The 55,643-nt window shown below is 70.3% G+C and carries 53 protein-coding genes (2 of these 53 running past the window's edge); 24 read left to right on the top strand and 29 right to left on the bottom strand.

The window, feature by feature from the left end; translation table 11 throughout:
* The 3 genes from ACFT7S_RS05205 to ACFT7S_RS05195 all read right to left on the bottom strand — a co-directional run.
* A protein-coding gene (locus ACFT7S_RS05205) for a glycosyl hydrolase family 18 protein (RefSeq protein ID WP_382727172.1) crosses the window boundary here: on the bottom strand, positions 1-839 show its start. It extends 1,039 nt beyond the left edge of the window; only the first 839 of its 1,878 coding nucleotides appear in the window; its start codon is at positions 837-839; its stop codon lies off the left edge, out of view.
* A gap of 169 nt (positions 840-1,008) precedes the next feature.
* Entirely contained in the window at positions 1,009-1,659 is a 651-nt protein-coding gene (locus ACFT7S_RS05200) for a response regulator (RefSeq protein WP_382727169.1), read from the bottom strand.
* Entirely contained in the window at positions 1,656-2,777 is a 1,122-nt protein-coding gene (locus ACFT7S_RS05195; protein ID WP_382727166.1) for a sensor histidine kinase, read from the bottom strand. The genes ACFT7S_RS05200 and ACFT7S_RS05195 overlap by 4 nt, the downstream gene beginning before the upstream one ends.
* A gap of 189 nt (positions 2,778-2,966) precedes the next feature.
* Between ACFT7S_RS05195 and ACFT7S_RS05190 the strand changes: the two genes are divergently transcribed.
* Positions 2,967-3,242 (top strand): type II toxin-antitoxin system Phd/YefM family antitoxin, encoded by a 276-nt coding sequence (locus tag ACFT7S_RS05190; RefSeq protein ID WP_382727163.1) that lies wholly within the window; start codon positions 2,967-2,969, stop codon positions 3,240-3,242.
* Positions 3,239-3,508, top strand: a complete 270-nt coding sequence (locus tag ACFT7S_RS05185) for a type II toxin-antitoxin system RelE/ParE family toxin (protein ID WP_382727160.1) — start codon at positions 3,239-3,241, stop codon at positions 3,506-3,508. Before ACFT7S_RS05190 ends, ACFT7S_RS05185 begins: the two co-directional genes overlap by 4 nt.
* A gap of 6 nt (positions 3,509-3,514) precedes the next feature.
* Here ACFT7S_RS05185 and ACFT7S_RS05180 read toward each other — a convergent pair whose 3' ends face one another.
* The gene (locus ACFT7S_RS05180; protein ID WP_382727157.1) at positions 3,515-4,087 is read right to left on the bottom strand and encodes a cob(I)yrinic acid a,c-diamide adenosyltransferase; all 573 of its coding nucleotides are present in this window, start codon (positions 4,085-4,087) and stop codon (positions 3,515-3,517) included.
* A 317-nt stretch (positions 4,088-4,404) separates the two neighbouring features.
* On the opposite strand from ACFT7S_RS05180, the gene ACFT7S_RS05175 reads away from it, so the two are divergent.
* The 3 genes from ACFT7S_RS05175 (at position 4,405) to ACFT7S_RS05165 (ending at position 8,500) form a co-directional block, all read left to right on the top strand.
* Positions 4,405-5,253: a 3-hydroxyacyl-CoA dehydrogenase family protein gene (locus tag ACFT7S_RS05175; RefSeq protein WP_382727154.1), complete on the top strand. Its 849-nt coding sequence runs from the start codon at positions 4,405-4,407 to the stop codon at positions 5,251-5,253.
* 237 nt (positions 5,254-5,490) lie between these two features.
* Positions 5,491-5,814 carry an STAS domain-containing protein gene (locus ACFT7S_RS05170; protein ID WP_185298421.1) on the top strand — a complete coding sequence of 108 codons (324 nt, stop codon included), beginning with the start codon at positions 5,491-5,493 and terminating at the stop codon, positions 5,812-5,814.
* A gap of 226 nt (positions 5,815-6,040) precedes the next feature.
* Positions 6,041-8,500 (top strand): ATP-binding protein, encoded by a 2,460-nt coding sequence (locus ACFT7S_RS05165; protein ID WP_382727151.1) that lies wholly within the window; start codon positions 6,041-6,043, stop codon positions 8,498-8,500.
* A gap of 76 nt (positions 8,501-8,576) precedes the next feature.
* Here ACFT7S_RS05165 and nucS read toward each other — a convergent pair whose 3' ends face one another.
* Entirely contained in the window at positions 8,577-9,248 is a 672-nt protein-coding gene (gene nucS, locus ACFT7S_RS05160; protein ID WP_382727149.1) for an endonuclease NucS, read from the bottom strand.
* A 260-nt stretch (positions 9,249-9,508) separates the two neighbouring features.
* On the opposite strand from nucS, the gene ACFT7S_RS05155 reads away from it, so the two are divergent.
* On the top strand, positions 9,509-9,901 hold the full coding sequence (locus ACFT7S_RS05155; RefSeq protein ID WP_382727146.1) for an SCO5389 family protein: 393 nt from the start codon (positions 9,509-9,511) through the stop codon (positions 9,899-9,901).
* Between the two features lie 166 nt (positions 9,902-10,067).
* On the opposite strand, the gene ACFT7S_RS05150 is transcribed toward ACFT7S_RS05155, so the two are convergent.
* A complete protein-coding gene (locus ACFT7S_RS05150) occupies positions 10,068-11,108 on the bottom strand; it encodes an LLM class flavin-dependent oxidoreductase (protein WP_382727145.1) in 1,041 nt (346 codons plus the stop codon).
* Positions 11,109-11,320: 212 nt separating this feature from the next.
* Between ACFT7S_RS05150 and ACFT7S_RS05145 the strand changes: the two genes are divergently transcribed.
* On the top strand, positions 11,321-11,650 hold the full coding sequence (locus tag ACFT7S_RS05145) for an ATP/GTP-binding protein (protein ID WP_382727142.1): 330 nt from the start codon (positions 11,321-11,323) through the stop codon (positions 11,648-11,650).
* A gap of 34 nt (positions 11,651-11,684) precedes the next feature.
* Here ACFT7S_RS05145 and ACFT7S_RS05140 read toward each other — a convergent pair whose 3' ends face one another.
* The 7 genes from ACFT7S_RS05140 to mce all read right to left on the bottom strand — a co-directional run bounded on the left by ACFT7S_RS05140 (position 11,685) and on the right by mce (position 21,274).
* Entirely contained in the window at positions 11,685-12,557 is an 873-nt protein-coding gene (locus ACFT7S_RS05140) for an ABC transporter permease subunit (RefSeq protein ID WP_382727139.1), read from the bottom strand.
* Positions 12,554-13,702 carry an ABC transporter ATP-binding protein gene (locus ACFT7S_RS05135; RefSeq protein ID WP_382727136.1) on the bottom strand — a complete coding sequence of 383 codons (1,149 nt, stop codon included), beginning with the start codon at positions 13,700-13,702 and terminating at the stop codon, positions 12,554-12,556. The genes ACFT7S_RS05140 and ACFT7S_RS05135 overlap by 4 nt, the downstream gene beginning before the upstream one ends.
* 107 nt (positions 13,703-13,809) lie before the next feature.
* Positions 13,810-14,589 carry an ABC transporter permease subunit gene (locus tag ACFT7S_RS05130; RefSeq protein ID WP_382727133.1) on the bottom strand — a complete coding sequence of 260 codons (780 nt, stop codon included), beginning with the start codon at positions 14,587-14,589 and terminating at the stop codon, positions 13,810-13,812.
* A 5-nt stretch (positions 14,590-14,594) separates the two neighbouring features.
* On the bottom strand, positions 14,595-15,596 hold the full coding sequence (locus ACFT7S_RS05125; protein WP_382727130.1) for an ABC transporter ATP-binding protein: 1,002 nt from the start codon (positions 15,594-15,596) through the stop codon (positions 14,595-14,597).
* A 97-nt stretch (positions 15,597-15,693) separates the two neighbouring features.
* A complete protein-coding gene (locus tag ACFT7S_RS05120) occupies positions 15,694-16,632 on the bottom strand; it encodes a cellulose-binding protein (RefSeq protein WP_382727127.1) in 939 nt (312 codons plus the stop codon).
* 184 nt (positions 16,633-16,816) lie between these two features.
* Positions 16,817-20,680: a polarized growth protein Scy gene (gene scy / locus ACFT7S_RS05115; RefSeq protein WP_382727124.1), complete on the bottom strand. Its 3,864-nt coding sequence runs from the start codon at positions 20,678-20,680 to the stop codon at positions 16,817-16,819.
* 165 nt (positions 20,681-20,845) lie between these two features.
* Positions 20,846-21,274: a methylmalonyl-CoA epimerase gene (gene mce, locus ACFT7S_RS05110; protein ID WP_328905931.1), complete on the bottom strand. Its 429-nt coding sequence runs from the start codon at positions 21,272-21,274 to the stop codon at positions 20,846-20,848.
* A 134-nt stretch (positions 21,275-21,408) separates the two neighbouring features.
* Here mce and ACFT7S_RS05105 point away from each other — a divergent pair, with 134 nt between their 5' ends.
* The gene (locus ACFT7S_RS05105; protein ID WP_382727121.1) at positions 21,409-22,611 is read left to right on the top strand and encodes an acetyl-CoA C-acetyltransferase; all 1,203 of its coding nucleotides are present in this window, start codon (positions 21,409-21,411) and stop codon (positions 22,609-22,611) included.
* A gap of 43 nt (positions 22,612-22,654) precedes the next feature.
* A complete protein-coding gene (gene meaB / locus ACFT7S_RS05100) occupies positions 22,655-23,614 on the top strand; it encodes a methylmalonyl Co-A mutase-associated GTPase MeaB (RefSeq protein WP_382727118.1) in 960 nt (319 codons plus the stop codon).
* Between the two features lie 54 nt (positions 23,615-23,668).
* On the opposite strand, the gene ACFT7S_RS05095 is transcribed toward meaB, so the two are convergent.
* On the bottom strand, positions 23,669-24,316 hold the full coding sequence (locus tag ACFT7S_RS05095; protein ID WP_382727116.1) for a PepSY domain-containing protein: 648 nt from the start codon (positions 24,314-24,316) through the stop codon (positions 23,669-23,671).
* 117 nt (positions 24,317-24,433) lie between these two features.
* On the opposite strand from ACFT7S_RS05095, the gene ACFT7S_RS05090 reads away from it, so the two are divergent.
* Both ACFT7S_RS05090 and ACFT7S_RS05085 read left to right on the top strand, forming a co-directional pair.
* Positions 24,434-25,096, top strand: coding sequence for a response regulator transcription factor (locus ACFT7S_RS05090; protein WP_382727113.1), 663 nt, complete (start codon positions 24,434-24,436; stop codon positions 25,094-25,096).
* A complete protein-coding gene (locus ACFT7S_RS05085; RefSeq protein ID WP_382727110.1) occupies positions 25,093-26,538 on the top strand; it encodes an ATP-binding protein in 1,446 nt (481 codons plus the stop codon). Before ACFT7S_RS05090 ends, ACFT7S_RS05085 begins: the two co-directional genes overlap by 4 nt.
* Before the next feature lie 67 nt (positions 26,539-26,605).
* Here the strand turns inward: ACFT7S_RS05085 and ACFT7S_RS05080 are convergent, their stop codons facing one another.
* The 4 genes from ACFT7S_RS05080 to ACFT7S_RS05065 all read right to left on the bottom strand — a co-directional run bounded on the left by ACFT7S_RS05080 (position 26,606) and on the right by ACFT7S_RS05065 (position 29,255).
* Entirely contained in the window at positions 26,606-27,082 is a 477-nt protein-coding gene (locus tag ACFT7S_RS05080; protein ID WP_382727108.1) for a MarR family winged helix-turn-helix transcriptional regulator, read from the bottom strand.
* A gap of 102 nt (positions 27,083-27,184) precedes the next feature.
* Positions 27,185-27,976, bottom strand: a complete 792-nt coding sequence (locus ACFT7S_RS05075) for an AIM24 family protein (RefSeq protein ID WP_382727106.1) — start codon at positions 27,974-27,976, stop codon at positions 27,185-27,187.
* Entirely contained in the window at positions 27,973-28,623 is a 651-nt protein-coding gene (locus tag ACFT7S_RS05070) for an AIM24 family protein (protein ID WP_382727103.1), read from the bottom strand. The genes ACFT7S_RS05075 and ACFT7S_RS05070 overlap by 4 nt, the downstream gene beginning before the upstream one ends.
* On the bottom strand, positions 28,623-29,255 hold the full coding sequence (locus tag ACFT7S_RS05065) for an AIM24 family protein (protein WP_382727674.1): 633 nt from the start codon (positions 29,253-29,255) through the stop codon (positions 28,623-28,625). The genes ACFT7S_RS05070 and ACFT7S_RS05065 overlap by 1 nt, the downstream gene beginning before the upstream one ends.
* 179 nt (positions 29,256-29,434) lie before the next feature.
* Here ACFT7S_RS05065 and ACFT7S_RS05060 point away from each other — a divergent pair, with 179 nt between their 5' ends.
* Positions 29,435-29,785: a DUF3817 domain-containing protein gene (locus tag ACFT7S_RS05060; protein WP_382727100.1), complete on the top strand. Its 351-nt coding sequence runs from the start codon at positions 29,435-29,437 to the stop codon at positions 29,783-29,785.
* Positions 29,782-30,075, top strand: coding sequence for an MTH1187 family thiamine-binding protein (locus ACFT7S_RS05055; protein WP_351275461.1), 294 nt, complete (start codon positions 29,782-29,784; stop codon positions 30,073-30,075). Before ACFT7S_RS05060 ends, ACFT7S_RS05055 begins: the two co-directional genes overlap by 4 nt.
* Positions 30,076-30,271: 196 nt before the next feature.
* Here the strand turns inward: ACFT7S_RS05055 and ACFT7S_RS05050 are convergent, their stop codons facing one another.
* The gene (locus ACFT7S_RS05050) at positions 30,272-31,267 is read right to left on the bottom strand and encodes a DUF5937 family protein (RefSeq protein ID WP_382727097.1); all 996 of its coding nucleotides are present in this window, start codon (positions 31,265-31,267) and stop codon (positions 30,272-30,274) included.
* Between the two features lie 73 nt (positions 31,268-31,340).
* Between ACFT7S_RS05050 and ACFT7S_RS05045 the strand changes: the two genes are divergently transcribed.
* The 4 genes from ACFT7S_RS05045 to ACFT7S_RS05030 all read left to right on the top strand — a co-directional run bounded on the left by ACFT7S_RS05045 (position 31,341) and on the right by ACFT7S_RS05030 (position 35,496).
* Positions 31,341-32,780 (top strand): MFS transporter, encoded by a 1,440-nt coding sequence (locus ACFT7S_RS05045; protein WP_382727094.1) that lies wholly within the window; start codon positions 31,341-31,343, stop codon positions 32,778-32,780.
* Positions 32,781-32,789: 9 nt separating this feature from the next.
* The gene (locus tag ACFT7S_RS05040; RefSeq protein WP_382727091.1) at positions 32,790-33,299 is read left to right on the top strand and encodes a MarR family winged helix-turn-helix transcriptional regulator; all 510 of its coding nucleotides are present in this window, start codon (positions 32,790-32,792) and stop codon (positions 33,297-33,299) included.
* A 68-nt stretch (positions 33,300-33,367) separates the two neighbouring features.
* On the top strand, positions 33,368-33,700 hold the full coding sequence (locus ACFT7S_RS05035) for a DUF3817 domain-containing protein (RefSeq protein WP_382727089.1): 333 nt from the start codon (positions 33,368-33,370) through the stop codon (positions 33,698-33,700).
* A 95-nt stretch (positions 33,701-33,795) separates the two neighbouring features.
* Positions 33,796-35,496: a methylmalonyl-CoA mutase gene (locus ACFT7S_RS05030; RefSeq protein ID WP_382727086.1), complete on the top strand. Its 1,701-nt coding sequence runs from the start codon at positions 33,796-33,798 to the stop codon at positions 35,494-35,496.
* Here ACFT7S_RS05030 and ACFT7S_RS05025 read toward each other — a convergent pair.
* Entirely contained in the window at positions 35,472-36,140 is a 669-nt protein-coding gene (locus ACFT7S_RS05025) for a TetR/AcrR family transcriptional regulator (RefSeq protein WP_382727083.1), read from the bottom strand. The two genes, ACFT7S_RS05030 and ACFT7S_RS05025, sit on opposite strands and share 25 nt — an antisense overlap.
* A 340-nt stretch (positions 36,141-36,480) precedes the next feature.
* Between ACFT7S_RS05025 and ACFT7S_RS05020 the strand changes: the two genes are divergently transcribed.
* The 4 genes from ACFT7S_RS05020 (at position 36,481) to ACFT7S_RS05005 (ending at position 40,635) form a co-directional block, all read left to right on the top strand.
* Positions 36,481-37,440, top strand: coding sequence for a tetratricopeptide repeat protein (locus tag ACFT7S_RS05020; protein WP_382727080.1), 960 nt, complete (start codon positions 36,481-36,483; stop codon positions 37,438-37,440).
* A gap of 597 nt (positions 37,441-38,037) precedes the next feature.
* On the top strand, positions 38,038-38,682 hold the full coding sequence (locus ACFT7S_RS05015; protein WP_382727077.1) for a DUF6230 family protein: 645 nt from the start codon (positions 38,038-38,040) through the stop codon (positions 38,680-38,682).
* Between the two features lie 95 nt (positions 38,683-38,777).
* Positions 38,778-39,350 (top strand): DUF6114 domain-containing protein, encoded by a 573-nt coding sequence (locus tag ACFT7S_RS05010; RefSeq protein WP_382727074.1) that lies wholly within the window; start codon positions 38,778-38,780, stop codon positions 39,348-39,350.
* Positions 39,340-40,635: a hypothetical protein gene (locus ACFT7S_RS05005; protein WP_382727071.1), complete on the top strand. Its 1,296-nt coding sequence runs from the start codon at positions 39,340-39,342 to the stop codon at positions 40,633-40,635. Before ACFT7S_RS05010 ends, ACFT7S_RS05005 begins: the two co-directional genes overlap by 11 nt.
* A gap of 183 nt (positions 40,636-40,818) precedes the next feature.
* Here ACFT7S_RS05005 and pyk read toward each other — a convergent pair whose 3' ends face one another.
* The 3 genes from pyk to pta all read right to left on the bottom strand — a co-directional run bounded on the left by pyk (position 40,819) and on the right by pta (position 45,661).
* On the bottom strand, positions 40,819-42,249 hold the full coding sequence (gene pyk, locus ACFT7S_RS05000; RefSeq protein WP_382727068.1) for a pyruvate kinase: 1,431 nt from the start codon (positions 42,247-42,249) through the stop codon (positions 40,819-40,821).
* Between the two features lie 74 nt (positions 42,250-42,323).
* A complete protein-coding gene (locus ACFT7S_RS04995) occupies positions 42,324-43,583 on the bottom strand; it encodes an acetate kinase (protein WP_382727065.1) in 1,260 nt (419 codons plus the stop codon).
* Positions 43,580-45,661 carry a phosphate acetyltransferase gene (gene pta, locus ACFT7S_RS04990; protein ID WP_382727063.1) on the bottom strand — a complete coding sequence of 694 codons (2,082 nt, stop codon included), beginning with the start codon at positions 45,659-45,661 and terminating at the stop codon, positions 43,580-43,582. The genes ACFT7S_RS04995 and pta overlap by 4 nt, the downstream gene beginning before the upstream one ends.
* Before the next feature lie 382 nt (positions 45,662-46,043).
* Here pta and ACFT7S_RS04985 point away from each other — a divergent pair, with 382 nt between their 5' ends.
* On the top strand, positions 46,044-47,069 hold the full coding sequence (locus tag ACFT7S_RS04985; protein ID WP_382727060.1) for an ATP-dependent 6-phosphofructokinase: 1,026 nt from the start codon (positions 46,044-46,046) through the stop codon (positions 47,067-47,069).
* Positions 47,070-47,106: 37 nt separating this feature from the next.
* Here the strand turns inward: ACFT7S_RS04985 and ACFT7S_RS04980 are convergent, their stop codons facing one another.
* The 3 genes from ACFT7S_RS04980 to ACFT7S_RS04970 form a co-directional block, all read right to left on the bottom strand.
* Positions 47,107-47,811 (bottom strand): helix-turn-helix domain-containing protein, encoded by a 705-nt coding sequence (locus ACFT7S_RS04980; RefSeq protein WP_382727058.1) that lies wholly within the window; start codon positions 47,809-47,811, stop codon positions 47,107-47,109.
* Between the two features lie 81 nt (positions 47,812-47,892).
* Entirely contained in the window at positions 47,893-48,567 is a 675-nt protein-coding gene (locus ACFT7S_RS04975) for a response regulator (protein ID WP_382727055.1), read from the bottom strand.
* Complete coding sequence (locus tag ACFT7S_RS04970) at positions 48,564-50,240, bottom strand: ATP-binding protein (RefSeq protein ID WP_382727052.1); 1,677 nt, start codon at positions 50,238-50,240, stop codon at positions 48,564-48,566. Before ACFT7S_RS04970 ends, ACFT7S_RS04975 begins: the two co-directional genes overlap by 4 nt.
* A 159-nt stretch (positions 50,241-50,399) precedes the next feature.
* Here ACFT7S_RS04970 and ACFT7S_RS04965 point away from each other — a divergent pair, with 159 nt between their 5' ends.
* On the top strand, positions 50,400-51,755 hold the full coding sequence (locus tag ACFT7S_RS04965; RefSeq protein WP_382727050.1) for a cation:dicarboxylate symporter family transporter: 1,356 nt from the start codon (positions 50,400-50,402) through the stop codon (positions 51,753-51,755).
* 157 nt (positions 51,756-51,912) lie between these two features.
* On the top strand, positions 51,913-53,175 hold the full coding sequence (locus tag ACFT7S_RS04960; protein ID WP_382727047.1) for an LPXTG cell wall anchor domain-containing protein: 1,263 nt from the start codon (positions 51,913-51,915) through the stop codon (positions 53,173-53,175).
* 40 nt (positions 53,176-53,215) lie between these two features.
* On the opposite strand, the gene ACFT7S_RS04955 is transcribed toward ACFT7S_RS04960, so the two are convergent.
* The 3 genes from ACFT7S_RS04955 to ACFT7S_RS04945 all read right to left on the bottom strand — a co-directional run.
* Entirely contained in the window at positions 53,216-54,406 is a 1,191-nt protein-coding gene (locus ACFT7S_RS04955; protein ID WP_382727044.1) for an MFS transporter, read from the bottom strand.
* Between the two features lie 98 nt (positions 54,407-54,504).
* Positions 54,505-55,419 carry an RNA polymerase sigma-70 factor gene (locus ACFT7S_RS04950; RefSeq protein ID WP_382727042.1) on the bottom strand — a complete coding sequence of 305 codons (915 nt, stop codon included), beginning with the start codon at positions 55,417-55,419 and terminating at the stop codon, positions 54,505-54,507.
* 53 nt (positions 55,420-55,472) lie between these two features.
* Positions 55,473-55,643 carry the end of an NAD(P)/FAD-dependent oxidoreductase gene (locus ACFT7S_RS04945; protein WP_382727039.1) on the bottom strand. 1,035 nt of this gene lie beyond the right edge of the window, so 171 of the gene's 1,206 nt are visible here — the last part of the coding sequence; the start codon falls outside the window, past its right edge; it ends in the stop codon at positions 55,473-55,475.

The raw sequence follows: 55,643 nt of genomic DNA, 5'->3' as shown, positions 1-55,643 counted from the left end.
GTGTCCAGGTTCTTCACGTGGTAGTTGCGCCCGTAGACGCCCCACTCGGTGAAGTAGCCGAGCTTCACGTTGCCGCCCGGGTCGGGATTGCCGCCGCCACCGGTGGTGCGGACCGCGACCGAGCCGCTGACGGGCCCTGTCTGGTCGGCGGTGTCGCGGGCCTGCACGGTGTACGAGTAGTCGGTGCCCGCGGTCAGGCCGGTGTTGGTGTACGTCGTACCGGTAACCGTGGCGACCTTCGTGCCGTCACGCAGGACGTCGTAGTTCTTGATGCCGTTGTCGTCCGTCGCCGCGGTCCAGGTGAGCTTCGCCGAGGTGTCGGTGATGGAGCTCGCGGCGGGGGTGCCCGGCGCGGAGGGGGCGTTGTCGCCGGGGACGCTGCCGCCGTCACAGGAGGCGCCGCTCAGCTTGCAGCCGCTGGGGGAGCCGGAGCCGGTCCCGTTGAAGCCGAAGCTGATGCTGGCGCCGGGGGCTACGGAGCCGTTCCAGCTGAGGTTCTTGGCGGTCCAGTGGGTTCCGGAGCTGGTGACGGTGGCGTCCCAGGCGGAGGTGACCGCGGTGCCGGAGGGGAAGTCCCACTCGATCGTCCAGGAGGAGAGCGAGGTGGTTCCGGTGTTCTTCACCGTCCACTGGCCTTCGAAGCCGGTGCCCCAGTCGGACTTCTTGACGTAGGTGGCGGTCGCCGATGTGGCGGCCTCGGCGGGGCTGGCGAGGCCAACCATCGCCGCGAGCGGCAGAAGCAGAGCGGTGACGCCCGCTACGGCCTTGGATCGGATGGTGGTGCCGGTAATGAGTCGCTGTCTGAATCCGGCCCGGCGTGGGGGGGTCTCAGTGCTCAACGGTGCTCCTCGGGTGAGGTCCGACAAACGGGGGGTGGTCCGTGGACTGCAATCCCTGCGCCGCCCAGAGCACGCCTTGTCATGGCGCACTCACCGCAGTGTGCTCGGTGAGATTAGGAAGGTCTGGACCAATCGTCAAGAGGTCCAGACCAAAGATCCGGCCTAAACCTCAGAGACCCAACTCCTGAGCGATCACCGCCGCTTGGGCCCGGCTCCGCAGCTCCAGCTTCCCCAGCAGCCTGCTGACGTGCGTCTTCACCGTCGCCTCCGCCATCGAGAGCCGCACCGCGATCTCCGCGTTCGACAGCCCCTCGCCCAGACATCCGAGAACCTCGCGCTCCCGCCGCGTGAGCGAGTCCAGGCCCGCGGGAGCGAGAGTGTCCGCCCGGCGTACAGGGGCGGCCCCGGCGAACTCCGCGATCAGCCGGCGCGTCACCGCCGGAGCGATCAGCCCCTCGCCGCGCGCCACCGTACGTACCGCTTCGAGCAGATCGTGTGCATCGGTGTTCTTCAGCAGGAAGCCCGCTGCGCCGGCCCGCAGCGCCCCGAAGACGTACTCGTCCAGATCGAATGTCGTCAGCACCAGGACATCCGCGAGCTGCTCCGCCACCACCTGCCGGGTCGCCGACACCCCGTCGAGCCGGGGCATCTGCACATCCATCAGCACGACGTCCGGGCGCAGTTCGCGGGCCAGCAGCACGGCGGCCTCGCCGTCGCCCGCCTCCCCGACGACCTCGATGTCCGGCGCGCTGCCCAGAATCAGCACCAGCCCCGCGCGTACGGCCGACTGGTCCTCCGCGACGAGTACCCGGATCGTCATTCCCTCATCGTCCTTTCGTCGACGGGCAGTTCGGCCCGTACCCGCCAGATCTTCCGGCCGTCCGCCGTGGGCTCCGGACCCGCCGCGATCGTGCCGCCGAGCAGGGCCACCCGCTCCCGCATGCCCACGAAGCCCGCCCCGGAACCGGGCGCACGCGGCCCCGGCCGGCTCCCGAACCCGCTGGTGATCTCCACCGACAGCACGTTGTCCTCGCGCGCGAGCCGTACCGCCACCGCGCCCGGAGCGGCATGCTTCAGCGCGTTCGTCAGGGACTCCTGGACGATGCGGTACGCCGCCAGTTCGACCGGTGCGGGCAGCCGCTCCGGCTTCCCGCGCGCGTCCTCCAGCGTGCACGTCAGCCCGCTCGACGCCCCGTTGGTACGCGCCTGCTCGACCAGGACGTCCAGCGAGGCGAGGGTCGGCGCCGCACTCGGCCCCGTCTCCGTCCCGCTGTGCCGGAGCAGCCCGATGAGCCGTCGCATCTCGGCCAGTCCCTCGACGCTGTTCTCACGGATCACCCCGAGCGCCTCGCGGGAGGTGCCCGGGTCGTCGATGGAGAGCGCCGCGGTGGAGTGGATGGCGATCGCGGAGAGGTGGTTGGCCACCATGTCGTGCAGCTCGCGCGCCATCCGCGCACGCTCGGCGGTCACCGCCTGGGCGCGGTCCATCTCGGCGAGCAGCGCCGTCTGGTCGGCCCGCAGCCGGGCGGTCTCCGCCGCGTCGCGGTGGTTGCGCACACTGACGCCGGTGATGGCGGGCGCGAAGGACACCAGGCCGGTGACCACACCGATCAGCAGCGCCTCCGCCGTACGGAACCAGGCGAGGAAGCCGATCGTCACCCCGACCGTCGCCAGGAACGAGGCCACCGGGATACGACGGGCGACGGCCGGGGACCCGTACACCACGGCCGCGTACACGACGTCCGTGAACATCAGCACGGTGGCCAGATTCCCGACCGTGAACTGGTCGGCGACCAGGGCGGGCACGGCGACGAGCAGAGCCGTCAACGGGGCGCTTCTGCGCAGCAGTTCGAGCCCCGCCATCACGGCGAGGGGCGCGAGAGTGATGCAAGGGGCACTGAAGGGCGGGCCGCCCTGGGTGTGCAGACGGTCCCTCACCGCACCGCCCGCCTGTCGGCCCGGTTGCGGCGATGGGGACGTTCGTGCGGTGCAGTGCGGGGCGGTCCAGGGAGTGCCACGGGGCCACCTGGCGGGGTGCGGGCGGCGCGCGACGTCGCCGTATGGGCGGAGTGGTGGCTCCCCCGAAAGATGTGGGCGCGTGTACACGAAGCCGAGTACACTCGTGGTATGGATGACTCCGTATCCGTACGCGAAGCCCGTGCCAATCTTGCCAAGCTTCTAGACCAGGCCCAGGAGGGAGAGCCCACCGTGATCACCCGCGGCGGGGCCCCGGTCGCCGCGATCGTCCCGATTGAGGAGTACAACGCCCTGGAGGAGGCCGCCGACGAGATCCTCGCTCGCCGTGCCCTGCGAACCCTTGCGGAGGAAGGCGACGCACCACGTGCCACGATGGCCGACGTGCTTGCCGACATCTTCGGCGCCTCCGCGGCGGATGTCGCGTGAAGTACGCCTTCGAGTTCACCGCCGCCGCCCGTCGGCAGCTCCGTGACATCGATCGGACGACCGCCCTGCGCATCCTCCATGCACTCAGCCGCATCGGTGACGACCCGTATCGCGACGACGCGGACGTGAAAAAGCTGTCCGGCCATGATGACCTGTACCGCCTGCGCGTCGGCGCGTACCGGATCGCGTACACGATCAACGACGGGAAGCTCGTCATCCTCGTTGTCGAGGTGGGGCACCGCAGGGAGATCTACCGGCGGCTCTGACCGTTGTCAGCGCTCCCCGCCCGGCACCCACAGCACGTCGCCGACCTCCTTGTTCGCCGTCCTCGCGAGGATGAACAGGAGGTCGGAGAGCCGGTTGAGATACGTCGCGGTCAGCGCGTTCATCACGTCCCCGTGCACCTCGATCGCCGCCCAGGTGGACCGCTCGGCCCGCCGGACCACGGTGCACGCCTGGTGCAGCAGCGCCGCCCCCGGCGTACCGCCCGGCAGGATGAAGCTGCGCAGCTTCTCCAGCTCCTCCAGGAAGCTGTCGCAGTCCGCCTCCAGCTTGTCGATGTAGGACTGCTCGACCCGCAGCGGCGGATACTTCGGGTCTTCCACGACCGGCGTCGACAGGTCCGCGCCGACGTCGAAGAGGTCGTTCTGGACGCGGACGAGGACCTTCACCACGTCCTGGGGCAGCTGCCCGAGCGCGATGGCCGTACCGATGACGGCATTGGCCTCGTTCGCGTCGGCATACGCCGAGATCCGCAGATCGGTCTTGGCGGTCCGGCTCATGTCGCCGAGAGCGGTGGTGCCCTTGTCGCCGGTACGGGTATAGATGCGCGTCAGATTGACCATGGGGCCAGCCTAGGGTCTGTCCGGCGGATCAGGGTCGGACAGGGCGCGGCGTCCGGTGCGGTGCATCGCAAGGCGCCGGAGCGTCCTCAGGTGGGGTCTCCCCTGCCCGAACGAAGTTGAGAGCCTGGGGATACGTACCCGTCCCGGCGGGGACGGAGGTGGCCAACTGCACGTGGTGCGCCGCCGAATGACGCGTACCAGTGTGATGTCCGTCATTTGAGACGTGACGCGCATCTCTTCGCCTCCCCAGGGCCCCTCACGGGTACTAATCTCCGCCGGAGAGCGTGTGAACAACCGTTATCCAAAGGGGTGCAAACGTGGCCAGGAAGCTCGCCGTCATCGGGGCCGGACTCATGGGATCCGGGATCGCGCAGGTCTCTGCCCAGGCGGGCTGGGACGTCGTCCTGCGCGACGTCACCGACGCGGCACTGGCCCGTGGCCTGGACGGCATCAAGGGGTCGTACGACCGGTTCGTGTCCAAGGGCAAGCTGGATGCGGCCGACGCCGAGGCCGCGCTCGCCCGCATCACCACGAGCACCGACCTCGACGCCGTCGCCGACGCGGATGTCGTCGTCGAGGCCGTCTTCGAGAAGCTGGAGGTCAAGCACGAGATCTTCCGCGCGCTCGACAAGGTCGTGCGCGAGGACGCCGTGCTCGCCTCCAACACCTCCGCCATCCCGATCACCAAGATCGCTGCCGTGACGGAGCGGCCCGAGCGGGTCGTCGGTGTGCACTTCTTCTCGCCGGTCCCGATGATGCAGCTCTGCGAGCTGGTACGCGGTTACAAGACGAGCGACGAAGCCCTCGCCACCGCGCGGGAGTTCGCCGAGTCGGTCGGCAAGACCTGCATCGTCGTCAACCGTGACGTCGCGGGCTTCGTCACCACGCGCCTCATCTCGGCGCTGGTCGTCGAGGCCGCCAAGCTGTACGAGTCGGGCGTCGCCTCGGCCGAGGACATCGACACCGCCTGCAAGCTGGGCTTCGGTCACGCCATGGGCCCCCTCGCCACGGCCGACCTGACCGGCGTCGACATCCTGCTGCACGCAACCGGCAACATCTACACGGAGTCGCAGGACGAGAAGTTCGCGGCTCCGGAGCTGATGCGCCGGATGGTCGATGCAGGTGACATCGGCCGCAAGAGCGGGCAGGGCTTCTACACCTACTGAGATCGATCATGTCCCGGGCCGCCTGATCTGCCGTCGATCAGGCCCGGGGCCCCGGTGAGCCGGAGGGGTCCGGCTCCCGGGACCAGTCAACAGCGAGCGGGCCGACGTCACTCCACGGAGTGAATTCGGTATCGGTTCGCTTACAGACGGCAACTTCCTTGTCGTTGCGGCAGTCAGTTGTGGCAGAGACAGAACAGACAGACGGACCTTGCTACGGAGTATTCCCGGGGAGCGCATATGCATATCAGGGGCGACCACGCCGAGCTGGTCGTCGGGGGCCGCCTCGACGTCCGAAGCGCGGCGGACGCCCGTACGGTCCTGCACTCGGCCGTCGACGACGGCGTCGGCGATCTCGTGCTGAACCTGACCGAGCTGGATTCCTGGGATGCCACCGGACTCGGCGTCATCATGGGCGCCCACCGACGGGCCGGCCGGGCCGGCCGACGGCTCGTTCTACGCGGCGTACCACCACAGATGCAGCGCCTGCTCGTCGCGACCAGGTTGCACCGCATCCTGGCCATCGAGGGCGGAATCGCCGCGGAGTCACTTCCGCGCGTCTGAGGTTTCCCTCCGGCAGGACCCGGCGGCGTTGCATGCACAATCCTCACGAGACCGTGATGTGCCGGGCGGCGCGGCACCCCGCCGGTACGTAGATACTGTGCGAAGGTTTAGGGTTCGGCCGTCTGCCGATTGACGGACCCATGGGCGGACACCGGACCAGAAGCGACAGCGGGGCGTGCGAGGCCGGGAAGGGCAACCGCGCGCGACGCATCTGGGGGGCTTTGCAATGGACCCGAACAACCGGGGATCCGAAGAGTACGGCCGGGACCACGACGGCTTCGAAGAGGACAGCGTGCCGCAACGGCAGTCCCGTGAACCGCTGACACCCGACTTCGGGCTCCAGACACCGCAGCAGGCGCGCACGGTTCAGCTCATATCGGGTGACCTGCTCCTCACGGTCAATCCGGTCGACGGCAGCGAGGTCGAACCCTGCCCGCCGGGCCGGCAGCCCGAGGCGCCCGTACGGCACACCGCCACCGAGCGCGCGGATCGTGAACGCGCCGCCGCTCCGTCCGTCCCGCCGGGACCGCCCGGCCCGCTCCTGCCGCTCCTGGAACGCCAGGAGGCACGCGAACGGCTGGTACGGCTGCTGGCACGCGGACGGTCGGTACGTGTGACCGGACCCGCCGGATCGGGCCGCACGGCCCTGCTGAGCGCCGTCGCCGCCGACTGCGCGGACCTGGCGCCCGACGGCGTCGTACGGCTCAGCGGTCACAAGCGCACCACCACGGACCTCCAGTACGCGCTCTTCGAGGCCGTCCACCGCGCGCCGTTGCACCGTCCCGGCCGCGAAGAACTCCTCGGACTGATCCGGGGCATCGGCGCAGTCGTCGTCCTCGACGACCTGGAGTTCGGCGGCGCCGCGCTCGACGAACTGCTCGACGCCACGCCCGAGTGCGCGTTCGTGCTCGCCGCGACACCCGATGTCGCCGCGCCCGGCCCCGACGCGCACCTGGAAGAGCTCTCTCTCACCGGGCTCGGCCGCAGTGCCTCGATCGATCTGCTGGAGCAGGTCGTCGAGCGCTCGCTCACCGAGGACGAGGCGAACTGGGCGGGTGACCTCTGGTTCGAGTCGGAGGGGCTGCCCCTGCGCTTCGTCCAGGCGGGCGCCCTGCTGCGCCACCGGGACCTCCTGCGCGATCCCGAAGCCTTCGACGCGTACGGCTCCGCGGCGCCCTTCGCACCCGAAGGCGCGCCGGAGGCGCCGCTGCCCAGCCTGGGGGAGGGCGCGGCCCCCGCGTTGCTGCTCGCCTCCCGGCTGAGCGAGGCCGCGCGCGAGACCCTGCGCTTTGCCGTCGCGCTCGGGGGTGAGGTGCCGCACCAGGCGCATCTGCCGGCGCTCGTGGGGGACACCCACGCAGACGCCGCCCTCGGCGAGCTGGCCGGCTGCGGACTGCTCTCCCCGGCCGGCCCCCGCTACCGGCTCGCGGCGGGCGTCGTAACCCAGCTGGAGGCCGGTGGATACGGCGAGGGCGCGGCCGACCGCGCCAGGACCGCCGCCCAGCACTACGCCTGGTGGGCCGGGCATCCCTCGGTCACGTCCGAGCGGGCGGTCGCCGAGGCCGACGCCGTACTCGCCGCGCTGGCACAGCTGGTGCCGGGCGACCGGGCCGGACAGGCCAGCGTCGCCGTCCTGCTGGCCCGTAGCGCGTCTCCGGCCTTCGCCGCCGGAATGCAGTGGGGAGCCTGGGAAAAGGTCCTCAGAATGGGCCAGGAGAGCGCGAGGATCGCCGGCGAGGTGGCGGAGGAGGCCTACTTCCACCACGAGTTGGGCGTACTCGCGCTCTGTACCGGCCATCTGGAGCGGGCCAGGGCCGAACTGGAGGCGTCGATCGGCATGCGTGGCGCGCTCTCCGACAAGTCCGGGGCGGTGGCCGGGCGCAGGGCGCTCGCCCTGGTCGCGGACCGCTCCGGCGGGCCGGTGCCGGGTGGCCGTACCCCGGCGGGCGAGGAGCTCGCGGCCGCGCGGTACGAGGAGGCGGCCTCGCCGCCCGGCGGGATCCCGGCGGCGCTGCCGCTCTTCCCCCGGCAGCCCGTCCCCGCCGAGACGACCGCCGTGATCTCCGGCCCGGACACCCCGGCGGGCCGCGGCCCCGCGTTCCTTCGCGGCGCCCGGCGCAACCTGGTCGGGGCCGGCGCGGGAGCGCTGCTGGTGGCCGTACTCGGCACCGTCGTGACGCTCGGAGCGACCTCGGGCAGCGAGGAGCCGGACAGCCGGAACGTGACCACCGAGCAGTCCGCGGACGAGGACGACAGCGACAACGGTTTCCCCGAGGACGAGCCGACGCCCGGCGCGCCCGAGGAGAGCGGGACCCCCGGCGAGGGCACCGAGTCACCCGGCCCCTCCGGCCATGCCACCCCGCCCGCGGGCACCACCCCGTCCGCGGGCACTTCGGACCCGGGCACCACCCCGAAGACGGACGACCCGACGACTACGAGCCCCACGGGGCGTCCCACGACAGGGTCACCGACCACCGGATCGCCGACGAAACCGACGACCAAACCGCCGACGACACCGCCGACGACGCCGCCCACCACACCGCCGACGGACCCGCCGACGCCCACGGACCCGCCGACCACGGAGGAGCCGCCGCCCTCCGCGCCCGAGACCTCCCTCTCGGCGAGCGGCCCCGCGACGGAGGACACACCACCGGCCTCGGGCAGCGCACCGGCACCGACTGCCTGAACCTCTGCATCACGAAAAACGCCGGCCGGGCTCGAAATCGAGCCCGGCCGGCGTTCTACGTCACAGGAACCGTCGGTCAGAACAGGCGCAGCTTGTCGTCCTCGATGCCTCGCATCGCGTTGTAGTCCAGGACCACGCAGCCGATCCCGCGGTCCGTCGCCAGGACCCGCGCCTGCGGCTTGATCTCCTGGGCCGCGAAGATGCCCTTCACCGGGGCGAGATGGGGATCGCGGTTGAGCAGCTCCAGATAGCGGGTCAGCTGCTCCACACCGTCGATGTCGCCGCGGCGCTTCAGCTCCACGGCCACTGTCCCGCCGTCCGCGTCGCGGCACAGGATGTCCACGGGGCCGATGGCGGTGGGGTACTCGCGGCGGATCAGGGTGTGGCCCTCGCCGAGGATCTCGATCCGGTCGGCCAGGAGCTCCTGGAGGTGTGCTTCCACGCCGTCCTTGATCAGGCCGGGGTCGACGCCCAGTTCGTGCGAGGAGTCGTGGAGGATTTCCTCCATCGTGATGATCAGTTTCTCGCCCGCTTTGTTCACCACCGTCCAGATGCCCTCGTTGCCGTCGGCGCCCTCCTTGAGGGAGCACGGCGGGGACATCCAGTTGAGCGGTTTGTACGCCCGGTCGTCGGCGTGGATCGACACACTGCCGTCCGCCTTCACCAGGATCAGACGGGGGGCGGAGGGCAGGTGGGCGGTGAGCCGGCCCGCGTAGTCGACGGAGCAACGGGCGATGACGAGACGCATGGTCGGCAACGCTACTCGACGACGGGTGCTCCACGCGATTCCCGTAGCCGTCTCCCGCACGTACGTGACCCGGCCCATCGGGCTTGCCCCTCTTTGAGAGCCTTCGTTATTGGCCGGTTGTGTTCCCAATCTCCTGGTGCGGCCCGGACTGCGCGCTTACCGTGTAATCAGGAGGTCGCCGTCTGTGTACGCTGCGTCGCCGTCCTCCTTCCCTGCCCGTAAGGCCCCGGCGCACCGTCGGGGTCGCGAGAGGAGAACCCATGTCGCTCGACGTCTCACCGGCGCTGTTGGATCAGGCCGAGCGAGGCGAGGTCGACGAAGCCGACTTCGTCGACTGCGTCCGGACCTCCCTGCCCTACGCATGGGAGATGATCAGCTCTCTGGTGGCACAGCTGAAGGTCGACGGCGGACAGTTCGCCGACAACCAGACGCCGCCGCCGGACGAGCAGGCACGTGGTCAGCTGCTGCGTGCGCTCGCGAGTGATGCGATACGTGGCGCACTTCAGCGGCACTTCGGAGTGCGTCTGGCATTCCAGAACTGCCACCGCATAGCGGTGTTCCCGCTGGACGCTTCGGTCGACGAGCGTCTGGCCCGCTTCACCTCGGTGAGGGGCCAGTTGCTCAACCAGTCGCCCGAACTACGGGACTGCTGAACGCTTCTGCTGCCGCTCCAGGCCGCGGGAGGTGCGACAGGCCCGGGGCGGCAGCTCCCGTACCACCAGCACACCGGCACACGAGCAAACCGGCACGATGAGCACCATCGGAACCATGAGCAACACCAGAACTACCGGCACTGCCAGGACCACCGGAATGAGCGCATCAGGTCAGCAGCGGCAGCACCTCGGTGCCCAGTCGTTGCACGTTCTCCTCGGTCGCGGCGAGGTCGCCCGAGCCTTCCACCAGGAGGGCGAAGCGGGTGATGCCGGTCCGCTCCGCGGTCGCCGCGAGGCGGTCGGCCGCGAGGCGGGGCGGGCCCACCGGATGCATGGCGCACAGCAGTTCCGTATAGGCGACGGGGTCGCGCATCACCCGGTGCCTGCCGTCGACCGTCACATGGGCGTCGAGCCCCTGTTTGAGCCATCCCGGCATCGCCTTCACGAGCGTCTCCGTGGCATCGGCGGGCCTGTCCGCGATCTGGGCCACCCCTGCGGACACATGTCCGACGCTCTCCACGACATCGGGCGAGTGACCGGCCTCCCGGGCGGCCGTGCGCCACAGGGCGACCATCTCGGCTTTCTCCTCGTCCCCGCAGTGCATGCCCAGAAGCATCGGCAGCGCCTTCGCGGCGGCGAGCCGGATACTCTTCGGCGAGGTGCACGCCACGATCACCTCCGGGCCCCCGGGCCCGGCCGGGTCGTCGGCCAGCAGCTCGTCGGAGCGCGGCACGACCGCCACCTCGCGGAATCCGAACCGCTCCCCGGCGCCGGCCACCCGGGGCTTGCGCAGCCAGTCGAGCAGCAGGTCCAGCGATTCGGGGAAGTCCTTCTCGTACGCCGCGAGGCCCCCGCCGAACACCTCCAGGTCCACCCAGGGCCCGCCCCGTCCCACCCCCAGGGAGAACCGGCCTCCGCTGGTGATGTGCAGCAGCGCGGCCTGTTCGCCGAGGGAGACGGGGTGCTGGGTCGGCAGCACGCTCACCGCCGTACCAACCCGGATTCTGCGGGTGCGGCCGAGCAGCAGCGCGGCCAGTGTGACGGCGGACGGGCAGACCCCGTACGGCACGAAATGGTGTTCTGCCAGCCAGACCGAGTCGAGTCCGGATTCCTCCGCGACCTCCGCGGAGCGGATGGCACGGTGCAGTGCTTCACCCTGCCCCTGGCCCGGAAACTGAGCTGCCAGTACGAACGTTCCCACGCGCATCGCCTGTTGCCTCCTTGCGGCCGACGCGGGTCTCCCCTATAGGCAACAACGTCTGACACGTGCCAAAGGCACGGTCCAAACGGAAGTTGTTGCGATTTTCCGCTAACTCGCCCCTGGCGCGGCCACGGTCTCATGCCGTACAGGCCGGTTGCCGGGCCCGATGGGCCTACGCTGGACGGGAAGCCGCCCGTTCTGCCCCCATGAGGTGTCACGTGTCTCCGCGCCGCAACCGCCCCCGAGGCGGCGAGAGCCCCACCAGCAGTCCATTCGCTGAGGGGCAGCGGTACGGCGGAGGCGGAGCCACCGAGAGCTGGCAGGGCGAGGAGTGGTCGGTACGCCCGGTGAGCGGTGCGAGCGCGGCGGGGAAACGGTACCGCTGCCCCGGCTGCGACCAGGAGATCCCGTCCGGCGTCCCGCATCTGGTCGCCTGGCCCGAGTTCGGCGGCATCGACGACCGCAGACACTGGCACAAGGCCTGCTGGAACGCGAAGGACCGCCGCACCACACGGGTGCAGCGGTCCAGGAACGCCCCGCGCTACTGAGCGAAGGGCCGGACCTCGGACGCCGGGCCGGGCGTCAGACGTCGCGGCGGTCCAGCGTGAGATAGGCGGCCGCCATCGCGACGGCGGTCACACCCAGCATGATCCACAGGGGCTCCCAGCCGGACGGCCCCGAGGTGGTGACCGAGGCGTCGTAGAACGCGCCGAGCTGGTTGGGGATCGAGTACTCGAAGAGCGCCTGCTGAAGGTCGGCCAGCGTCTCCGAGAACATGAACATCGCCAGCACCAGCGGCAGCAGCACCACGGCGATCATGATGGTGATCGCGCCGGCCGAGTGCCGGATCAGCGCACCGAGCGCGAGCGAGAGCAGTCCGAGCGTCGCGATGTAGAGGCCGACCCCCACCGTGGAGCGCAGCCAGTCGTCGCCCGAGGGCTCCACACCGTCCACCATCGCCGTCTGGAGGACGCCGACGATCGTCGTCATCACCGTGGTGATCACGAAGGACAGCAGGAAGAAGACGATCGCTTTCGCGGTCAGCACCCGGGCACGGCTGGGGCAGGCCGTCAGCGTCGTACGGATCATTCCGGTGCCGTACTCCGACGCGATGGTCAGCACGCCGAGCGTGATCACGCAGATCGAGCCGAGCAGCACTCCGAAGAAGCCGAGGCTGAGCACGGGGGTGTTCCCGAGGTCGGCGTCCGAGGCGCTGACGGCGATCGCGGACAGCAGCCCGATGCCGAGCAGCAGCACGATCATCACGCCGAGCGTCCACATCGTGGAGCGTACGGAGCGGATCTTCGTCCACTCGGACGCGATCGCGTCGCCGAGGCTGGCGCGGCGTACCGGGATCGGCGAGTTGTAGAGGCCCCCGGGAGCGCCCTGCCAGTTCTGCGGCGCCGTGGCCTGCTGCGGGGGCTGGTACGGGGCCTGGGGCGCCGGCGTCGTCATCGGGAGTCCTCGCTGGTCTCGCGCTTGGTCGGTTCTGCGGGGGAGGCGGCGGGCGCGGCCGGGGCGGGGGCCGGGGCGCCCGGAGCGGACGCGTACGGGTTCTGTCCCGGCGGCGGCGGGGCGTACCAGCCCTGCTGCGGCATCTCGGGCTGGGGCTGCGGCTGCGCGTAGCCGGGCTGCTGTCCGTAGCCGGCCGGAGCCTGCTGCTGGAGCGCGGCCTTGGCGTCCACGGTCGAGCGGTAGTCCACGGCGCCCTGCGTCATCCGCATGTACGCCTCCTCCAGCGACGCCTGGTGCGGCGAGAGCTCCCACAGCCGGACGTCCGCGCCGTGTGCCAGATCGCTGATCCGGGGCAGCTGGAGACCGGTGACCCGCAGGGCCCCGTCCGGCTCCGACATGACCTGGCCGCCCGCCTCGGTGAGCGAGGCGGTGAGCTTCTCGCGCTGCTCCGGGAGGTCCGAAGGGACCCGGACGCGGGCGAAGTCGGCCGAGTTGGCGGAGATGAAGTCCGTGACGCTCATATCGGCGAGCAGCTGGCCGCGCCCGATCACGATGAGGTGATCGGCGGTCAGCGCCATCTCGCTCATCAGGTGGCTGGAGACGAAGACCGTGCGGCCCTCCGATGCCAGCAGCTTCATGAGATTACGCACCCAGAGGATGCCCTCGGGGTCGAGACCGTTGACCGGCTCGTCGAAGAGCAGCACCTGCGGATCGCCGAGCATGGCCGCGGCGATCCCGAGCCGCTGCCCCATACCGAGCGAGAAGCCCTTGGACCGCTTGCGTGCGACGTCCTGGAGACCGACGACGCCGAGGACCTCGTCGACCCGGGCGGCGGGGATACCGGACAGCTGCGCCAGCGAGAGGAGATGGTTCCTGGCGCTGCGGCCGCCGTGCACGGCCTTGGCGTCGAGCAACGCGCCCACCTGGCGCGGTGCGTTCGGCAGGCTGCGGAAGGCGTGGCCGCCGATCGTCACATGGCCCGCGGTCGGAGTGTCCAGACCGAGCATCATGCGCATGGTGGTGGACTTGCCGGACCCGTTGGGACCGAGGAACCCGGTGACGGCCCCCGGCCGCACCTGGAAGGAAAGGTTGTGCACGGCCGTCTTGGCGCCGTAGCGCTTGGTCAGGCCGACTGCCTCGATCATTCTCCAGCCCCATCGACTTATCTGTCGGTCGGGGCCCAGGCCACCTGGCCGCACGCCCCCGTAAGAGTTAGGAGGATAACCACGCCCTGACGGTTCCAGCCAAGTTGTTACGCGTCCCGCTGCTTCAGCACGACGTATCCGCCGATCAGCGCGGCCACCACCCACGCCAGCAGGATGCCGAGCCCGCCCCAGGGCCCGTACGGAGCGGGGTCGCTGTTCATGGCGTCGGGAACCACCTGCATGATCTTCGATCCGGCCTGGTCGGGGAAGTAGCGGGCCACGTTCTTGGCGCCCGGGACGGCCGACAGAATCTGCGAGACGAGGAAGAAGAACGGCATCAGGATGCCGAGCGACAGCATCGAGCTGCGCAGCATCGCGGCCACGCCCATGGAGAAGATCGCGATCAGACCCATGTAGATGCCGCCGCCGAAGACCGCGCGCAGCACGTTGTCCGCGCCGAGGTCCGTGCGGTGGTCGCCGAGCAGTGCCTGGCCGAGGAAGAACGAGATGAAGCTGGTCGAGAGGCCGACCACCAGGGCGAGGACGCCCGCCACCGCGATCTTGCTGAAGAGGAACGTGGCGCGCTGGGGCACGGCCGCCAGCGACGTACGGATCATGCCGGAGCTGTACTCCGTACCGACCACCAGGACACCGAAGACCACCATTGCGAGCTGACCGAGAATCATCCCGGAGAAGCTGATGAAGGTCGGGTCGAAGGTGGCACGCTCCGCGTCGGAGAGATCGTCGAACTGGGAGTTCATCAGTGCGCAGAGCGCCGCGCTCATGGCGACGGTGACGGCGAACGCGGAGATGAGCGTCCAGGTGGTCGAGGAGACCGTACGGATCTTGGTCCACTCGGAGGTCAGGACCGCGGGTACCGATGCCATCGTGGTCATGCTCCCTTGCCGTGATCAAAAACGCCGCCCGCGGACCGGTCCCACTCGCTGCCCCACTGCGGACCCGCGGGAGGCGGCAGCGCGCCGTCGCGTTCCGAGTGCGCGTGATACTCCACGGAACCCGCGGTCATCTGCATGAACGCCTCTTCCAGCGAGGCCCGCTGGGAGCTCAGTTCGTGCAGCACGATCTGGTGCCGGGCGGCGAGCTCGCCGAGCTGCTCGGTGGTGGCGCCGTCGATCTCCAGCGTGCCGTTGCCCGACTCGACGGCGACGAAGTTCTCCCCGTGCAGCACATCCCGCAGCCGCTCCTGCTGCGGGGAACGCAGCCGTACATAACTGCGGGAGTTGTCATGGATGAAATCGGCCATAGAGGTGTCGGCGAGCAGTCTGCCCTGGCCGATCACGATCAAGTGGTCGGCGGTCAGTGCCATTTCGCTCATCAGATGGGAGGAAACGAAGATCGTCCGGCCCTCTGCGGCGAGCGCCTTCATCAGATTTCGGATCCAGTGAATTCCCTCGGGGTCCAGACCATTGACGGGTTCGTCGAACATCAGGATCTCGGGGTTGCCGAGCAGCGCCGAAGCGATTCCCAGACGCTGGCCCATACCGAGGGAGAAACCCTTGGATTTTTTCGTGGCCACCGCACTGAGCCCGACCATGTCGAGAACCTCCGCGACCCGGCTCGTCGGGATGCGGTTGCTCTGCGCGAGACAGAGCAGATTGTTGTACGCGCTGCGGCCGCCGTGCATCGACTTCGCGTCGAGCAGCGCCCCGATGTACTTGAGGGGTTCGTCGAGCTCGCGGTAGTGCCTGCCGTCGATGCGGACCGTGCCGCTGGTGGGGTTGTCGAGATCGAGCATCATCCGCATCGTGGTCGACTTGCCCGCCCCGTTGGGGCCGAGAAAACCCGTCACCATTCCGGGTCTGACCTGGCACGACAGATGGTCGACAGCGACTTTGTCGCCGAATCGCTTGGTGAGGCCCTCAAGCTCGATCATGCGCTCACGCTAGAACGGCCGCGCGCCCGGCGCCACCACAAGGGCGGAACCGGGCGCGCGGGAGCATGCCAGGGGGTACAGCTGCGGTACTCCGGGGTCAGCGGGTCTGCTGAGCCGGAACCCCGCGGGTGGCGGGCTCGTCGTCCACCGGGGAGCCGGCGGCGGCCACCGCGGCACCCGTCAGCGTCGCCAGCATCTCGCGGACGTTGGTCAGCTGGGCGTTGATCGAGTCGCGGCGGTTGGTGAGCGCCGCGAGCTCGCGCTCCGATTCGCTGCGGATCCGGTCGGCCTTGGCGTTCGCGTCGGCCACGATGTCCTCGGCCTGGCGCTGCGCCGTCTCCACCGTCTGACGAGCCCTGCGCTCGGCGTCCGTGCGGAGCTTCTCGGCCTCCAGGCGGAGTTGCTCGGCGCGGTGCTCGATCTCGGCGAGACGCTTCTCCGCCTTCGCCTGACGGGACGCGAGGTCGCGCTCCGACTGCTCGCGGCGCTTCGCCAGGTTCGTCTCGAAGTCCGCGGCGGCCTGGGCGGCCTTGGCGCGGGTCTCCTCGAAGAGGGCGTCGGCCTCCTCGCGCTTCTGCTGAGCGTCCTTCTGCGCCTCGGTGCGCAGCGTGGTCGCCTCGCCCTTGGCCTTCTCGACGATGCGAACGCCCTCGTCCTCGGCCTTCGTCTTGCGCTCGGACGCGAACGACTCCGCGTCGTTGCGCACCTGCTGGGCGGCCGACTCGGCCAGCTCACGGTGCTGCTCGGCGGCGCGACGGGCCTCCTCGCGCAGGTCCTTCGCCTCCTCCTCGGCGAGGCGGAGAATCTTCTCGACGCGCGCACCCAGACCGGCGTACGACGGCTCGGCGTCGTTGACCTGGGCCTGAGCGTTCTGCGTTTCGAGGTGGAGCTCCTCGATGCGCTTTTCCAGAGAGGTGATTCGGGCCAGTGCACTATCACGGTCGGCGACGAGCTTGGTAATGCGGTCGTCCACCTGACCGCGGTCGTAACCACGTCGCACGAGCTCGAAGCCGAAGGGGGAGGAAGGGTCGCTCATGGGTTTCCTGTCGAATGAGACCGGTGAGGTGATAGGGGGAATCCTAGGGGCCTGAGCGGCGTGTCAACGTGCAGATGCCGCTTTGATCTGGAGAATGACACCCCTTTTGAGTGGCTGACCTCCGGAGTGCTTGCCACTCGAAGGGTTGAATGTTCATGCCGAAGCAGGTGTCGCGGCTGATCGGCTAGCCGTCGGACACCTTGCCACCCGAACGGCCGGTCGCCGTGGCTCCGGCCTTGACGCCACCGGGTGTACTTCCGTTGGCCGTCTTCCCGCCTCCTGTCGGCGCCTCGAAAGACTCCAACGCTTCGAGCACGTCCTGGACACGGGAAATCTCCGCATTGATGTCCTCGCGCCTGCGCACGAGCACATCGAGCTCCCGCCGGCCCTCGTCCACCGTCTGCTTCGCCTCCGCCTCCGCCTCGGCACGCAGCTTCTCGGCCTCGCGAATCAGGCTGGCCTTCTTGAGCTCGGCCTCCTTGAGGAGCGACTCGGCGCGCTTCACCGCGGCGATCCGGACCTTGCCGGCCTCCGAACTCGCGTCCGCCAGCAGCTCCTTGGCCTTCGCGGCGGCCTCGTCGCGCTGCTCCGTCGCCGCCTTCATCAGCTTGTCGACGCGCTCGCCCGCGGTCTTCATCTGCTCGGACGTCTCGCGGCGGGCCCGCTCGTGCAGTTCCTCGATCTCGCTCTCCAGACGAATCCGGAGCTCCTCGGCCCGTTCCCTGGTGGCGGTGGCGTCGCGGCGGGCGCCGACCAGCAGCTCGTCGGCGTCCGTACGGGCCCGCTCCACCAGGGTGTTGCCCTCGACCGTCGCCCCCGAGGTGATCCGCACGGCCTCCTGGCGGGCCGCGCCGACCATCGTGTCCGCCTGCTCCTCGGCCTCGGTGGCGGCGCGCAGCGCCTCCTCCTGGGCCTTGTTGATGAGCTGGTCGGCCTGCTCGGCGGCGTCGGCACGGCGCTTCGACGCGGCCTCGCGTGCCTCGTCGAGCATGCGGTCCGCCTCCTGGCGGGCCTCCGAACGCATCTGCTCGGCCACCGACTCCGCTTCGCTGCGCACCCGTTCGGACTCGGCGCGGGTCCGTGCCGCGTGCTCCTGTGCCGAACCGACGGTCTCCGACGCCTCCGCGCGCAGGCGTTCGGCCTCGTTGGTGGCGTCGCCGACGAGCTGGTTGCGCTGCTCGGTGGCCTCCGTGCGCAGCCGCTCGGCCTCTTCGGTGGCCTCGCGGACGAGGCGCTCCGACTGTGCCGTCGTCTCCGTACGGAGCCGTTCGCTCTCGCTGCTCGCCTCGCCGATGAGCCGGTCGGCCTGCGCCGCCGCCTCGCTGCGGATGCGGTTGGCGTCGTCGCGGGCTTCGGCGCGGGAGCGCGAGGCGTCCTGCTCGGCCGACGCGAGGGCGTCGGACGCTTCGGTACGGACCCGCTGGCTGTACTCCGAGGTGTCCGCGCGCATCCGCTCGGACTCGGTGATCGCCTCGGAGACCGTGCGCTCGGCCAGCGCCTTCGCCGCCTCGGTCTCCTCGTTCGCGACGCGACGGATGCGGTTGGCGTCCTCGGTGGCACGCTCCCGCTCGGCGTAGGCGTCGGCACGGACCCGGTCGGCCTCTTCCTGCGCCTCCGTCCTGGTCCGCTCGGCGACGTGCTCGGCGGTGGAGCGCAGCCCGGCGATCTCCTGCTCGGCCTGCTCCTGGAGACCGGCGACGGAGTCCCGTACCTGCTGTGCGGTCTGCTCGGCGGTGGAGACCATCTCGGTCGCCCGGCGGTCCGCCTCCTCGACCAGGCGCTGGGCCTCGGTCTGTGCCTCCTCGACCCGCTTGCGGGCGGAGGCGAGGAGCTCCTCGCTCTGCTCGCGGGCCCGCTCGCGCTCCTGGTCCGCCTCGGCGCGTGCGGCACCGAGCGTCTCCTCGGCCTCGCGGCGGCGCCGGTTCGCCTCCTCCTGCGCGGCGGCGAGGGCCTCGGCGGCCTCCGTGCCGACCCGCTCGGCGGCGGCTGCGGCCTCGGCCCGTACCCGGTCGGCGCTTTCCTGCGCCTCGAACTTGAGGCGCTCGGCCTCGGCGGCTGCCTCGGTGCGCAGCCGTACGGCGACGGACTCGCCCTCCGCGCGGGACTGCGCGGCGTCGGCGGCGGCTTCGGTACGCAGCCGCTCGGCCTCCGTCTCGGCCTGCTCCCGGAGGGTGCGCAGCCGCTCGGCGGCCTCCGCGCGCAGCCGCTCGGCCTCCTCGTTCGCTTCGAGGCGTACGCGCTCCGCCTCGGTACGGGCTTCGCCGAGCGCTTCCTCGGCTGCGACGACCCGCTTCTCGGCCTCGGTGTGCAGGCGGGTGAGCTCGTCGGCGGCCTCGGTCTGCCGTGCGGCGACCGCCCGCTCGGTGTCCTCGCGGAGCTCCGCCGCCGCACGCTCGGCGGCGGTCGTGGTGGACTCGGCCTGCTCCTCGGCCTCGGTCCGCAGCCGCTCGGCCTCGGCGTGGGCGCGCTCCAGGGTCTCCTCCGCCTGCTTGCGCAGGGCGGTGGCACGCTCGGTCGCCTCGGAACGGACCCGGTCGCTCTCGGCGCCCGCGGAGGTCCGCAGCTCGTCGGCGTCCGCCTTGGCCTTGGTCAGCAGTTCCTCGGCGGTGCGGGCACCTTCCTCGATCTGCTGGACGGCCTCGCGGCGGGCCTCGCCGCGGATGCGCTCGCCCTCGGCGACCGCCTCGGAACGCAGCTGCTCGGCCTCGCCGCGCAGCCTGCGCGCCTCCTCCTGCAGCTCGACCGTCTTGGCCCGGTACTCCTTGGTGTCGTCCTTGGCCGCGCCCTTGAGCTGGTCCGCCTGCTCGGCGGCCTCGCCGCGCAGCCGGTCGGCCTCGGCCTCCGCCTCGTGGCGGATACGGTCGGCTTCCTCGCTTGCCGACCTGGTGGTGGACTTGGCGTCGTCGGACGCCTTGGTCAGCACCTCCTCGGCCGTCCTGGCCGCCTTGGCGAGCTGGGCCGCGGTGTCCTCGGCGGCGGCGGTGCGGGCCGTCTCGGACGCCTCGGACGTGAGCCGGTCCGCCTCGGCGCGGGCGTCGGCGAGCGCCTGCTCGGCCTCCGCCTTGAGAGCTTCGGCGTCCTTCGTGGCCTCGCCGACCAGCCGGGCGATCTCCGACCTGGCCGTACGGGTGCGCTGTTCGTTCTGCGACTCGGCGCCGGCCAGCCGCTTGGCCGCGGCCTCCTTCGCCTCGGTGACGACCTTGTCGGCCTCCAGGCGGGCCTCGCGCAGTTGCGTCTCGGCCTCCTGCATGCGCTGCTCGGCGGCCCGGTTCAGCTCCGCGGTCTGCTGCCGGGTCTGCTGGGTCTCCGCCGTTGTCGAGGTGCGCAGTTGCTCGGCGTGGGAGGTGGCCTCCTGGGCCTGGTCCGACGCGGCGTTGATCAGGCGTTCGGCGTCCCTGCGGGCCCGCAGCAGGAGCGCTTCGGCTTCGGACCTGGCCGACTCGGCCTCGGCGCTCAGCCGTTGACGGGTCTCTTCCGCGAGCCGGTTGGCTTCGGTGCGGGCCGCCGCGAGGGACTGCTCGGCCTCGGCGCGGGACTCCTCCAGGAGCCGGCGGGCCTGCGACTCGGTGCGGGCGCGCAACTGCTCGGCCCAGGCGACGTTCTCGTTGACGTGGGACTCGACGGTCTGGCGGCGCTCCGCCAGCTCCTGGTCGAGCCGCTGGCGGCGTTGTACGGCCTCGGTGTGCAACTCGGCCTGGAGACGGGCCTGGTGCTCCGCGTGCTCCTGGAGAATCCGCTGCGTCTGGGCCCGGGCGTCACGCAGCTCGCGCTCGGCGTCGGTGCGCAACTGGTCGGCCTGGATCTGGGCATTACGGAGGAGCTGTTCGGCCTGGTAGCCGATGTCCGCGCTGTCGTAGGCGGGACGGCTCGCGAGAGCGCGCCGACCCTCGTGCAGCTTGGCACGCAAGACCTCGACCTGGTAACCGAGGTCCTCGGCGTGCTGGACGGCCTTCTCCCGGTCGGTTTTCAGCCGGTCCATCTCGGCTTCGAACCGCGAGAGATGGTCGTCTTCAGCTCGGTGGCTCTCCTGGCGTTCGTAGCCCCGCACTACGCGGTCCCATCCGTCCCCTGGTCGCAATTCTCCAAACGAGCACCGCTCGCCGGGCGAGCGGTTCCCCGGGGAATGGTGACAGATCAACGGCAGGGACGCGGCGCGGCCCCGGCCCGGCCCCGGCCCGGAACCGCCCACTCTACCGGGCCGGGTATCCGGGGGTCAGTGCTCCGTCCGGGACGTGACCAGTTCGGTGAGGACACCGTGGCAGTCCTTCGGGTGCAGGAAGGTGATCCGGGACCCCATCGATCCGGTCCTGGGCTCGTCGTACAGCACCCGTACGCCCTTCTCGCGGATGTCCGCGGCGTCCCCGTCCACGTCCGCCGTACCGAAGGCGATGTGGTGGACGCCCTCACCGTTCTTGGCCAGCCACTTGCCCACGGCCGAGTCCTCCCGGGTCGGCTCGAGAAGCTGCAGGTAGGAGGCACCGCCGTCGGACGTATCGTTGATCTTGAGCATGGCCTCCCGTACGCCCTGCTCCTCGTTGATCTCGGAGTGGAACACCTCGAACCCGTAGGTCGAGCGGTAGAACTCGACGGTTTTGTCGAGGTCGAAACAGGCGATCCCGATGTGGTCGATTCGCGTCAGCATGGAACCAGTGCAACGCCCCGTCGATGGTTACGCAACGTGCGCGCGATCACACCCGCTGCCGGATGACGGGCGCGGTACCGCTCAGTACATTCATGTAAACCCTCGTTCACTTCTCACCCCTAGGGGCCGTGGCCATGTCAGGAACGACCGGTACCACCACTTCTGTGATCGTCGCGGGCGCCCGGACGCCCATGGGCCGCCTCCTCGGCTCCCTCAAGTCCTTCTCGGGAGCCGACCTCGGCGGCGTCGCCATCAAGGCCGCGCTGGACCGGGCCGGCATCGGCGGCGACCAGGTCGAGTACGTGATCATGGGCCAGGTCCTCCAGGCCGGGGCAGGGCAGATCCCGGCGCGCCAGGCCGCGGTCAAGGGCGGTATCCCGATGAACGTGCCCGCGCTCACCATCAACAAGGTGTGTCTGTCTGGACTCGACGCGATCGCGCTCGCCGACCAGCTGATCCGCGCCGGTGAGTTCGACATCGTGGTGGCCGGCGGCCAGGAGTCCATGACGAACGCGCCGCATCTGCTGCCGAAGTCCCGCGAGGGCCACAAGTACGGTGCGATCGAGATGCTCGACTCGATGGCGCACGACGGCCTGACCGACGCGTACGAGAACATTCCGATGGGCCAGTCGACGGAGACGCACAACACCCGCCTCGGCCTGAAGCGCGCGGAGCAGGACGAGATCGGCGCCCTGTCCCACCAGCGTGCCGCCGCAGCCCAGAAGAACGGCATCTTCGAGGCCGAGATTACCCCGGTCGAGATCCCGCAGCGCAAGGGCGACCCGGTCCTCTTCTCCAAGGACGAGGGCATCCGCGCCGAGACGACCGTCGAGTCGCTCGGCAAGCTGCGCCCGGCCTTCGCCAAGGACGGCACGATCACCGCGGGCACCTCCTCGCAGATCTCCGACGGCGCCGCCGCCGTCGTCGTCATGAGCAAGGCCAAGGCCGAGGAGCTCGGCCTGGACTGGATCGCCGAGATCGGCGCCCACGGCAATGTGGCGGGCCCGGACAACTCGCTCCAGTCGCAGCCGTCCAACGCCATCCGGCACGCCCTGAAGAAGGACGGCCTGGAGGTCGAGGACCTCGACCTGATCGAGATCAACGAGGCGTTCGCGGCCGTCGCCGTCCAGTCGATGAAGGACCTCGGCGTCACGTCCGACAAGGTGAACGTCAACGGCGGCGCCATCGCGCTCGGTCACCCCATCGGGATGTCCGGCGCCCGCGTAGTACTGCACCTCGCCCTGGAGCTGAAGCGCCGCGGCGGCGGCACCGGTGCCGCGGCGCTGTGCGGCGGCGGCGGTCAGGGCGACGCGCTGATCATCCGCGTCCCCAAGTAGAGGTATCCAGGTAGCGACAGCCCTACGAGTGAACGGAGCGGTGATGGTGGACGTCCCCACCCTGGTCGAGCAGGCGCGGGAGGGCAGGCCGCGGGCCGTGGCCCGGCTGATCTCCCTCGTGGAGGGGGCTTCGCCGCACCTGCGCGAGGTGATGGCGGCCCTGGCACCGCTGGCCGGGAACGCGTACGTCGTCGGCCTCACCGGCTCGCCGGGTGTCGGCAAGTCGACATCGACGTCGGCGCTGGTCTCCGCGTACCGGCGGGCCGGGAAGCGGGTCGGCGTCCTTGCCGTCGACCCGTCCTCGCCGTTCTCCGGGGGCGCGCTCCTCGGCGACCGGGTCCGGATGTCGGAGCACGCGTCCGACCCGGGCGTCTACATCCGTTCCATGGCCACCCGCGGCCATCTCGGCGGCCTCGCCTGGTCGGCCCCGCAGGCGATCCGGGTGCTGGACGCGGCGGGCTGCGACGTGATCCTCGTGGAGACGGTCGGCGTCGGTCAGTCGGAGGTGGAGATCGCCTCCCAGGCCGACACCTCCGTCGTCCTGCTGGCGCCCGGCATGGGCGACGGCATCCAGGCGGCGAAGGCCGGAATCCTGGAGATCGGCGATGTGTACGTCGTCAACAAGGCCGACCGGGACGGCGCCGACGCCACCGCCCGCGAGCTCAACCACATGCTGAGCCTCGGGGAGACCCGGGGTCCCGGCGACTGGCGCCCGCCGATCGTGAAGACGGTCGCGGCCCGGGGCGAGGGCATCGACGAGGTCGTCGAGGCGCTGGAGAAGCACCGGGCGTGGATGGAGGAGCACGGGGTGCTGACCGCGCGGCGCACCGCGCGTGCGGCCCACGAGGTCGAGACGATCACGGTCACCGCTCTGCGCGAGAAGATCGCCGATCTGCACGGCGACCGCCGTCTGGACGCGCTCGCCGAGCGCATCGTGGCGGGCCGGCTCGACCCGTACGCGGCGGCCGACGAGCTGGTGGCAGGACTCACCAGCCGCGAGTGATCCGCTGAACGGTTCCGGGGCGGCGTGCGGGCCGGTCCGGAACCGTGGGGCGGATCAGTGGTCGTGGTCGTCGTTCCAGTCGTCCTGGTCGTCCTGGTCGTCGTCCTGGTCCACCGTGACCTTTCCGTTCCTCGCGTCGACGGTCAGCTCGTAACCCCTGCCGTCCTTGCCCTCGATGTCGACGTCCCAGCGCAGCGCGCCGCTCCGGCGGTCGTCATCGGCGTCATCGTCGTCGTAGTCCAGCTCGACGGACGTCACCGTGCCCGGCCGTTCCGCGAGTGCGGCGTCGACGGCGGCGTTCAGGGAGACGGCGGCGGACCTGGGAGCGTGCCGGTCGCGGTCGTCGTTGTCGTCGTCCTCGCGGCCGGCGAGCACCTTCGCCTTGAACCCTTCCACGGTCACGTCGTGCCACACCTTGTCGGTGCCGTATACATCGAGCTCCCAGACGAGCCGGTCGTCGTCGTCCTCGTCGTCCAGCTCGGCGTCGGTGACCATGCCGGGGACGGCCCTGAGCGCGGCCGCCGTGGCCTCGTCGACGGTGATCACCGTGCCGGTGCTCCCCTTGGCCCCCGTGCTCTTCGTGCCCGTGCCCGCGCTCGTACCGCTGCGGTCGTCGTCGTCCGCGAAGGCGGCGGTGGCGACGGCTCCGCCGCCGACGAGTACGGCCGCGGTGACCGCTGCGATGGCGATGTTGCGCTTCATGTGGGTCCCTCCCCGAGTGCTGTCCGGTTCGACATGAGCCACATTGCCGGAGCGATGCTGAACGCAGCCTGAAGCCACCTGAAGGCGTCTTCAGGTGGGGTTTGCGACTCTGTGCGTATGCGCCTGTTGATCGTGGAGGACGAGAAGCGGCTGGCGATGTCCCTGGCCAGGGGACTCACCGCCGAAGGATTCGCCGTGGATGTCGTGCACGACGGCCTCGAAGGGCTGCACCGGGCGGGGGAGGGGACGTACGACCTCGTCGTCCTGGACATCATGCTGCCCGGCATGAACGGCTACCGGGTCTGCGCCGCCCTGCGTGCCGCGGGCCACGAGGTGCCGACCCTGATGCTGACCGCCAAGGACGGGGAGTACGACGAGGCGGAGGGGCTCGACACGGGCGCCGACGACTATCTGACCAAGCCGTTCAGTTACGTCGTGCTGGTCGCCCGGATCAGGGCGCTGCTCCGCAGGCGCGGCAGCGGCTCCCCCTCGCCCGTACTGACCGTCGGCTCCCTTCGCATGGACACCGCCGCCCGGCGGGTGCACCGGGACGAGGACGAGATCGCGCTGACCACCAAGGAGTTCGCCGTGCTGGAGCAGCTTGCCCTGCGGGCGGGCGCGGTGGTGAGCAAGGCGGACATCCTGGAGCACGTGTGGGACTTCGCCTACGACGGCGACCCGAACATCGTCGAGGTGTACATCAGCGCCCTGCGGCGCAAGCTCGGCGCGGCGGCCATCCGTACGGTACGCGGCGCGGGCTACCGGCTGGAGGCGCTGTGAGGTCCGTACGGGCCAGGGCGGCGGTGGGCGCCACGCTGGTCGTCGCCGTCGCACTCATCGGCGCCGGGCTCGCCGTGCTCCTCGTCCTGCGCGCCAACCTCATCGACCGTGCGGACCTGGAGGCGGAGGTGGCCGCCCGCGAGGTGGCCGGGCAGCTGGCCCTCGGCACGCCGTACGACGAGCTCGACATGGGGGACGAGGAAGCCCACCCGGTCCAGGTGACCGATGACGACGGGCGGCTGGTGGCGGTCTCCAAGGACCTGGAGGCGGTCTCCGGGACAGGTACGGAGCAGGTCACCCTGGTCCCTTCGGCGCCGGCGCGGGCGTCCGGGGACGATGACGACGACGGTGACGACGGGGATGACGACGACAGCCGCGACGACCCGGGCCGCCGCGAAGTCTCGTCCGACGAACCGGACTTCACCAACGGCACGGCCGCGGTCGACGGCGAGACGGCCGACTACCGGTTCGCCGCCGTCGAGGCGACGACATCCACCGGGCTGACCCTGACGGTCCACGCGGGCGCCCCGCTCGCGGCCGAGCAGGAGGCCGTGAGCACCGTGCGCGGCGCCATGCTGACGGGACTGCCCGTCCTGCTGCTCGTCGTCGCCGGAGTGACCTGGCTGGTGACCCGACGCGCGCTGCGCCCCGTCGAGGGCATCCGGCGGGAACTGGCCGCGATCACCGCGTCCGAGGACCTGGGCCGCCGGGTGCCGGAGCCCGGTTCGCGCGACGAGATCGCCAGGCTGGCCCGTACGACCAACGAGACGCTGACCGTGCTGGAGGCCTCGGTGGGCCGGCAGCGGCGCTTCGTCGCGGACGCCTCGCACGAGCTGCGCAGCCCGATCGCCTCGCTGCGCACCCAGCTGGAGGTGGGCGCCGCGCATCCGGAGCTGCTGGACGTGCCGGGGGCGGTCGCCGACACCGTACGGCTTCAGGATCTGGCAGCCGATCTGCTGCTGCTGGCCCGTCTGGACGCGGGGGAGCGGCCGGGGCGTGCGACGGTGGATCTGGGCGCGCTGGTACGCGAGGAGGTGTCACAGCGCACGGGTGACCGGATTCCGGTCACGGTGTCCGTGCCGGACGCCGGCTCGCTCGCAGTGAGCGGTTCGCGCGGACAGTTGGCCCGGGTGATCGGCAATCTTCTGGACAACGCGGAGCGGCATACGGAGCGCTCGGTCACCGTCACGGTGAGCGCGGAGCGGGGCGCGGTGCTCGTCGATGTCACCGATGACGGGGCGGGCGTGCCGGAGGAGGAGCGGGAGCGGATCTTCGAGCGGTTCGTGCGGCTGGACGACGCGCGCAGCCGGGACGACGGCGGGGCGGGCCTGGGTCTCGCCATCGCGAGGGATGTGGCAGCCCGCCACGGCGGCACGCTGACGGTGGACGAGTCGCCGGAGGGCGGCGCGCTGTTCCGCCTCCGGCTGCCCCGGTCCACCTGAACGCCTTGTCCTAGTAAGCGCCGGACTTGATTTTCAAGCCCGTCCGGCGCTTAGAGGACAAGAACTGTTACGGCTTCCCGCGCCGCCCGCGCAGGTGGTCCGCGATCGGGGCCAGCGCGGCGTGCAGCTCCGCCAGCGCCTCCGGGGACAGCAGGTCCATGAAGTGCTTGCGTACCGACGCGACATGGTGCGGCGCGACCTTCTGCATGGTTTCCGCGCCCAACTCCGTGAGTACCGCATACAGCCCGCGCCGGTCGGACTCGCAGTTCTCGCGGCGGACCAGGCCCGCGCTCTCCATGCGGGTGATCTGGTGCGAGAGCCGGCTCTTGGACTGCAGCGTCGACGCGGCGAGGTCGCTCATCCGCATGCGCTGGTCGTCGGACTCCGACAGGTTGACCAGGATCTCGTAGTCGTTGTTGGTCAGGCCGAACGGCTGGAGGTCCTTTTCCAGCTGGTGCATCAGCAGCCTGCTGACGTCCAGGTGGGTGCGCCAGGCGCACTGCTCAGCGTCGCTCAGCCAGCGAGTGGCCGTCTCGGTCTCCATGTATGGATTCTACCTAAGAAGTTGAAAGCCGGACGAAATGTGAGGGTGTGACGCCCGGCACGCGCGCGCAGACGTTCGATGTCACACTCCGCAGACTACCGCTCACAACCCGAAGCGACGCTGGAGGTCCCCCAGCTGGCCGGGCAGACGGGGCGCGGAGCCATGTTGACCCGCCCCACCCGCACCGGGGGAGTGCTGCCCGCCACCCGGCACCCCGGCCTGCTGCGGCACCACGCCCGTCGCCTGCTCGGCCATCAGCACCTCGGTCGACTGGAGCAGTACCGTCCCCGTCCCGACGAACTCGAACTGGTGCTCCTCGCCCGAGGCCCCGCCGATCCCCGTCAGCGACCGCAGCCCGCCCATCACGCCCGACATGTAGCCGTGGTCGTAGTGGTGGCAGGGCGAGGGGCAGTCCGCCCAGCCCACCAGCGCCTGCGGGTCGACCCGCATCGGCGGCTCCATGAAGACCACGGGACCGTTGGACGCGGCCACGAACTTCCCCGTGCCGATCAGCGTGACGAAGCCCGGCACGATCGACTGCTTCAGCGCCAGCGTCGGCTGGTAGGCCAGCAGATTGCCTGAGCGGATCGTCAGATTCCCGTTCTCCAGGTCGAACGAGTTCACGTCGAAGGCCCGGTCCGCGAGCAGCATCTTGCCGCTGCCCTCGGCCACCACCCAGTCGCTCGCGTGCAGCGGCGAGTGGAAACTCGTACGGATCAGGCGCTCGAAGCGGCCGTGCCCGATGCCGTTGAACTCGATGTGCCCGTAGTAGGCGATCATCTTGCCCTTCTGCAGGAACCACTGGCTCCCTTTGAGCTCCACGCAGAAGGTGTACGCGTTGACGTTGTCGTCCGACGGCAGGGTCATCGGGTCGTGGATCACGGGCGTGCTCAAAGTTTCTCCTCCGACGCCTGGACGTACACCGCACCATTGCCGCTGAGCTCCAGCTGGAACGCCTCGCCGGAGCCGCGCCCCACCATGTCGCGCCAGCCGAGCGCGGTGGAGAGCTTGTTGCGTACGTCGCCGTGGTGGGCGACGTACGCCTGCGGGTCCACGTGCACCTCGCGGCCCGGCGTGATCGGCAGCTCGATCACGCCGCCGTGTGCCATCACCGCGACGGAGCCGTGGCCCTTGAGGCTCGTGGTGAACAGGCCCTGCCCGGTCACCTGGCCGCGCACCATGCCCATGACCCCGCCCTGCGAGCCCATGAACATCGTGCTCTGCTGGAGCGTCCCGTCGAACGCCAGCAGCCGGTCCGCCTCCACATAGAGGGTGTCGCCGGTCAGGCTGATCACCTGGATGTGGTGGCCGCCGTGGCCGAACATCACCGTGCCGCTACCTTCGACGGTCATCAGCGGGGTCGCCTCGTTGGCCACCCGCCGGCCGATCATCGAGGCCAGGCCGCCCTGACCTCCCTGGATGTTCGGGGTGAACGAGACGTCGCCGCGGTAGGCGAGCATCGCGCCCCGCTGGCTGTACATCTTCTGGCCCGGGACCACCGTGGCCTCGACCATCTTCGAGTTGATCTCTCGGAACGGCATCAGACATCGCCTCCGAGGGTGTTGCGTTCGCTGGGCTGCACGTAGACCAGGCCCTCGCCCTCGAAGCGGATCTGGAAGGACTCGCCGGAACCCTCGCCCATCAGTGTGCGGAAGTTCACGCCGGACTGGAAGTGCTGCTGGAGGTTGCCCTGATGGGCGATGTATGCGCCGGGGTCGACGCTCAGCGGGTACTGGGTCGTCACCCGCAGCACCACCGCCGTGCCGTCCGACATGATCGCCGCCTGGCCGGTGCCCTCGACGGTCGTGGTGAACAGGCCGTTGCCGCTCGCCCCGCCGCGCAGGCCGGTGAAGGTGGTGCCGGTGCGCAGCCCGGCGTCGGTGGCCAGCAGATTGCTCGCCTCGACGTACAGCTTGTCGCCCCGCAGGGTGACCAGGCTGATCTCGCTCGCCCGGTCCGCGAAGTAACAGGTGCCCTGGCCCGTCACCTCCATCATGGTCATCTGCTCGCCGGTCAGCCGGCGGGTCACCATGCCGCGGATGCCCTCACCGCCGCCGGACATCTTTTTGAAGGCCATCCGGCCGTCGTACGCGACCATCGAGCCGTTCTTCGCCTTGACGCCGTCGCCCGTGAGGTCGACGGCGAGCGTCTTGCCGCTTTGGAGCCGGAACATTGCCACGGTGTGACGGTAGCGGGTGGGGAGCGGGGCGGACAGGGCCCCCCTTGTGTCCTTATATCCCCCGAGGCGCGAAACCGCCCCCGCCGCCGGTGCCCGAAGCGGCCGATGCCACAATGGGTCCGCTTGTGCCTGCGTTCACAAGCCGTCACCGTCCTCCCACCGAAGGTGCCCCCGTGGACATCAAGACCGCTACCGCCCTGCACCGGCTGCGCCTCATCTCGATTCCCGAGGCGCTCTCCTTCCCGGCTCTCATTCTCTTCGGCTCGGTCCTCAGCCGAGTCTCCGACATCGACTTCCTGATGAAGCCGCTCGGGATCCTGCACGGCGTGCTGTTCGTGATCTACGCCGTGCTGCTGCTGGACGTGTGGGTCAAGGCCAAGTGGCCGCTGAAGCGCGTCGCGCTGTTCTTCCTGCTCGCGCTGCTGCCCTTCGGCGGGCTGTACGGCGACAAGCTCATCAAGCGCTACGAGTCCGACGGCGTCATCGCCGACCGGGCCCGTCGTGAAGGCAAGGTCAGCGCATGATCGTCGCCTTCTCGGTCTCCCCGGTCGGTGTCGGCGAGGACGTCGGCGAGTACGTCGCCGACGCGGTGCGCGTGGTCCGCGAGTCCGGGCTGCCCAATCGCACCGACGCCATGTTCACCTCCCTCGAGGGTGAGTGGGACGAGGTCATGGATGTCGTCAAGCGGGCTGTCGCCGCGGTCGAGGCACGCGCCGGACGCGTCTCCCTGGTACTGAAGGCCGACATCCGTCCGGGCGTCACCGACGGCCTGACATCCAAGGTCGAGACGGTGGAACGGCACTTGGCGGGCTGACGCCCCGTCCGCGTCACACAGCTCCGCGTTCACCCGAGAGGCCCCCGCCGTCATACGGCCGGGGGCCTCTCGCGTTCCGATTCGACTACGACACCCGCAGCCGGCTCGCGGGTCCGCTCACGGAACAGTGGCGCACGGGCAGGCGAGGGCACAGGCGTAGACGGTTGCACGAGCGGGAGCAATCGTGTCATGACGGTCACGCTGAGTGGTGGTCCGGCACCGCCAGCGCGATCCCGAGCGGCGTGCGCACGTACAGCACCTGATGTCCGTACCGCCTGGAGGTCAGCAGCCCGGCCGCGCGCAGCACCGACAGATGCTCCGATACGGAGGAGGGGGCGAGGGAGAGCCGGTGTGCCAGCGCGCTCGTCCCGGCCGGCTCGTCGAGTGCGCACAGCACGTCCGCGCGGGCCCGGCCGAGGAGCCGGGCGAGGGTGGCGGGGGTACGTTCGCCGGCCTCCGTCCACAGTCCGCCGATGCCGCGGGCCGGGTAGATGACCGCGGGCTGCCAGGGTTCCTCGTACCCGCCGACCACCTCGGGCCAGACGAAGACGCTCGGCATCAGGACCAGTCCCTGGCCGCCCAGGACCCGGGTGTGGTTTCCGTTCGTCCCGATGACCGTGAGGGTGGAGTCCGTCCAGTGCAGCCGCGGACTCACCTCACCGAGCAGCCGCTCGAAGCCGACCTCGGCGAGGCGGCGCGAGTGGTAGGAGATGTCCGCCTCCAGCAGCGCGCGCAGCCGTGGCCAGTGCGGCTCGACCAGGACGTGCCAGGCCTGCTCCAGCAGGTCGGCCAGCTCCTGGACGGCCCGGGCGGGGTCGGCCAGCAGCCGCCGCCCGACGGCGGATTCCAGGCCGCCGGGCCGGTCCGCGAGCGCCAGTGCCATGTCCTCGCGGGCCATCGCGGGGTCGACCGCGCGGACCTGTGCGATCTCCTCGTCGAAGAGGGTGACGGGGCCGCGGGGTGGCAGGGAGATGAAGTCCGGGTTGTGCCCGCGGTCCGGCATCAGCAGCCAGAGCGGTGACAGGTCCAGCGTCGCGGCACTCTCGCGGATGCGGCGCAGCCAGGGCAGGTGGTAGCCGTGCTGGCCGGGGCGGGAGAGGAGGCGTACGGCCGCCTGGGTCTCCCAGAGCGGCGAGAGCGCGAACCGGCAGCGGAGCAGGTCGCTCTCCTCGAAGTGCAGATGGAACGGCACGTGCCTCCTCCCGGACTTTCGGCGTCAGCCGAAAGTCTACGGAAGCGCGGGTCCGCCCCCGCAAGCTGCGTCCATGCCGAGCGACACCGACACCCCGGCGGGCAGCCCCCGCGACCAGCCCGCCTCCGAGGTGCCGCCCCCGGCCCCGCTCCCGGAGCGCACCGCCCATCCCGACCCGGGCCCCGCGAAGGCGCTCCGGGAGCCCCCGCAGCCGACGCCCGACGCGGACCCGCCGGCGTCGGAGACCGCCTCCCAGAGCTATGCGGCCGTGTTCGCGGTGCGGGAGTTCCGGGCCGTGTTCGCCGCACATCTGCTGTCCCTGCTCGGTGTCGTGGTCAGCGAGCTGGCCCTGACCTTCCTCGTCTACGACCTCACGGGCTCGCCCCTGCTCAGCGCCCTCACCTTCGCGCTCGGCTTCCTCCCGTACCTCGTCGGCGGCACGCTCTTCGCGGGGGTCGCCGACCGCTACCCGGCCCGCCGGGTCCTTGTCACCTGTGACCTGATCTGTGCCGCCTGCGTCGCCGTCATGGTGGTGCCGGGCACACCCGTCGCCGGGCTTCTCGTCCTGCGCTGTCTGGTCGCCGCCGTGTCACCGGTGTTCACCGGGACCCGGATGGCCGCCCTCACCGACATCCTCGGCGAGGGAGACCTCTACGTACTGGGCCGCTCGCTGCTCCGGATCGTCTCGCAGAGCGCACTGCTCATCGGCTTCGGCGTGGGTGGTGTCCTGCTCGCCGCGCTGACACCGCGCGGGGCGATCACCATCACCGTGGGCACCTTCCTCTGCTCGGCACTGCTCCTGCGCTTCGGCACCCGGGACCGGCCCGCCCGCACGGGCGGCGAGGGCGGCGGCGCCCTCCTGAAGGACTCGCTCTCCGGCGCCCGGATCGTCCTCGCCGACCGCAGGATCCGGGCCCTGATGCTGCTCTTCTGGGTGCCCACCATGTTCGTCGTCGCCCCGGAGGCGCTGGCCGCCCCGTACGCGGACGCGATCGGCGTCGGCCCGGCTGCCCTCGGGCTGATGATGTGCGCCATGGCGGTCGGTCACATCGGCGCGGAGCTGTACGCGGGTTCCGTGCTGAGCCCCCGTATCCGCTCCCGGATCGTGCTGCCGGTCGCGGCCTTCGGACTCGTACCCCTGGTGCTGTACGTGGTGCGCCCCGACATGGCCCTGACCGTCGTCTCGCTCGTGCTGACCGGCATGGGGGCGGCGTACGTCATCGGCCTCGACCAGTGGTTCGTCGACGCCGTGCCGCAGGAGCTCCGGGGGCGGGCCATGACCCTGCTCACGGCCGGGCTGATGACGGTTCAGGGCATCGGGATGGCACTGGCCGGGCTCGCGGCGGAGTTCTTCCCGGTCCATCAGGTCGTCGCGGCATCCGGAGTGATCGGTACCGCTTGCACCCTCCTGCTGATCGTCGAGGTGCGCAGAACCGCCCCTCGAACGGCTTCCGAACAAGAGTCCGATATCGAAGTTCGAGACGGGGCTGACCGGCATGTGACCAGTGGGTAAGGTCGTGCCGTGCCGAAGCCGCTCAGCCTTCCCTTCGATCCGATCGCCCGCGCCGACGAACTCTGGCAGCGACGCTGGGGACCCGTGCCCTCGATGGGTGCGATCACCTCGATCATGCGGGCGCAGCAGATCCTGCTGGCCGAGGTCGACGCGGCCGTCAAGCCCTACGGGCTGACCTTCGCGCGCTACGAGGCGCTGGTGCTGCTCACCTTCTCCCAGGCCGGCGAGCTGCCGATGTCCAAGATCGGCGAGCGCCTCATGGTGCACCCCACCTCGGTGACGAACACCGTGGACCGGCTGGTCAGGTCCGGTCTGGTGGACAAGCGCCCCAACCCGAACGACGGCCGCGGAACGCTCGCCTCCATCACGGACAAGGGCCGCGAGGTCGTCGAGTCGGCCACCCGGGACCTGATGGCCATGGACTTCGGTCTCGGGGCGTACGACGCCGAGGAGTGCGCCGAGATCTTCGCGATGCTGCGTCCGCTGCGGGTGGCGGCCAAGGACTTCGAGGACAAGTAGGACCGACCGGCTAAGTCGCGCCCGGGCCGCTGCAAGATCGCCCCGGACCTCGGGCTACGCTCATTGGCATGAAATCCAGCGTGCTGACCCGCTATCGGGTGATGGCCTATGTCACCGCCGTCATGTTGCTGATCCTCTGCGTCTGCATGATCTTCAAATACGGATTCAAGACGGGCGAGGACATCACGCTCGTGGTCTCGCAGGTCCACGGTGTCCTCTACATCATCTACCTGGTCTTCGCCTTCGACCTCGGTTCCAAGGCGAAGTGGCCGATGGGCAAGCTGCTCTGGGTGCTGGTCTCCGGCACCATCCCGACGGCCGCGTTCTTCGTCGAGCGCAAGGTTGTCCGCGGGGTCCAGCCGCTGATCGCCGGGGCCTCTGCCGAGTACGCCAAGGCCTGATCCGCACCACCCCCGCACCGCCCCGAACCGCCCCGTGCAAAGCATCGGGCGGTTTGCCATCGACATTTACTAGGACGTCCTAGTAAATTCGAGGTATGGACGCTGACGCGATCGAGGAAGGCCGCCGCCGCTGGCAGGCCCGTTACGACAAGGCCCGCAAGCGCGACGCGGACTTCACCACGCTCTCCGGGGATCCGGTGGAGCCCGCGTACGGGCCCCGCCCCGGCGACACGTACGAGGGATTCGAGAGGATCGGCTGGCCCGGCGAGTACCCCTTCACCCGAGGGCTCCACCCGACCGGCTACCGCGGCCGGACCTGGACCATCCGCCAGTTCGCCGGCTTCGGCAACGCCGAGCAGACCAACGAGCGCTACAAGATGATCCTTGCCGCGGGCGGCGGCGGACTCAGTGTCGCCTTCGACATGCCGACCCTGATGGGCCGCGACTCCGACGAGCCCCGCTCGCTCGGCGAGGTCGGGCACTGCGGGGTGGCCATCGACTCCGCGGCCGACATGGAGGTCCTGTTCAAGGACATCCCGCTCGGCGACGTCACGACGTCCATGACGATCAGTGGCCCCGCCGTCCCCGTCTTCTGCATGTACCTGGTCGCCGCCGAGCGCCAGGGTGTCGACCCGGCCGTGCTCAACGGCACGCTCCAGACCGACATCTTCAAGGAGTACATCGCACAGAAGGAGTGGCTCTTCCAGCCGGAGCCCCATCTGCGCCTCATCGGCGACCTGATGGAGCACTGCGCCCGCGACATCCCCGCGTACAAGCCGCTCTCGGTCTCCGGCTACCACATCCGCGAGGCCGGAGCCACGGCCGCGCAGGAGCTCGCGTACACCCTCGCCGACGGCTTCGGTTACGTGGAGCTCGGCCTGTCCCGCGGGCTGGAGGTCGACACGTTCGCCCCCGGCCTCTCCTTCTTCTTCGACGCGCACCTCGACTTCTTCGAGGAGATCGCCAAGTTCCGCGCGGCCCGCCGGATCTGGGCCCGCTGGATGAAGGAGGTGTACGGCGCGAAGACCGACAAGGCGCAGTGGCTCCGCTTCCACACCCAGACGGCCGGCGTCTCGCTCACCGCGCAGCAGCCGTACAACAACGTCGTCAGGACCGCGGTCGAGGCCCTGTCCGCCGTCCTCGGCGGCACCAACTCGCTGCACACCAACGCCCTCGACGAGACCCTCGCGCTCCCCTCCGAGCAGGCCGCCGAGATCGCCCTGCGCACCCAGCAGGTGCTGATGGAGGAGACCGGCGTCGCCAACGTGGCCGACCCGCTGGGCGGTTCCTGGTACGTCGAGCAGCTCACCGACCGTATCGAGGCCGAAGCCGAGAAGATCTTCGAGCAGATCAGGGAGCGCGGCACCCGGGCCCACCCGGACGGCAAGCACCCGATCGGGCCGATGACCTCGGGCATCCTGCGCGGCATCGAGGACGGCTGGTTCACCGGTGAGATCGCCGAGTCCGCCTTCGTGTACCAGCGTTCGCTGGAGAAGGGCGACAAGCGGGTCGTCGGCGTCAACGTCGCACTCGGCTCCGTCACCGGCGACCTGGAGATCCTCCGCGTCAGCCACGAGGTGGAGCGCGATCAGGTCCGCGAGCTCGGCAGCCGCAAGGCCGGCCGTGACGACACCAGGGTCCGCGACTCCCTGGACGCGATGCTGGCCGCCGCACGCGACGGCTCGAACATGATCGCGCCGATGCTGGAGGCCGTACGGGCCGAGGCGACCCTCGGCGAGATCTGCGGCGTCCTGCGCGACGAGTGGGGCACCTACACGGAGCCGCCCGGCTTCTGACCCGTCTGATCCATCTGGCCTGACGCGGCGGCGCCCAGCCCCGCGAGCAGCAGCACGGTGAAGCGCTGGGCCCAGTCGGCATCGACGGGCTCGGCGCTCACCAGTGCCCGGTGCACCACCGCGCCGGCGATCACATCGAAGATCAGATCCGCGGTCCGCGCCGCCGTGGCCGCGTCCGGTTCGCGGGGCAGCTCCCCGCGTTCCTGGGCCCGTTTCCGTCCCAGGAGCACCAGACGCTTCTGCCGTTCCACGATCGAATCCCGGATGCGGGTCCGCAGCGCCTCGTCACGCGTCGACTCCGCGACCACCGCCATCAGTGCGGTCTTGGTCTCCGGCCGCTCCAGCAGTGCCGCGAACTGGAGCACCACTCCCTGCACATCGGCCGACAGGCTGCCCAGATCGGGGAGTTCCAGCTCGTCGAAGAGGACCGCGACGGCATCCACCACCAGCTCGTTCTTGCCCGCCCAGCGCCGGTAGAGCGTCGTCTTGGCGACCCCCGCACGCAGGGCCACGTCACCCATCGTCAGCTTGGACCAGCCGAGATCGACGAGGGACGCACGGGTCGCCTCCAGGATCGCCTCGTCCGCCGCGGCATTGCGCGGGCGCCCGGTTCGGGCGGCTTTGGGGTGGCTGTGGCTCAGCATCCCGCGACCATACCCGCCAGTAAGTACGGTCGGCCGCACCAGGTGGCCGTGAGAGAGATCACCGGGACCTCCTGTCCTTGAGACGGTCCTGGCAGTTACGCTACGGGTCGTAGCGTAAGGACGACGGTCATACCGGCCTCACGCGACGACCGATCGACAGCCACAGGAGCCGGGTGGGGACCCGGCACCGAAAACAGGGGCCTTCAGTAGCCCCGGGACCGTGTCTGTCCGCACGCCACGCACACCGGCGGAGGCTGCGGACGGGGCCGGTTCTCGTATCGCTTTCCGGAACGGCCTGTCCAGGGGGGAGGATGTACGTATGCAGCCTAGGAACATGTCCATGAGCGGCGTCGTCGACCTCGCCGCCGTAAAAGCGGCCGGTGAGGCCAAGGCCAAGGCCGAGCAGGCCCGTGCCGACGCCTCCCGGCAGGGCGGCGGTGCTCCCGCGGCCCCCAGCTCCCTTGTGATCGACGTCGACGAGGCGGGCTTCGAGCGCGATGTGCTGACCCGCTCCTCCGAGGTCCCCGTCGTCATCGACTTCTGGGCCGAGTGGTGCGAGCCGTGCAAGCAGCTGGGCCCGCTCCTGGAGCGCCTGGCCGTCGAGTACAACGGCCGCTTCGTGCTGGCCAAGGTCGATGTCGATGCCAACCAGATGCTGATGCAGCAGTTCGGCATCCAGGGCATTCCGGCGGTCTTCGCCGTCGTCGCCGGGCAGGCCCTCCCGCTCTTCCAGGGCGCGGCCCCCGAGGCCCAGATCCGCGAGACCCTCGACCAGCTGATCCAGGTGGGCGAGGAGCGCTTCGGTCTCAGCGGAATCGTTGTCGACCCCTCGGCGCAGGGCGAGGGCCCGGAGGGGCAGGTCCCGGCCGAGGTGCCCGCCGGTCCGTACGACGCACTGCTGGAGGCGGCGGCGCAGGCGCTGGACGCCAACGACTTCGGCGGCGCCGTCCAGGCGTACAAGAACGTGCTCGCCGACGACCCGGCCAACATCGAGGCCAAGCTCGGTCTGGCCCAGGCCGAACTGCTGGGCCGTGTCCAGAAGATGGACCCGCAGCAGGTGCGCAAGGACGCCGCCGAGAATCCGGACGACCTGCAGGCGCAGATCGCCGCCGCCGACCTGGATCTCGTGGGCGGTCACGTCGAGGACGCGTTCGGCCGCCTCGTGGAGAGCGTCCGCCGCAACTTCGGCGACGACCGGGACGCCGCACGGCTCCGGCTGCTGGAACTGTTCGAGGTCATCGGACCCGACGACCCCCGGGTCGCCGCCGCGCGCGCGGCCCTGGCGCGCGTCTTGTTCTGACGTGACAACACGGCCGTGGAGCCCTCGGGCACCACGGCCGTTTTCGCGTCCGGGGCGATAAGGGACCCCTCCGCTTTACCAAATCTTGATAAAGGTACGAACTGTTACTCGTAGTAAATCGTGCCCTGGGATCTGTCCGCTTAAGGACCCCATTCTTCTGATTCCGGTGTCTGCTTGACACCACCCTGTGTGGCCGGTCGATGCCGCCCCGTCGCGGCTCGGTTATCGGCCCGTTACTAGCGAGTAACGACACCCCTTGTGTCACGGGCTTGAATGCACCACGATCGGCCAGGCTCGGTCCAATACCGCCAGCCCCACCGCCAGTCGGGGCCGGCGGTCTGTTGGGTCCCCACCGAGTGGGTCGGCGGCAGTGGCGCCGATCGCGGACAGGGGGGTTCCTGCCGTTCGGCAGGGCCTGTCCGAACCGGTTGCGCAGAAGCGTGACCAGTGGTTGTCGCTCGGGGGTGAACGCCGGTGATTCGGATGCGGTATGCGCCTCCGGTCCGGGCGCTCTCCTTCCCGAGGACGTAGCACTTCTCCCATCCCAGGGCGGGCACGAGCCCGACCGGAGATGTACGTCCGAGAAGGAGGAAATTTATGAGTTCCCAAATCCGCGGTGGGACGAGATGGAAGCGTTTCGCTCTCGTCATGGTGCCGAGCGTCGTCGCGACCGCAGCGGTGGGTGTCGGCCTCGCGCAGGGTGCGCTCGCCGCGTCCTTCGCCGTGTCCGGCCAGAGCTTCAAGGTCAGCACGGACAAGCTTGTCGGTGAGAACTTCGTCCAGTACGGCAGCGTTGCTGTCGGTACGGACATCGACGGCAAGGAGAAGCAGGCACACCCGGTGGCGGTGTCCGGCTTCAGCAAGGCCACGATCACCAACATGTGCCAGTCGGTGGTCACGCCGAACCTGCCCTTCGGTCTCGGCAGCGTCAGCCTCGAGCTGACGGCCGGTACGGACCCGAAGAAGCCGGTCGAGGCGACCAACCTGTACCTGGACGTCGCCCAGCTCGACGCGGACGCGTACTTCGAGCAGATCGACATCGGCGTCGGTGCCGGTTCGGTCGGTGCCCCCGGCATCCAGCCCGGCACGGAAGGTGCGGTCAAGGCGGGCGGCTTCGCGCAGCGCGCCAAGAAGGCCACGCTGACCAACGTGGAGCAGACGGCCTGGGCGACCACGGCCGGCACCTTCAAGCTCAGCAACCTGAGCCTGAAGCTGCACAAGGGCGTCAAGGAGTGCTTCTAAGCACTCGCCCGGGTGGCCGGAACGCTCCCTGAGGGCCTCCGGCCGCCCACCCTTTCTCTTCTCACAGCAGTACCGGTTCCAGGGAGCTGTTTTCCATGAGCCCCGAGTCCACAGGGCAGAACGAGCACTACCTCACCGTCTTCCGGCGGGGATTCCGCACCTGGCGGGGTAACCGGCCGTTCTGGGCGGGCCTGTTCACCATCGTGGGCGGTGTACCCATCGCCTACTTCCCTTACGCCGATCTCCACCTCGGCAATATGACGCTGGCGATGTCCACCACCGCCGGTGCCGGATCCCTGATCATCGGGGTCCTGCTGATCACGCTGGGTCTGACGATGTGGTTCCACCACATCGTGCGGGTGTTCGCCGGTGTCGCGGCGATCCTCCTGGCGCTGATCTCCATACCCGTCGCCAACATAGGCGGCTTCCTGATCGGCTTCCTGTTCTCCATGCTGGGCGGCGCGCTGTCCATTTCCTGGGCACCGGGTGAGCCGACGGCGGCCGAGGACCCGTACCACAAGGGCGCACTGAAGGGGCAGCCGCAGGCTGAGCACTCCGAGGCCGCGCTCTCCGAGGACGTGTTCCACGGGGCGGCCGTGCCCCAGCAGCAACCGGCCGGGTACGACACGGCAGTTGAGGCCGACGGCGGGGGGCATCGTGCGGGGTGACGACGGACAGCCGATGAACACGGTCACCGGCGAGGACCTCCACGAGCGGAAGGGACCGCGTCATGCGGCCCCGAGGAAGTCGCTGCTGACGAAGCTGCACATACCCGCGGGGAAGGCCTTCGCGCTCGCCGCGATGCCCACGGCGGTCTTCGTCGGTATGGGGCTCACCCCCAAGCTCGCGATGGCCGACGACGCCTCGGACATCCCCTTCGCCCCCGGGCCCTGTGTCACCCGCTCCGACGAGCCGAGCGAGTCGCAGGAGCCGAAGGCGACAGCGACTCCGACCCCGAGTGCCACGCCGAGTGCCGGCGCCACCGACACGGCCGAGAAGCCCGACGCGACCGAATCGGCCGCACCGAAGCCCTCGGCGAGCTCGACCGCCCCCGCCACCACGGCACAGGACGAGCCCGCGGCGACGCCGACCGCGACGCCCGAGCCCACCGAGACGAAGAACCCGCTCGACCCGCTCGGTGCCGGTGACGCGCTCAAGGACCTCTTCGACGGACCGGACGAGGAGACGGCGAGCCCGTCCCCGACTCCCACCACCGAGTCGCCCGCGCCGACGGAGACCGCGCCGACGGAGTCCGCCCCCACGGAGTCCGCCCCCACGGAGTCCGCCCCCACCCCGGCGGACAAGGCCGACGAGGCGAAGGACCCGGTCGACAAGACCGCCGACGCCATCCGTGAAGCGGCGGACAAGGCGGGCAAGCAGGTCGAGGAGCTCGACGAGGACGTCAAGGGCCTGGACCCGGTGAAGGACGAGGACATCCCGGACGGCGCCAAGGAGCGCTTCCCGTGTCCGACCGCCGACCCCGAGGCGCTTGCCGCGGCCGAACTGGAGCAGGGCATCCCGCTGCTTCCGAACGAACCGTGGATCCTCGACTCGTCGATGCTCACGCTCAACGGGCTCGACTACAAGGGCATCGTCGAGGTGAAGAGGGCGGACGGCAGCATCAAGAAGGTGCTGAAGTTCACCGCGAGCTCCATCGACATCAAGGACCTCCACCAGCTGACGGTCGGACCGGCCGGCACAACCGGCCACGTCACATCGGATGAGGGCTCCACGTCCACGATCCGCAACGGTGAGGTGACGATGTACACGGAGGAGCTGAAGGGCAACCTCTTCGGCCTCATCCCGGTCACCTTCAGCCCGGAGACCCCGCCGCCGCTGAACGTACCCTTCGCCTTCTTCACCAAGGTGAAGGTGACGCAGGCAGGTCAGTTCGGCGGCTCGCTCAGGGTGCCCGGACTGCAGAACTTCTTCACCGGCGGCAACAACAGTTAGCCACAGACCCGTTCGGGAGCCGCAGATACGGCTGCGGGCCGCGCCTCTTCAGGAGGCGCGGCCCGCAGTCATTTTCGTGGTGTCCACCGGAGACCACAGGTGATGACGAACGAGTTGCGGCCCGCAACCCCCCGGCGTGTGCCGAAGGTGGTGCGGGCCGCAGCTGTGCCGGGTGCGGGCGCGTCAGTCGCGCTCTACGCCGCCCAGGTGGTGGACCCGGACCATGTTGGTGGTGCCGGGGACGCCGGGGGGCGAGCCGGCCGTGATGACCATCGTGTCGCCGCCGTTGTAGCGGTTCAGCTTCAGCAGCTCCGCGTCCACGAGGTCGACCATGGCGTCCGTGTTGTTCACGTGCGGGACGACGTAGGACTCGACGCCCCAGCTCAGTGCGAGCTGGTTGCGGGTGGCCTCCTCGGTGGTGAAGGCGAGGATCGGCTGCGCGACGCGGTAGCGGGACAGCCGGCGGGCCGTGTCACCGGACTTGGTGAAGGCGACCAGCGCCTTGCCGTCCAGGAAGTCCGCGATCTCGCAGGCCGCGCGGGCGACCGAACCGCCCTGCGTACGGGGCTTCTTGCCCGGGACCAGCGGCTGGAGGCCCTTGGAGAGGAGCTCCTCCTCGGCGGCGACAACGATCTTCGACATCGTCTTGACCGTCTCGATCGGGTACGCGCCCACGCTGGACTCGGCGGACAGCATGACCGCGTCGGCCCCGTCCAGGATCGCGTTGGCGACGTCGGAGGCCTCGGCGCGCGTCGGGCGCGAGTTGGTGATCATCGACTCCATCATCTGGGTCGCCACGATCACCGGCTTGGCGTTGCGGCGGCACAGCTCGATGAGGCGCTTCTGCACCATCGGGACCTTTTCGAGCGGGTACTCGACGGCCAGGTCGCCACGGGCCACCATCACACCGTCGAAGGCGGCGACGACGCCCTCCATGTGCTCGACGGCCTGCGGCTTCTCCACCTTGGCGATGACGGGTACCCGGCGGCCCTCCTCGTCCATCACCTTGTGGACGTCCTTCACGTCCTCGGCGTCCCGTACGAAGGACAGGGCCACCAGGTCGCAGCCCATCCGGAGGGCGAACCGAAGGTCGTCGACGTCCTTCTCGGACAGGGCCGGTACGTTCACGGCCGCGCCGGGCAGGTTGATGCCCTTGTGGTCGGAGATGACACCGCCCTCGATGACGATTGTCCGGACCCGGGGGCCCTCGACCGCGACGACCTTGAGCTCGACGTTGCCGTCGTTGATCAGGATCGGGTCGCCCTTGGCGACGTCGCCGGGCAGACCCTTGTAGGTCGTGCCGCAGATCGACTTGTCGCCCGCGACATCCTCGGAGGTGATGGTGAACTCGTCCCCGCGGACCAGCTCGACGGGGCCCTCGGCGAACTTCGCCAGACGGATCTTCGGGCCCTGGAGGTCGGCGAGTACGCCGACCGCGCGGCCGGTCTCGGTGGCGGCCTTGCGGACCCGGTCGTATCGGCCCTGGTGCTCCTCATGGGTGCCGTGACTGAAATTGAAACGGGCCACGCTCATGCCGGCCTCGATCAGAGCGACGAGCTGCTCATGGGAGTCGACGGCGGGACCGAGGGTGCAGACGATTTTGGAACGGCGCATGAGGCGGATCCTATCGGTTTGTTTCGCTGCGGAATATTCCGTCTGGTGGAAGATACAAAGGGGCGCGGGGGTGCTCAGTTGTCGACCTGTCCGACGAGCGCGAAAGTCTGGTCGGCGATCTCCAGTTCCTCGTCCGTCGGCACTACGGCGACCGCCACTCGCGCGTAATCCGGCGAGATCAGCCGGGGTTCGCGGGAGCGCACGGCGTTGAGGTCCCGGTCCACCGCCGGCCCGAGTTCCGCCAGACCGGCGATGGCAGCCTCCCGCACCGGAGCCGAGTTCTCCCCGACACCCGCCGTGAACACCACCGCGTCCACCCGCCCGAGGACCGCCGAATAGGCGCCGATGTACTTCTTCAGCCGGTGGATGTAGATGTCGAACGCGAGCGCGGCCCGCTCGTCGCCCGCGTCGACCCGGCGGCGGATCTCCCGCATGTCGTTGTCGCCGCAGAGCCCGACGAGACCGCTCTTCTTGTTCAGCAGGACATCGATCTCGTCCGTGGACATCCCCGCCACCCGCTTCAGGTGGAAGGTGACGGCCGGATCGATGTCTCCGGAACGCGTACCCATGACCAGCCCCTCCAAGGGGGTCAGTCCCATCGAGGTGTCCACGCACCGGCCGCCCGCCACCGCGGACGCCGAAGCGCCGTTGCCCAGATGCAGGACGATCACATTGATGTCCTCCAGCGGGCGCCCCAGCAGCTCCGCGGTCTTCCGGGAGACGTACGCGTGCGAGGTGCCGTGGAAGCCGTAGCGGCGGATGCGGTGGGCGTCGGCCGTCTCGATGTCGATCGCGTACCGCGCCGCGCTCTCCGGCATCGTCGTGTGGAACGCCGTGTCGAAGACCGCGACCTGCGGCAGGTCCGGGCGCAGCGCACGCGCCGTACGGATGCCGGTGATGTTCGCCGGGTTGTGGAGCGGGGCCACCGGGACGAGCCGCTCGATCTCCTCCAGCACCTCTTCCGTGATCACGGTGGGCTCGGTGAACCGCAGCCCGCCGTGCACCACCCGGTGACCGATCGCCGCCAGTTCGGGCGAGTCCAGGCCGAATCCGTCGGCGGCCAGCTCCTCGGCCGCCGCCTTCAGGGCCTCGTCGTGGTCGGCGATCCGGCCCGTGCGTATCCGCGGCTCCGCGCCGCCGCCGGGCTGGAGGGTGTGCGTGAGCCGGGAGGTCTCCTCGCCGATCCGCTCGACCAGACCGGTCGCGAGCCGGGAGTGGTCAATCATGTCGAGGAGCTGGTACTTCACCGACGAGGAGCCGGAGTTGAGCACGAGGACGCGGTGGGGGCGTACGGCTGCCACGGTGGTCGTACCTTCGCTTGTCGGGGTGGTCATCCGGTCTGCTCCTCGCCCTGTGCCTGGATCGCGGTGATGGCCACGGTGTTGACGATGTCCTGGACGAGCGCGCCGCGGGACAGGTCGTTGACCGGCTTGCGGAGCCCCTGGAGCACCGGGCCGACGGCCACCGCGCCCGCCGAGCGCTGCACGGCCTTGTAGGTGTTGTTGCCGGTGTTGAGGTCCGGGAAGATCAGCACCGTCGCCTGTCCCGCCACGTCCGAACCGGGCAGCTTCGTCGCCGCTACGGACGGCTCGACCGCCGCGTCGTACTGGATCGGGCCCTCGATCCGCAGATCCGGCCGTGCCGCGCGTACCCGCTCCGTCGCCTCCCGCACCTTGTCGACGTCCGCACCCGTTCCCGAGGTGCCCGTCGAGTACGACAGCATCGCGATACGGGGTTCCACCCCGAACCGGGCGGCGGTGACGGCCGACTGCACGGCGATGTCCGCGAGCTGCTCCGCATTCGGGTCCGGGTTGACCGCGCAGTCCCCGTACACCAGGACCTTGTCGGCGAGACACATGAAAAAGACGGACGAGACGATCGACGCGTCCGGCTTCGTCTTGATGATCTCGAAGGCCGGGCGGATCGTCGCCGCGGTGGAGTGCACCGACCCGGAGACCATGCCGTCGGCCAGGCCCTCCTGGACCATCAGCGTGCCGAAGTAGTTCACGTCGGACACGACGTCGTACGCGAGCTCCACCGTCACCCCGCGGTGCGCCCGCAGTTGCGCGTACCGCTCCGCGAAGGGCTGACGCAGTTCGGAGGTCTGCGGGTCGATCAGCTGGGCCCCGGCGAGATCGATGCCGAGGTCCGCGGTCTTCTTGCGGATCACGTCGACGTCGCCGAGGAGCGTCAGTTCGCAGACGTCGCGCCGCACCAGCACATCGGCGGCGCGCAGCACCCGCTCCTCGGTGCCCTCGGGCAGGACGACCCGGCGGCGCTTGGCGCGGGCCTGCTCCAGCAGGTCGTGCTCGAACATCATCGGGGTGACCCGGCCGCTGCGGGCCACGGAGATCCGGTCGAGCAGGTCGGCGGTGTCCACATGGCGCTCGAAGAGGCCGAGCGCGGTCTCCGCCTTGCGTGGCGTCGCCGCGTTCAGCTTGCCCTCAAGCGTGAAGAGCTCCGCCGCGGTGGGGAAGGAACCGCCGGTCACCGCGACGACCGGGGTGCCCGGCGCGAGCCGTGCGGCGAGCCGCAGGATCTCCTCGCCCGGCCGCTCGTCCAGCGTCAGCAGCAGCCCCGCGATGGGCGGTGTACCCGCGCTGTGCGCCGCTAGTGCTCCGATCACCAGATCCGCGCGGTCCCCGGGGGTGACCACCATGCAGCCCGGGGTCAGCGCGTTCAGCACGTTCGGCAGCATCGCGCCGCCGAAGACGAAGTCCAGGGCGTCCCGGGACAGACCCGCGTCGTCGCCGAGCAGCACGGTGCCGTCGAGCGCCGCGGTGATCTGGGCGACGGTGGGCGCGGAGAGCGCCGGGTCGTCGGGGAGGACAGAGCAGGGGACGGGCAGCCGGGCCGCGAGCCGCTCGGCGATCTTCTCGCGATCCTCGGGCGCCACCCGGTTCACGACCATCGCGAGGACGTCGCAGCCGAGGCCCGCGTAGGCACGGTAGGCATTGCGCGTCTCGGCCCGTACGGACTCGGCGGTCTGGCCCTTGCCGCCGACCACCGCGATCACCGAGGCGCCGAACTCGTTGGCCAGCCGGGCATTGAGCGCCAGCTCGTCCGGGAGCTGCGTGGCGGCGAAGTCGGAGCCGAGGACCAGCACCACTTCGTACTCGCGGGCCACCTGGTGGAAGCGCTCGACGAGCAGGGAGACCAGTTCGTCGGTGCCCATCTCCGCCTGGACCGCGGCTGCCTCGTGATAGTCCAGGCCGTAGACGCTCGTGGGACTCTGGCTGAGCCGGTAGCGGGCCCGCAGCAGCTCGAACAGCCGGTCGGGGCTGTCGTGCACCAGCGGCCGGAAGACTCCGACCCGGTCCACCTGACGCGTCAGTAGCTCCATGACTCCCAGGTCGACGACCTGGCGGCCGTCCCCCCGGTCGATTCCCGTCACGTACACGCTGCGCGCCACGCGTGCTCTCCCGTCCTGATCGGCCGACTCGTCCGGTGGGGGTGCTGGTATCCCGATAGCTGATATCCCGATAGGGGTGTCATTGGCTTGCATTGCTCTTGACGATACCTGCGGGGGTGGCGTGGGCGCCCGCCGGAGCAGGCCTGTCCGGAGGCCGTTCCGGGGCCCGTTCCGGGGGTCTCCCGGCGGTCTCCCGGCGGTCCTCGGGCCACCGGCCGGCCGGTCCCGTGTCCTTCGCCCGCCCGGCCCGGTTCTTCCGCTGGAGCAGCCGAAAGCGCGGGGGCCGGACCCGGCGTGGGAGGATCGCGGTGGCTCACGGTACGGGGGTCTCTTCGAGGAGCCCCCCGAATGCACGGCACTAGCGAGCAGGAGACCCAGCACGATGCGCATCGGAATTCTCACCGCAGGCGGCGACTGCCCTGGCCTGAACGCAGTGATCCGGTCGGTCGTGCACCGTGCCGTGGTGGGTCACGGCGATGAAGTCATCGGCTTCGAGGACGGGTTCAAGGGGCTGCTCGACGGCCACTTCCGGCCGCTCGATCTCAACGCGGTGAGCGGCATCCTGGCCCGCGGCGGCACCATCCTCGGCTCGGCCCGCCTGGAGCGCGACCGACTGCGCGAAGCCGCCGAGAACTGCGACGAGCTCACCCGCCGTTACGGCATCGACGCGCTCATCCCGATCGGCGGCGAGGGCACCCTGACTGCCGCCCGGATGCTGTCGGACGCCGGAATGCCTGTCGTCGGTGTGCCCAAGACCATCGACAACGACATCTCCGCCACCGACCGGACCTTCGGCTTCGACACCGCCGTAGGTGTTGCCACGGAAGCCATAGACCGCCTCAAGACGACCGCCGAATCGCATCAGCGGGTGATGGTCGTCGAGGTGATGGGCCGGCACGCGGGCTGGATCGCGCTGGAGTCCGGAATGGCGGGCGGTGCGCACGGGATCTGTCTGCCCGAGCGGCCGTTCCAGGTCGACGACCTGGTCAAGATGGTCGAGGAACGCTTCGCGCGCGGCAAGAAGTTCGCGGTGATCTGTGTCGCGGAGGGCGCGCACCCGGCCGAAGGCTCCATGCCGTACGCGAAGGGCGAGATCGACCAGTTCGGGCACGAGCGCTTCGCCGGTATCGGCAACCGCCTCGCCATCGAGCTGGAGCGCCGGCTCGGCAAGGAGGCCCGGCCGGTCATCCTCGGACATGTGCAGCGCGGTGGGACACCGACCGCGTACGACCGGGTGCTCGCGACCCGCTTCGGCTGGCACGCGGTGGAGGCAACCCACCGCGGCGAGTTCGGCAGGATGACGGCGCTGCGGGGCAACGAGATCGCCATGGTCCCGCTCGCGGACGCGGTCACCCGGCTGAAGACGGTGCCTGCGGACCGGATGTACGAGGCCGAGTCGGTCTTCTGACCCGGATTCGGGCCCGGCATGATCCAAACGAAAGGCGCTAGACGCCCGCCGTGCGCCAGAAGTGCTCGACGATCCGGGCCAGGAAGGCGCGGCCCGCGTCGCCCGTCGTCGCCGGGCGCTGCGTGTCGGCGCCGCCCCAGCTCAGGGTCGACACCATCAGCGACTGGTAGTCGGCGTGCAACTGCTCCAGTACGTTCTGGATCAGGCCCCGGTCCAGCGGTACGAGCTTGGCCACCGGGCGCACGTACGCCTGCCAGCGCGTCGTCACCGCGCTGTTCAGCAGCTCGGACAGCTCCTCGTTCCGGCCGCTCGCGGTCATGAACTGCGCGGCCGACAGCTCCAGCACCTCGCACAGCGCCGTGGACTGCCGTTCGTTGCCGCGCCAGCGGCCCGCCTCTTCCATCCGCTGGTACGCGGCGCCGGTGAGCCCCGTCCGCCCGGCCAGCTCGTCGATCGAGAGGCCCAGGGTCAGCCGGTGCTCCCGCAAGGTGGAGGCGGCGGAGAGCAGCTCGCCCGGCGCGCACCACAGCACACCGGCGAGGGCCGTCAGCTCGCGCTCGGTCGGCGTCGCCGTACCGCGCTCCCAGGCGATCACCGTCTCCGGCGGAAGCCGGAGGCCGTACTGAGCGGCGAGACCGTACGCGACATGACCGGGCGCCATCCCCAGTGCCTCGCGAAGTCGGCGCGCGGCGGGGGCGTTGAAGGGCGGAGTGTGGTGCACGGCCCCACCGTAAGAGCCCATGGCCCCCCTGGCTACGGTCGGTTCCGCCCAGATCACCCTTCGTAGGAAGCTACTAGGACGAACCGGGTCGTGCCGGTGCGTTCAGTGGCCTTCCGGGACCCAGCGGTAGTGCAGCTCCGGGCGCCCGACCTGCCCGTAATGCGGCCTGCGCGCCGCCCGGCCCGTCGTCACCAGATGTTCCAGATAGCGGCGGGCCGTGATCCGCGAGATACCCAGCGCCTCACCGGCCGCCGCCGCAGTCAGTCCTTCCCCGGCGGCCCGCAGGGCCTGGGTCACCGCCTCCAGCGTCGGACCGCTCAGCCCCTTGGGGAGCGCGGACGGATGCGTGACCCGCAGCGCGCCGAGGGCCCGGTCCACCTCCTCCTGGCCGCTCGCCTCACCGGCTGCCGCACGGAACTCCGCGTACCGCACCAGCCGGTCCCGGAGGGTCGGGTACGTGAACGGCTTCAGCACGTACTGGACGACACCGAGCGACACCCCTTCCCGCACCACCGCGAGATCACGCGCCGACGTCACGGCGATGACATCGGCCGCGTGACCGGCGGCCCGCAGCGAGCGCAGCAGCTGAAGGCCGTGCCCGTCCGGCAGATACAGGTCCAGGAGCAGCAGATCCACCGGAGTACGGTCCAGCGCCCGCACCGCCTCCGCCCGCGAGTGCGCCACGGCCGCCACCTCGAAGCCCGGCACCCGGCCCACGTACAGCTGATGGGCGTCCGCGGCCACCGGGTCGTCCTCGACGACCAGTACCCGGATCATGCCGTGACCTCCTTGCCCGTACGCGACCGCAGCGGCAGCCGCACCGTGAACTCGGCGCCGCCTTCCGTGCCGCGGTCCAGCGTGACCGTCCCGCCGTTGCGGTGCGCGGCCTGCCGTACGAGGGCGAGGCCGAGCCCGCGGCCGGCGCCGTGCGTCGACCAGCCGCGCCGGAAGACCTCGTCGGCGTCGTCGGGGCCGATGCCCGCCCCGGTGTCCGCGACCCGCAGCAGCAGTTCACCGTCACCGGCGAGCGCCGTCACCGTGACCCGGGCCCGCGAGCCGGTGCGCGGGGAGGGGATGGCCACGGCGCCGGGCTCCGCGCCCACCACGCCGGGGCCGCCGGTCGCCGCCTCCGAGGCCGCGTCGACCGCGTTGTCGATCAGATTGCCGAGGATGGTCACCAGATCGCGCTGCGCCAGCGTCGCGGGCAGCGCACCGTCGTCGATCAGGCTGTTGTCGGCGAGCACCAGCTCCACGCCCCGCTCGTTCGCCTGCGCCGCCTTGCCGAGCAGCAGCGCCGCCAGCACCGGTTCGGCGACCGCGCCCACCACCCGGTCGGTGAGGACCTGGGCCAGCTCCAGTTCCGCCGTGGCGAAGTCCACCGCCTCCTCGACGCGGCCCAGTTCGATCAGCGAGACCACGGTGTGCAGCCGGTTCGCCGCCTCGTGCGCCTGGGAACGCAGCGCCTGCGTGAAACCGCGCTCCGAGTCCAACTCGCCTGAAAGCGCCTGTAGTTCGGTGTGGTCCCGCAGCGTCACCACGGTGCCCCGCTGCTCCCCGCCCACCACCGGACGGGTGTTGACGACGATCACCCGGTCCGCTGCCAGATGGACCTCGTCGACCCGTGGCTCCGAGGCGAGCAGCGCCCCGGTCAGCGGGGCGGGCAGCGCCAGCTCGGCGACGGTCCGGCCGACCGCACCCGGCTCCAGGCCGAGCAGCTCCCGGCCCGCGTCGTTGATCAGCGCGATCCGCCGCCGCCCGTCGAGCATCAGCAGGCCCTCGCGGAGCGCGTGCAGTGTGGCCTCGTGATAGTCGTGCATCCGGCTCAGCTCACCCGCGTTCATGCCGTGCGTGTGGCGCCGCAGCCGGGCGTTGATCACGTACGTACCGAGCCCGCCGAGGGCCAGCGCCCCGCCCGCCGCGAGACCCAGCGCGCCCAGCTGCTCGCGCACCTGCGTGGAGACCCGGTCCACGGTGATGCCCGCGCTGACGAGCCCGGTGATCCTGCCGCCGTCCAGGACCGGTGTCACGACCCGTATCGAAGGGCCGAGCGTGCCGGTGTACGTCTCCGTGAACGTCTCGCCGCGCAGCGCCTGCGCGGTGTGCCCGAGGAAGGTCTCGCCGATCTGATCGGCGTCCGGGTGCGTCCAGCGGACCCGCTGCGGATTCATGATCGTGACGAAGGCGATCCCGGTCTCCCTGCGGACCTGTTCCGCGTACGGCTGGAGGACGGCGGAGGGGTCCGGTGTACGGATCGCCTCCCGTACGGAGGGAGAACCGGCCACCGCCACCGCAGCGGCCCGCACCTGCCGGGTGGCGGTCTCCTTCGCCTGTGCGCTCCCGGAGACGTACGCGAAGAACGCGCACCCGGCGACGACAGCGGCCACCAGCACGACCTGCATGGCGAAGAGCTGGCCGGCCAGGCTGCGGGGGCGGGTACGGGGGAGACGCATGCCGTCCAGTCTGCCTGGCCCGGTCCACCCGCGGGAGGTGGCTTGAACCCGACTGTGAACGATATGAACGCAAGGGTGACGGGGGTCACAGGGGGATGGATAGTCGCCGATGCCCCCAGGGACGGGGGAGCGACCGCGACATCAGCCGAGGAGGCCCCCGTGGCAGCTACAGCCGCAAGGCGGGACCGGACCCATTATCTCTACCTGGCCGTGATCGGAGCCGTGGTTCTCGGCATTCTCGTGGGCTTCGTGGCCCCCGGGGTGGCCGTGGAGCTCAAGCCCATCGGTACCGGCTTCGTGAATCTGATCAAGATGATGATCTCGCCGATCATCTTCTGCACGATCGTGCTGGGCGTCGGCTCCGTACGCAAGGCCGCCAAGGTCGGCGCCGTCGGCGGTCTCGCCCTCGGCTACTTCCTGGTGATGTCGACGGTCGCCCTGGCCCTCGGCCTGGTCGTCGGCAACATCCTGGAGCCCGGCTCCGGCCTCCACATCACCGAGGCGGCCCGCGCCGCCGGTGAAGCACAGGCGGAGGGCGGCGGCGAGACGACCGCCGACTTCCTGCTCGGGATCATCCCGACCACCATGGTCTCGGCCTTCACCGGCGGCGAGGTCCTCCAGACCCTGCTCATCGCCCTGCTCTCGGGCTTCGCGCTCCAGGCCATGGGCGCGGCCGGCGAACCGGTCCTGCGCGGCATCGGCCACATCCAGCGCCTCGTCTTCCGCATCCTCGCCATGATCATGTGGGCGGCCCCGGTCGGCGCGTTCGGCGCGATGGCCGCGGTGGTCGGCGAGACCGGCCTCGACGCGCTGAAGTCTCTGGCGATCATCATGATCGGCTTCTACATCACCTGTGCGCTCTTCGTCTTCGTGGTGCTCGGTACGATCCTGCGGCTCGTCGCCGGGGTCAATCTGCTGTCGCTGCTGAAGTATCTGGGCCGCGAGTTCCTGCTGATCCTGTCCACCTCCTCGTCGGAGTCGGCCCTGCCGCGGCTCATCGCGAAGATGGAGCACCTGGGTATCAGCAAGCCCGTCGTCGGCATCACCGTGCCGACCGGCTACTCCTTCAACCTCGACGGCACCGCGATCTACCTCACGATGTCCTCGCTCTTCATCGCCAACGCGATGGGCGACCCGCTGACCGCGAGCGAGCAGATCTCGCTCCTGGTCTTCATGGTGATCGCGTCGAAGGGGGCGGCGGGCGTCACCGGCGCCGGTCTCGCCACCCTCGCGGGCGGCCTCCAGTCCCACCGCCCCGAACTGGTCGACGGCGTCGGCCTGATCGTCGGCATCGACCGTTTCATGAGCGAGGCCCGCGCCCTGACGAACTTCGCGGGCAACGCGGTCGCCACGGTCCTGGTCGGCACCTGGACCAAGGAGATCGACAAGGAGCGGGTCGGTGAAGTCCTCGCCGGCCGGGTCCCGTTCGACGAGAAGACGCTCACCGACGACGTTCCGCAGGAGAGCGCGATCCCCGAGCCCCGCGAGGGCGGCGAGGTGCCCGCGAAGGTCTGACGGGCGGGGCGGAAGGGCGTGGGGCGGAAGGGCGTGGGGCGGAGCGGCGTACAACCCTGCGGTGACCGGAAGAGTCTTCTGTTCACGTAGGTGTGGTGCCGGAGACGGCAGCTCTTCCACCGCACGCCATACCGCACGTCATAACGAGGGAACCTTCATGACTCACGCCCTTCCCGGCCGCCGTCTTTCGCGCGCCGCAATCGGTGTACTCGCCGCCGTCGCTCTGACCGGGCTCGGGTCCGTGCCCGCCGTTGCGGCCGACGCGGAGCCGGACCTCGGGATCGGGGCGCTCGCGCCGATCACGGGTGCGCAGCCGGGCAGCGGTGTCGACGTGCCGTTCTCGGTGCTGAACAAGGGCACCGAGGAGGTCGGGAAGGTGTGGGTGACGTACGCCGTCACCTCGGGTCTCGCCTCGGCGGATTCCTATTCCAACTGCCTGTACTCGACGGTGTCGTCCTACGACGAGAACCCGGAATCGCACGTCGCGGTGTGCGCCGTCGAGCAGCCGCTGAAGCCGGGCGTCGTGTACGTACCGGAGCAGCCGCTGGGTCTCAAGGCGCTCGACAACGCGCTGTACGACGACGTCTTCATGACGGTGGGTGCCACGGCGCCCGCGCCGTCCGACGGCGGCGAGACGGAGCCGGTGCCGGGCACGGGCGCCCCGCTGAAGCTGGTCGAGAAGGCCCCGGCGACCGAGGCCGACCGGACGCATCACGCCAAGAACTACGCCGGCGCCGAGGTCACGGCCGTCAACACCGCCGACTACTCGCTGACCGGCGCCCAGCTCAAGGGCAAGGCCGGCGACAAGGTCACCGCCGAGGTGAAGTTCACCAACGAGGGCCCGGCCTGGGTCTACCTGGAGCAGGGCCAGGGCGCCGCGACCGTCGACGTCCGGATTCCGGCGGGTACGACGGTCGTGAAGGCGCACGGCTTCTGCAGCCCGGTCACCAGGACGCACTACCGCTGCGGAACCGCGCAGTCCTGGGTGGACGAGGGCCGCGGCGAGACGTACCCCTTCGTGCTGCGGATCGACAAGGTCATCGACGGCGCGGCCGGGAAGGTCTCCTTCGCCGGGGCGGCCAGGCCCTTCGACAGGAACGCGGCCAACGACACCGCCGAGATCGTGATCGACGCCGGCTCCGGCACCACGGGCGGCTCCTCGGCCGGGGGCACCTCGACCACGGGAGGTACGGACGCCTCCGGCGGCACCTCGACCGGCGGCTCGGACTCGGCCTCCTCGTCCTCGTCCGGTGGCGGCTCCACCACGGGTGGCTCCGACCCGCAGACGACGACGGGCGGCGCCCTGGCGGCGACCGGCTCCGACTCGACGCTCCCGCTGGTGGGCGCGGCGGCGGCGGCGCTGATCGCGGGCGGCGGAATCTTCTACGCCGTCCGGAGGCGGGCAGCGGGCGGCAAGTAATCCGGGTGCGGCGTCCGCACATGCTCACGTGATCCGGTGCTCACGTCCCGGCCCGCACCGGATGCCGGAGCAGGTAGACAGCTGCCGTCGAGACCAGGGCGGCCATGCAGGCGATGAAGACCAGCCCCGCCCCCTCCAGACCGATCGGACCGGACAGTACCCCCACGCCGATCACTGGCACCGAGATGCCCGCGTACGCCACCACGAACAGCGTGGAGACCACCGACGCACGTCGGTCCGCAGGAGATGCCTCAGCCACCGCGGACAGCGCCCCGCGAAATGACAGCCCCTGCCCGGCCCCGCCGACAAGGGCGCTCAGCACCACCAACAGCAGCAGATCCCAGTGCAGCGCGCCCGCGAGCAGTGCGAGCCCGGTGAGAAGACCGGCGCAGCCCAGCGGCAGCGACCGGTCCGCACCGACCCGGCCGACCGCCAGCTGGCCCGCGGTCGAGGCGAAGAAGGCGAGCGCGACGACGCCGCCGCTCACGGCGTGGTTGCGCACATCCAGGGACTGCGCGAGGAACGCCGGGCTGACGGACGTGAACACCCCGAACAGTGCGAACCCCACGAACGAGGCGGTCGCGGCAGGGCCGAACACCGCCCGCACCTGTGGGGGCAGGCCGGGGCGCTGCGGCCGCACGGCGCTCAGCGGCTGCCGCTCGCGTACGGTCTCCGGCAGCCACCACAGGACGGCGGCCGAGCCGGCCACCAGCGCGAGGTGTACGGCGAACGGCAGGTACAGCGGCCAGGGGGCGTACTGCGCGAGCACTCCGGCGAGCAGCGGACCGCAGCCGAGCCCGCCCATATTGGCGGCGGTCGCGACGAACGTGGCGCGGGAGGCACCGCCGGGCGGTGCCAGCTCCATCACGTACACCGTGGCGGCCCCGGTGAACAGGCCGGCGGACAGCCCCGACAACAGCCGCCCCGCATAGAGCCAGCCGAGCCCCGTGGCGGACAGGAAGCAGACGGCGCTCGCCGCCGCGAGTCCCAGGCCGCACAGCAGCACCGGCCTCCTGCCCACGGCGTCCGAGGCGTTGCCCGCCAGCAGCAGCACACCGATGACCCCGAAGGCGTACACGGCGTACACCACGGTGACCATCAGCTCGGAGAACCCGAACTTCTCCTGGTAGAGGCCGTACAGCGGGGTCGGCAAGGTGGTGCCGGCCATGCACACGGCAAACACCGCCCCGCCGAGATCACACCGGCGCCACCCTCGACGATCACCGTCCATGCAGCCGACGCTAGCCTCCGAACCGCCCATTGCCGGAGCGACGTGCCCGACGCGCCGCCGTTACAGGTGGCGGCACAGATCCCTGTATCCGTACTGGTTCATCGCAGGGTGAGCGGGGTCTCGGATTCGACGCGGGTCAGCTTCTCGGGGTTGCGGACGTAGTAGAGGCCGGTGATGCGTGCGTCCTCGACACGGATCGCCATGATGCCGTCGACCTCGCCGTCCAGGTGTACGAGGAGTGCCGGGTTGCCGTTGACCACGGTGGGACCGAGGGTGATCGGGCGCTTGTTCCTGCCGAGACCACCGACCATGAGACGGGCCACCTTCTTGGCGCCGCTGACCGGCCGCAGCGCAGCGTGCTTGATGCCGCCGCCGTCGCCCATGTAGACAACCTGAGGGGCGAGCACGTCGAGGAGGCCCTGCAGGTCCCCGGTTTCCAGCGCGCGCCGGAACGACTCCAGGGCCGCCCGGGTCGCGCTCGCGGAGACCACCTCGCGAGGGCGGCGGGCATCGACGTGCCGGCGGGCGCGGTGCGCGATCTGGCGGACGGCCGCGGGGCTCTTCTCGACGGTGGCAGCGATTTCGTCGTAGCTGACGTCGAAGGCCTCGCGCAGTACGAAGACGGCGCGCTCGGTCGGCGACAGCGTTTCGAGGACGAGCATCATCGCCATCGACACACTCTCGGCGAGCTCGACGTCCTCGGCCACGTCCGGCGCGGTGAGCATCGGCTCGGGCAGCCAGGGGCCGACGTACGCCTCCTTGCGGCGCGTCATGGTGCGCAGCCGGTTGAGCGCCTGCCGGGTCGTGATCCGGACCAGGTAGGCGCGCTGGTCGCGCACCTGTCCCAGGTCGACCTCGACCCAGCGCAGCCAGGTCTCCTGGAGGACGTCTTCGGCGTCGGCCGCCGATCCGAGCATCTCGTACGCCACGGTGAAGAGCAGGTTGCGGTGGGCGACGAACGTCTCGGTCGCCGGGTCGGCGGCGTCGCCGACGGCCTTCAGGGGTGCATCCACAGCAGGGTCCTTTCCGTTGGTAGCCGTCCGATCCTGACCCACCTGTTGCCTGGCTAGGCTGCCCGTTCAGCGGTGGCCGGTGCCTCGTTGCGCCTGGCCTGCACCAGTTGCTGACGCTTGGCACCTCCTGAGACGCGGTGCAAGCTGTACGAACCGGGCTTGCCCGCCTCGTCGGCCAGGTGCTTGACGATCCCCTTGCAGATGAACTCCTTGAGTCTCGCGCC

Source organism: Streptomyces sp. NPDC057136 (assembly GCF_042670885.1).
Taxonomy (GTDB): Bacteria; Actinomycetota; Actinomycetes; order Streptomycetales; family Streptomycetaceae; genus Streptomyces.
The sequence above is the reverse complement of the archived record's forward strand: the minus strand, read 5'-3'. Positions and strand labels throughout refer to the sequence as shown.

Excerpts from the sequence above, each read along its gene's own strand:
- ACFT7S_RS05200 (WP_382727169.1), bottom strand. The coding sequence starts at position 1,659 with ATGACGATCCGGGTACTCGTCGCGGAGGACCAGTCGGCCGTACGCGCG.
- ACFT7S_RS05190 (WP_382727163.1), top strand. The coding sequence starts at position 2,967 with ATGGATGACTCCGTATCCGTACGCGAAGCCCGTGCCAATCTTGCCAAG.
- ACFT7S_RS05180 (WP_382727157.1), bottom strand. The coding sequence starts at position 4,087 with ATGGTCAATCTGACGCGCATCTATACCCGTACCGGCGACAAGGGCACC.
- ACFT7S_RS05170 (WP_185298421.1), top strand. The coding sequence starts at position 5,491 with ATGCATATCAGGGGCGACCACGCCGAGCTGGTCGTCGGGGGCCGCCTC.
- ACFT7S_RS05165 (WP_382727151.1), top strand. The coding sequence starts at position 6,041 with ATGGACCCGAACAACCGGGGATCCGAAGAGTACGGCCGGGACCACGAC.
- nucS (WP_382727149.1), bottom strand. The coding sequence starts at position 9,248 with ATGCGTCTCGTCATCGCCCGTTGCTCCGTCGACTACGCGGGCCGGCTC.
- ACFT7S_RS05155 (WP_382727146.1), top strand. The coding sequence starts at position 9,509 with ATGTCGCTCGACGTCTCACCGGCGCTGTTGGATCAGGCCGAGCGAGGC.
- ACFT7S_RS05150 (WP_382727145.1), bottom strand. The coding sequence starts at position 11,108 with ATGCGCGTGGGAACGTTCGTACTGGCAGCTCAGTTTCCGGGCCAGGGG.
- ACFT7S_RS05140 (WP_382727139.1), bottom strand. The coding sequence starts at position 12,557 with ATGACGACGCCGGCGCCCCAGGCCCCGTACCAGCCCCCGCAGCAGGCC.
- ACFT7S_RS05135 (WP_382727136.1), bottom strand. The coding sequence starts at position 13,702 with ATGATCGAGGCAGTCGGCCTGACCAAGCGCTACGGCGCCAAGACGGCC.
- ACFT7S_RS05130 (WP_382727133.1), bottom strand. The coding sequence starts at position 14,589 with ATGGCATCGGTACCCGCGGTCCTGACCTCCGAGTGGACCAAGATCCGT.
- ACFT7S_RS05125 (WP_382727130.1), bottom strand. The coding sequence starts at position 15,596 with ATGATCGAGCTTGAGGGCCTCACCAAGCGATTCGGCGACAAAGTCGCT.
- ACFT7S_RS05120 (WP_382727127.1), bottom strand. The coding sequence starts at position 16,632 with ATGAGCGACCCTTCCTCCCCCTTCGGCTTCGAGCTCGTGCGACGTGGT.
- mce (WP_328905931.1), bottom strand. The coding sequence starts at position 21,274 with ATGCTGACGCGAATCGACCACATCGGGATCGCCTGTTTCGACCTCGAC.
- ACFT7S_RS05105 (WP_382727121.1), top strand. The coding sequence starts at position 21,409 with ATGTCAGGAACGACCGGTACCACCACTTCTGTGATCGTCGCGGGCGCC.
- meaB (WP_382727118.1), top strand. The coding sequence starts at position 22,655 with ATGGTGGACGTCCCCACCCTGGTCGAGCAGGCGCGGGAGGGCAGGCCG.
- ACFT7S_RS05095 (WP_382727116.1), bottom strand. The coding sequence starts at position 24,316 with ATGAAGCGCAACATCGCCATCGCAGCGGTCACCGCGGCCGTACTCGTC.
- ACFT7S_RS05090 (WP_382727113.1), top strand. The coding sequence starts at position 24,434 with ATGCGCCTGTTGATCGTGGAGGACGAGAAGCGGCTGGCGATGTCCCTG.
- ACFT7S_RS05080 (WP_382727108.1), bottom strand. The coding sequence starts at position 27,082 with ATGGAGACCGAGACGGCCACTCGCTGGCTGAGCGACGCTGAGCAGTGC.
- ACFT7S_RS05070 (WP_382727103.1), bottom strand. The coding sequence starts at position 28,623 with ATGCCGTTCCGAGAGATCAACTCGAAGATGGTCGAGGCCACGGTGGTC.
- ACFT7S_RS05065 (WP_382727674.1), bottom strand. The coding sequence starts at position 29,255 with ATGTTCCGGCTCCAAAGCGGCAAGACGCTCGCCGTCGACCTCACGGGC.
- ACFT7S_RS05055 (WP_351275461.1), top strand. The coding sequence starts at position 29,782 with ATGATCGTCGCCTTCTCGGTCTCCCCGGTCGGTGTCGGCGAGGACGTC.
- ACFT7S_RS05045 (WP_382727094.1), top strand. The coding sequence starts at position 31,341 with ATGCCGAGCGACACCGACACCCCGGCGGGCAGCCCCCGCGACCAGCCC.
- ACFT7S_RS05035 (WP_382727089.1), top strand. The coding sequence starts at position 33,368 with ATGAAATCCAGCGTGCTGACCCGCTATCGGGTGATGGCCTATGTCACC.
- ACFT7S_RS05030 (WP_382727086.1), top strand. The coding sequence starts at position 33,796 with ATGGACGCTGACGCGATCGAGGAAGGCCGCCGCCGCTGGCAGGCCCGT.
- ACFT7S_RS05025 (WP_382727083.1), bottom strand. The coding sequence starts at position 36,140 with ATGCTGAGCCACAGCCACCCCAAAGCCGCCCGAACCGGGCGCCCGCGC.
- ACFT7S_RS05020 (WP_382727080.1), top strand. The coding sequence starts at position 36,481 with ATGAGCGGCGTCGTCGACCTCGCCGCCGTAAAAGCGGCCGGTGAGGCC.
- ACFT7S_RS05015 (WP_382727077.1), top strand. The coding sequence starts at position 38,038 with ATGAGTTCCCAAATCCGCGGTGGGACGAGATGGAAGCGTTTCGCTCTC.
- ACFT7S_RS05010 (WP_382727074.1), top strand. The coding sequence starts at position 38,778 with ATGAGCCCCGAGTCCACAGGGCAGAACGAGCACTACCTCACCGTCTTC.
- pyk (WP_382727068.1), bottom strand. The coding sequence starts at position 42,249 with ATGCGCCGTTCCAAAATCGTCTGCACCCTCGGTCCCGCCGTCGACTCC.
- ACFT7S_RS04995 (WP_382727065.1), bottom strand. The coding sequence starts at position 43,583 with ATGACCACCCCGACAAGCGAAGGTACGACCACCGTGGCAGCCGTACGC.
- ACFT7S_RS04985 (WP_382727060.1), top strand. The coding sequence starts at position 46,044 with ATGCGCATCGGAATTCTCACCGCAGGCGGCGACTGCCCTGGCCTGAAC.
- ACFT7S_RS04980 (WP_382727058.1), bottom strand. The coding sequence starts at position 47,811 with ATGGGCTCTTACGGTGGGGCCGTGCACCACACTCCGCCCTTCAACGCC.
- ACFT7S_RS04975 (WP_382727055.1), bottom strand. The coding sequence starts at position 48,567 with ATGATCCGGGTACTGGTCGTCGAGGACGACCCGGTGGCCGCGGACGCC.
- ACFT7S_RS04970 (WP_382727052.1), bottom strand. The coding sequence starts at position 50,240 with ATGCGTCTCCCCCGTACCCGCCCCCGCAGCCTGGCCGGCCAGCTCTTC.
- ACFT7S_RS04960 (WP_382727047.1), top strand. The coding sequence starts at position 51,913 with ATGACTCACGCCCTTCCCGGCCGCCGTCTTTCGCGCGCCGCAATCGGT.
- ACFT7S_RS04955 (WP_382727044.1), bottom strand. The coding sequence starts at position 54,406 with ATGGACGGTGATCGTCGAGGGTGGCGCCGGTGTGATCTCGGCGGGGCG.